Origin of the sequence: Kordia sp. (assembly GCF_050633145.1) — a bacterium.
GTDB lineage: Bacteria > Bacteroidota > Bacteroidia > Flavobacteriales > Flavobacteriaceae > Kordia.
The window spans coordinates 1-57,671 of the sequence record NZ_JBOEFY010000024.1 but is presented as its reverse complement, the minus strand read 5'-3'; the positions used below and the strand labels follow the sequence as shown (position 1 = coordinate 57,671).

Sequence of the window (57,671 nt, the reverse complement as noted above, 5' to 3'; positions counted from 1 at the left end):
TCGTGTCCGAAAACCGTTTAGAAGATGGTTTAGACAAAATTGACGCACGTGATGCTTGGCTTAAATTGATGGGAAATGGTGTGAATAATTATACAACCAACGTAACCTTAAGAAACGATACACTTCATGTTTCTTTATCTTCTGCTGTATTGCGAGAGGAATTGAGTTATGGAAAAGAAAAAATTATTCGAATGCTTAATGAAAGTTTAGGCAAAGACTTGATTAAGAGTTTGGTGTTGCGATAGATTTTTTTAGACTTGCTTAGACTTCTTAGATTGTTAGACTTGCTTTCGCTCTTAGACTTTTAGATACATTATTATTTTCATAGTACTTCTCGATACAATTTTTCTTTTATTTCGACTCCGCTCAATGTACAGAAAAATCACTCGAAGTAACGTTTTGAGTGATTGAGAAACAGATTGCCGCACGTTTTTATCAAAACGCTCGCAAAGACGTTCCCAAGAAGTTTAAGAATACACGCGAAGCGATCAAAAACAAAAAAGCCTCAACCAAACGATTGAAGCTTCTCTATATATAAAATTGTATGTTTTCCTTAGAAAGTCTCTCTTCCTGAAAAGTGGAAAGCTCCTTCGATAGCTGCATTTTCATCGCTATCAGAACCGTGTACTGCATTTTCTCCAATAGAAGTTGCATATAAGTTTCTAATAGTTCCTTCTGCTGCTTCTGCAGGATTTGTAGCTCCGATTAATGTTCTAAAATCACTAACTGCATTTTCTTTTTCTAAAATTGCAGCAACAATTGGTCCTCTAGTCATGAATTCTACTAATTCTCCAAAGAAAGGTCTTTCGTTGTGAACTGCATAAAATTCTTCAGCGTCACGTTTGCTTAACTGTGTTAATTTCATTGCAACGATTTTAAAACCTGAAGCAGCAATTTTTTCTAAAATAGCTCCGATGTGTCCATTTTCAACAGCATCAGGCTTTATCATGGTAAAAGTTCTTTTCCCAGCCATTATGTATATAATATTTGTTATAAATTCTTGTTTTGAAAAATCATATCTGATTTTCGGTGCAAAAGTACACAAATACAATTTATTTGCAACTCTATTTTAGTATATTAGCCAGCTATGAAATGAGAAGACCTAAAATCTTTGTCATTTTTTTAGTATTTACCATTGAATTACAGAATTGAAACGCATGACTGAAGCTGAAATACAAGGCGTAAAAACGCTACTTGAAACACCCAAAAATATTGTCATCATTCCTCATAAAAATCCAGACGGAGATGCTATTGGATCTACGCTCGCACTATGGCATTACTTAAAAAAGGGAGAACACAACGCAGTTATTGTAGCTCCAAATGATTATCCTAATTTTTTAAAATGGATGCCTGGTGAAGCCGAAATTGTAAAGTTTGATTATGAGAAAGATCGTGCGAAAACTTTATTGAAAGACGCCAATGTTATCTTTACGTTAGATTTTAATGATTTAAGCCGAATTGGCGATATGCAAACGACTGTTTCTGCCTGCGAAGCTACTTTTGTGATGATAGATCATCATCAACAACCATCAGATTATGCAAAATATATGTATTCTGATACTAGTATGAGTTCTACTTGCGAAATGGTCTATAATTTTATTTCTTTTTTAGGAGATGAAGAAATTATCAATGCTGAAATGGCAACTTGCATGTACACAGGAATTATGACTGATACAGGTTCATTCCGCTTTAAAGCAACTACAAGTACTACGCACAGAATTATTGCCAATTTAATGGATAAAGGTGCTGAAAATGCTAGCATTCACAATTCAATTTACGATACCAACAGCTTAAGTCGCTTGCAATTATTAGGATGCGCATTGAAGAATTTAGTGGTGCTTGAAGCCTACAATACTGTATACATTACTATCAGTAAAGAGGAATTAATTCGTTATGATTTTAAGAAAGGTGATACAGAAGGTTTTGTAAATTATGGATTATCACTAAAAGGCATTAAATTTGCTGCAATTTTTATAGAGAATCTCCAAGAGCCGTATGTAAAAATGTCATTGCGCTCAAAAGGTGATTTTTCGGTAAATGAATTTGCCCGTGCACATTTTAATGGTGGCGGACATACAAATGCAGCTGGTGGAAGAAGTGAAGCTTCTATGGAAGATACTGTGAAAAAATTTACAGAAATTCTAACTTCATACAAATCAGTTTTAAACTAAATATATGTTCAAAAAACTTGTTTTCTTAGGTATTATATTCATCAGTGTCATTTCATGCGCACAGCAAGAAGCACGAAAGGCAGTGAACATTCGTTCTGGTACTTTTTTGAAAGAATCTGTAGAACGAAACAAAGCTTTAATAGCCAAAGAAGAAGCTAATATTCAAGAATATATCAAACGAGATACGCTAAACACATACATAGCATCTAACAATGGTTTTTGGTATTCTTACACTAAGAAAAACACAGAAGAAACATATCTTCCTAAAAAAGGAGACACATTAACTTACGAGTTCAACATTTCAAAAATGACTAATGGCAATGTGATTTACAAGAAAGAAGAACTCGGCACACAACAATATGTGGTTGAAAAACAACAAATCATTCCTGGTTTGCGTTTTGGATTACAATTAATGAAAAAAGGAGAAACTGTAACCTTCTTATTCCCATCACATATTGCATACGGATATCATGGAGATAACAAACGAATTGGAACTAATATTCCGATTCAATCAACTATAACGTTACTTGACATAAAAAAAGACAATAAAAACCTAGAAACAGAAAATTAAAATGAAATTATTTACAACAACAATCACAATATGTCTTGCGATTCTTACTTTAGGATTTACTTCTTGTAAAAATGAAAAAAAAGCTGATACAACTACAGCAGCTAATATGACAGATAAAGCTTCAGCAGGAAGCGATTTAAAACTGGATGACAAGAATGGTATTTTTGCTGAAATTAAAACAAATAAAGGTACCATGTTAGCTAAATTATTCTACAAAAGAGTACCTGTAACTGTAGCAAATTTTGTTGCTCTTGCAGAAGGAACACACCCAAAACTTTCTGATGAATTAAAAGGGAAACCATATTATAATGGTGTTTCTTTCCACAGAGTGATGGATAAGTTTATGATTCAAGGTGGTGATCCAACAGCAACTGGAAGTGGAAATCCTGGATACCGTTTTACAAGTGAATTTGATAAAGATTTAAAACATGATAAGCCAGGTGTTTTATCAATGGCAAACTCTGGAGGAATTAGCACAAACGGAAGTCAGTTCTTTATCACTGAAGTTCCTTATCCTAGTCTAGATCCATTAGATTTTAGTGGAAATCCAAAACCTTGTAACAGACCACGTGTAAGTTGTCATGCAGTTTTTGGTCAATTAATAAAAGGAATTGAAGTTCAAGATAGTATTTCAAATGTGGCGGTTGATCCAGCTAGTAAAAAACCGTATGAAGATGTTATCATGACAGAAGTAAACATTATTAGAGTTGGTGCAGAAGCAAAAGCATTTGATGCTGTAAAGGTATTTACTGAAGATGAGCCAAAACTTGTTGAGAAATACCAAAAGTTTACTCAAGATATTATTACAGAAAATCAAGCAAAAGCGAAAGAAGCTGCAAAACCAGCCATTGAAAAGTTTAAAGAAGCAAACAAAAGCTTAGGAGAAATGTTTGAGTCGCCTACAGGAATGGTAATGATAACTACTCAAAAAAGTGCTTCTGGAGTACAGCCAAAATCTTCAGAAACAGTGACTATTAACTGCGCTGGTTATTTTGAGAATGGTAAATTATTTTACACAAACATCAAAAGTGCAGCAGAAGCTGGTGGTTTATACAACGAAGCAGCAGACGCGCAAGGAGCATACAGTCCATTTCCAACTATTTACAATTCAAGTGCACGTTTAGTTCCTGCATTTAAAGAAGCTGTATTACGCATGAAAGTTGGCGAAAAAGCAAAAGTATTTGTTCCTTCTTATTTAGGATACGGTTCTAGACCTAACGGTCCAATTCCTGCAAATTCAAATTTAGTTTTTGAAGTTGAACTTGTAGAAATCGTTAAAAAATAAATAGATAAAATTTCACATATTATAAAAGCTCTTCATAATGAAGGGCTTTTCTTTTTTATGTCACTTTAGAAGTTGAAAGTACATATTAAGAAAGTCTTTTTCTATTTCAAGAAACTTGTCCCCTATTCGCACTTAACTTAGATGTATTTTCGTATGGTTATATAGAACTATTAATCATTTAAATTTCACTGACATGAAAAAACAAGTAAAAAAATTAAACTTAAACAAAATCAACTTAGTAAAGCTCGAAAATACAAACGAAGTACAAGGAGGAGCCAATTCAGGATATTGCTATACACGACCTTTTAATATGTGTATTCTTTCTAAAAAAGATCTTGATTGCGCACCACTTCCTGATCCTATTAAAGTATCACATAATTGTTAATCAAACAACACAGACTACTTCTCTTATAAAGTAGTCTGTGTTATTTTAGTAGTGTATAACCGCACCTATTTTCAGGAAAAACACGGTACCAATTACGTATTTCGACTCTTTCCTACAGAGCAGTTTATCAAGATATTTGGGCATAACCAAAAACCACGATATCATGAAAAAACAAAAATTCTCTTTACAACTCCGCAAGCAAAAAATAGCCACACTTTCAGAAAAGAAAATACAAGGAGGAATTAACACTACTAACTTTCCAATTGCATCACTTAACTACGTATGCATAACATTTCAGATAAACTGTAAATCTGTATTAATTGCATGTGACCCTTTACCAACTTTACCTTCTGGCTGCGGACCTTGTCCAACAACACATACACAAACAACTACATACACATATATTACCTGCTAAACAGAAGTATATATGCTATTTGCAGAGCCTCTTTTAAAGAATAAGCTCTCAAACAAAAAAAGCTCCTACAATTAGGAGCTTTTCAATTTTACAACATGTATAATTGTATTATTTCTTTGGAATATTCTTTAGAATCTCTAATACATATTTCCAATATTTTTGAGCTGAAGATATACTTGCACGCTCGTCTGGTGAATGCGCTCCACGAATATTTGGTCCAAAACTAATCATTTCCATATCTGGATAATTTGTTCCTAAAATTCCACATTCCAATCCTGCATGACAAGCTGCTACATGCGGCTCTTCATTATTGTTTAATTTTTTATATAAATTTACCATTACAGGTAAAATAGAAGCATCCATATTTGGTGCCCAACCTGGATACGAACCTGAAAACTCTACCTCGCAACCTGAAAGTTCAAAAGCAGCTCTTAGTTTTGTAGCCAAATCCATTTTTCCACTTTCTACAGAAGAACGTGTTAAACAACCAATTTTAACTTCACCGTCTTTTACAATCACACGTGCAACATTGTTTGAAGTTTCTACCAAATCTTCAATATCTGGACTCATACGAAACACACCGTTGTGCGCTGCATACAAAGAACGTGTTACACCTTCTTGCACACCTAATTCAACAACTCCTGCTGGTGTCTCTGTAGCAGTACACTCAATTTCTAAATCGACTTCTATGCTTGCAAATTCTTTTTTGATTGTATTGATTTGTGCTTGCATTTCAAATTCAAACGCTTCTTGGTGTACTGTATCAACAACAATTGTAGCTACACTTTCTCTTGGAATAGCATTTCGTAAACTTCCTCCATCAATTTCTGCAATTCGCAATCCGAAGTTTTCAAAACCATCAAACAACAAACGATTCATTAATACATTCGCATTTCCGAAACCTTTATGAATATCCATTCCGCTGTGTCCACCTTGCAATCCGCTAATTTTGATTGTATAAGCAGCTACATTTTCTGGTGTTTCTTCTACTACATATGAACGCGTTGCTGTTACATCAATTCCACCTGCACAACCAATTCCGATTTCATCATCTTCTTCTGTATCAAGATTCAATAAAATTTCTCCTTCAAGCAATCCGCCTTTCAATCCCATTGCGCCCGTCATTCCAGTTTCTTCATCAATGGTAAACAATGCTTCAATAGCTGGATGTGCAATTTCGTTACTTTCCAAAATTGCCATAATCGTAGCAACTCCAAGTCCATTATCGGCTCCTAAAGTTGTTCCTTTAGCTTTTACCCAGTCACCATCAATAACCATTTCAATTCCTTGTGTATCAAAGTCAAATACGGTGTCAGAATTCTTTTGGTGTACCATATCTAAATGCGATTGCATCACAATAGCCTTACGATCTTCCATTCCTGCCGTAGCTGGTTTCTTAACGATCACATTCCCTACTTCATCAACAAAAGTTTCTAAACCTAAATCTTCTCCAAACTTCTTCATAAAAGCAATAACGCGTTCTTCCTTTTTTGAGGGTCTTGGGACCGCGTTTAAATCAGCAAATTTATTCCAAAGTGCATTTGGCTCTAAAGTTCTTATTTCTTGACTCATTCTATTTTTTTTATGGATTGAATAATTGTTTGCAAAGGTAAATGTTTGACTGCAAAATTGATTGTTTTTTATAAAATACCTTGTAAAATTGATTGTATTATGACAAAAATATCACATCAACGTAGCAATAGTGATTTAGTTTTTTTACATTAGCTACATATCATTGTCCCGAATAGTGTTCAAATGTATTGCTTATGACAAAGAGAACAAAAATTATAATTGCCTTATCTTTTCCCCTACAATTTATTCTTATTAAGATACTTGGTAATTACCCTGAGTTTATTGAAACTTATTATAGCAACGGATTGTATCCGTATATTTCAAAACTTTTTAGAATTGTCTTCGGGTGGATTCCGTTTTCAATAGGCGATATATTTTATACAATTGCTGGCATTCTAATTATAAGATACATTTATAAAAACTTTCGTTTGGTTCGCACACAATACAAACGAATACTAATGGATATCTACATTACAATTACTATTGTATACTTTGCGTTTCACCTTTTATGGGGAATGAATTATTATCGATTGCCTCTGTATAAATCGCTCGAATTAGACCGAAAATACACAACAGAACAACTCGTAAATTTCACCGAAAGAGTCATCGCGAAAGCAAATGCTACTCAATTTCAAATTACACAAAACGATACTGTAAAAGTAGATGTTCCATATACTACCAGCGAGATTTTTGAGAAAACCATGAATGGTTATGAAAATTTTAGCGCAAAACAACCAAGGTTTGTATTCACTAATCAGAGTCTAAAAACGTCTATTTATAGTGGTTTTTTAACCATTATGGGATTTAGCGGTTACATAAATCCGTTTACCAATGAAGCTCAAATTAATTATAAAATTCCTGTGTACAAATTTGCCGTAACTGCGAGTCATGAAAAAGCGCATCAAATTGGATACTCGGCTGAAAACGAAGCCAATTTTATTGGATGTATGACGGCGCTATACAATGACGATATTTACTTTCAATACGGCGCGTACAATTTTATGACGTGGCATTGTTTAAAAGAAGTTCATAACAGAGACAAAGCCGAATACGAACGCTTAAAAGCTACTGTAAACCCTGGAATTCAGAAAAATTATGACGAAGTTCGTGCATTTTGGGATTCACATAAAAACCCGTTGAAACCTATATTTAAGTTTACCTTCGATCAGTTCTTAAAAGCGAACAATCAATCGAAAGGAATTCAAAGTTATAGTTACGTGGTTTCCTTGTTGGTGAATTATGATAAAAAAAATGACATTATTAAGTAATAATGTCATTTTCAACACACAATTAAATGAATTTTATAACATATCTAGTATATACAAATTCAAAAGCGTTTCTATTGTTTATTCAACTCTAAAGCAGTTTCAATACTTTTCCAATCGACTAGTTTAAAGTTTTGATTCAACGAATCTTTTCCTTTGGTATTCGCACCATCTTGTGCAATAAAGAATCCTTTTGGGTATTTTGTAAAAGCAACACTCGTTACATCAATTCCATCAGTATCATAGGTTCCATCAATTTCAGCACCATCTGCAATGTTAAAGCTTCCAATATATGCATTCGTGATTCTATCAAAAACTGCATAACTATTGTTTCCTTGTGAAGATAAAATAATATATCCTATGCCTTCTCCTTTGTCATACAAGGTTACACCTTCAAAATCGGCTTTCATATTGGTATCGCCAACCGTTGCAATTGCTTTTCTTACAGTTGATGCATCGGGTTCTGCATCATACTTCCATAATGCTTTTTCTTCTTCTCCTATGTATAAGTTTCCATGATAATCATCAGCAACAATACCTTCTGTTTGATTTCCAACCGCAAAAGTTCTTACGATTTTTCCAGCTACTTTTCCTGCTGTTTCAAACAATTCCCATTGCTCAACATTCCCATCTTTTCCATTGGCAATAACATACATCTTATCTGTTTTAGCACTTTTATACATACCCAAACCATAAATTTCAGCTAGTTTACTTTGCAAAGGTTTTAAAGCGACATCTTCTAGCGAACCATCTAAAGGATTTACCTTATGCACCGTAATCGTATTTGAAGTTCTGTTAGAAGCCGTTACAATAGCAACCGTATCTTTTTGTAACACAAAACCTTCTCGGATGTCTACATTGTTTACACGACCAACTGGATATTGAAAAATTTGTTTCCCTGATAAATCATAAACAACCAATCCTTCCTGCTTATTGGTTCCAATAATTTTTGACTCCATCACATTAGTTGGATGAATCCAAATACAGGAATCATCTGCTGCATCATCAGTTGAAGAAACCTGCGCAGTTTCCATTGTTGCATACACAGGTTTTATGGTATTTTCTTGCGTTTTTTTCTGAGTAACTACTTCTTTCACATCTTTCTTCTCTTCTACTTTTTTACAAGCAGTGAAAGCAAGAATTACTAAAAAAAATTTTATGAATTTGTTCATCTATCTCTTTTAAAAGTTATATTTCAATCCTAAATTCCAGTTAATATCGTAGAACTCAGCTTGCATTGTACGCTCTTTTACTCCTTGATAGTAACGTAATTCTTGATTCGTAATATTTTTCATTTCTCCAAAGATTCGTAAGTTTTTCGTAATAGCATACGAAGCATTGAAATCTAAGAATAATTGTGAATCGTAATATCTATCTTCAAATATATCGTCTCCGTATTCATCAATATAATCATCGGCATAGTTTAAAGACAATCTTACAGAAAGCTTCTTAGTTTCATACGCTAACGAACCGTTTAACGTATTTGGTACAGCACCAGCCAATTCTAAACCATCTTCACGACCTACAACACCATCAGTTTCAGAGTTTGTATACGTATAGTTTCCGTAGAATGTTAAGTTTTTCAAGAAGCTTGGTAAGAAATCTAGTTTGCGTTGAAAAGCCAATTCAAATCCATACACTTTCGCAGATCCACCATTAAAAGGTTGCGTTACATCATATATTTCAGTAGTTCCATTTACTGTTAATGTTTGATCATTTGTCAAAGCATAAATAAAATTATCGATGTCTTTATAGAAAAATCCTCCCGAAATAATTCCAACATTATCAAAATAATGCTCTGCCATAAAATCAAAGTTCAAAGACGTTGCGGCTTCCAATTCAGGATTTCCTAATTCAGCTTCTACATCATCACTATTAATGTTTCTGTAAGGAACAATATCATAATAATTTGGTCTTGCTAACGTGTTTGTATATGCAAAGCGTAAGATTGTATTTTTAGTTGCTTCGTAACGCAATTGAACGTTTGGCAATACATTTGTATATTTTTTTGAAGCATTTGTTGTTGTTACATCTGCTAAAGATGACGCAGATTCTACATCAATTTGAAAACCTGTATAATCAATTTTTGTATGCTCCATACGTACACCAGCAATAAGTGAGAACTTATCTCCTAATTGTTGTTTTAACATCACATAAGCACCACTAATTTTTTCGTTAGCATTATAGTTTTCTGGAACAAACTCATCCAATACCAATTCTCCATTTACCAATGGTAAGTTTCCTAAGAATGAATTTGTAGCAAAGTTTCCTAATTGGTACTGATCACCTGCTAAATATCCGTCAATCGTTTGATCGGTAGTTTGTGCATTATTTAAAAATTCAAAAGCAGAAAAATCTCCTGTATCATATTCTGAGAATGTATTGTCTCGTAATTTATCTTTGTCTTGGTATTTGTAACCAGCTTTGATTGAATTCTGATATGATCCAGCAGTATTGATAGGAATCGTAATATCTAATCTAGAACTGAATTGTTCTTCTTCTGTATATCTTCTTTCATCTGAAATTTCGTCTAATTCAAATAAAGAAGCATCATTATCTGTTCTATTGGCAGAATTAAAGAAAGGCATTCTAGTGTTTACAAATTGCTGTGTAATTGTTGATGCATCTTGCTTTGATTCATAGGTAACATAACGTTCATTTGGACGATCTTCACTAGCTTTTGAAAATCCAACATTCCAGTCAAACTGAACTTTTTTGAATAAAATGTGAGATCCATTCAGTCCAACTCTGTACATTTTTTGACGCTCTAATCGTCTTTTTTCATTTGTATCATTATCAATTCCACCTTTAGTCTGGCGTGTAATTTTATACTCATCATCACTTGTATCGTCAGTATCATTATCATCAAACTTATAACGCAATCTGTATCTATTTTCTAAATCGTCTCTATGGTTTAAAATTGATTTGAATTCGATCACATTGTTTGGATCTAATTTCCAATCTAAATTCAATGCTACACTACGACGAATACGCTTTACATCATATCTTCTAATATCGTGTTCTTTAATAAATGTTGGTGAATCCCATTCGAATTCAACATTATCAGAACCATAGTCATTTGAATTGTATGAAGCACTTACTACTGCTCCAAGTTTATCATTAAAAAAACGTTGTGCAGCTACAGCTGAAAAGTTATATAGTGAACTTTCGCGAACAGGATTTCTACCAAATGCTCCAGTTAATGAAACTCTTAATTTTGATGGCGCAGAACGAGTTACTAAGTTTACAGAACCTCCAATGGCATCGGCTTCCATATCTGGTGTAACCGCTTTATTCACTTGAATCGTTTGAATCATATCAGAAGGAATTAAATCCAATTGAACTCTACGATTGTCTCCTTCTGCAGATGGAATTCTGTCTCCATTTAAAGTCACAGAGTTTAATTGTGGAGCCAACCCACGAATAATGATATCTCTTGCTTCTCCTTGATCATTTTGCACAGCAATTCCAGGAATACGTTTTAAAGCATCTCCTGTGTTTGCATCTGGAAATTTACCAACTTGATCTGCAGATACTACATTCGTAATATTATCATTTGTCTTTTGTTGATTTAATGCTTTTGCTTGCCCTCTAGCCAAACTTCCGTAGATTAATACTTGGTTTAAACTATTGGTCTTTACTTTCATTACAACTTTTACTTTTGTTGTTATCCCTGATTTGATTTCTACAGAAACATTTTGTGTTTCAAATCCAATATAACTTACAGTTAAATCGTGTGTTCCTTCCGGAAGATTTACCATGATAAAATTTCCATCAAAGTTTGAAGTCGTTCCTGTTTTCAAGCCTTCTATTAAAACTGTAGCTCCAGGTAATGGCAAGTTGTTATCGTCTAAAATTCGTCCAGTTAGGATTCCTTTACCCTGTGCAAACAGTAATGTTGTAAAACAGATAAAGAATAGGGAAAGTACTATTTTCTTCATTATAATTTTGTGGTGATTAGTTGTTGTCACAAAACTATCTGTAGCATGAACTTATAAGTTTACCTAAAGATTAATCTCTTGTTACATTTACAAATCTAAATTGTAAACTCGGTAAACTTTTATTTAAGTTTGATTAGTAATTTCTTAACCTAATACACGAAAACATAAAGAAAAGCGTTAATTTTAGTACGATGAAGAAAATTTTACTCTTAACATTTCTATGCATTAGTGTTTCCTGTACAGATACCTCAAAAAAGGTGGCATCAACAAATGAGATGCAAAAAAAGGAATCTACAAAGGAGCTAAAAGCAACAAAAGCGGTTGTTGAAAATCTACTTGACTCTACAGCATTGGGTATTAATTTTAAACCTAAAGGAAACTATAATAGCATCAAACAATCCATCACGACAGATCGTGCCTATTTCGCAAGACTGTTGCAACAAAACAAGCAAAAAGCCATTGACTCAGCTTCAAGCTACTTGTACACTAAACTTCTCAGTGAAATTGTACCGCATTGGTACGGAACACCTTGGGATTTTAACGGGCATACAGACATTCCAAATGATGGTGAAATTGCCTGTGGTTACTTTGTATCAACAACCTTAAAACATCTAGGTTTTAGACTCAATCGTTATAAAATGGCACAACAAGGCGGAACAAACGAAGCAATAACGCTTCAACCGAAAAGTGAATTAAAAACCTACCGAAATATTTCTCAAAGTCAACTCAAAACAAAACTTAACAACGTTTACACAGATGGACTTTATTTTGTAGGATTGAGCAATCATGTAGGATATGTGCTCATTAAAAACAAAGAACTTTATTTTTTACATTCAAGCTATTGCGACGATAAAGTAGTGATTGAAAAAGCGGCAACTTCTCCCTGTTTTCAAAGTGATATTTACGTTTTTGCAGAAATCACGACCAACCGAAAACTTGTCCAAAAGTGGATTCAAAACACCGCAATTCCCGTTTACAAGTAATAAACACGACAAGTAGCTTCAAATAAATACGGGAAAGCCGTACAAATCTCGTTTTAAAACGTTAAAAAACTCTTAATACAGTATACAAAGTATATACTAGTATTATCTTTAAGTTTTTAACTAATCAATCAAACCAATTTAAAGTAAAGCAATGAAAAAATCCTATTTGCTGCTGTTACTGCTTTTCTGTAGCCTTTCTGCCGTAGCGCAGGAATACTTTCCTAAAAATGATGGCGTAAAAACAGAAAGTCACACCATAACAGCATTCACCAATGCAAAAATTTACATCACACCCACGCAAGTGATCGAAAATGGAACACTCATCATACAAGATGGTAAAGTAGTTCAAACTGGAACAAATATTTCAATTCCCAAAAGTGCTACAGTAGTAGACTTGACAGGTAAAAGTGTGTATCCATCGTTTGTAGATCCGTATTCTGACTTCGGATTGCAAAAACCTAAAAGAAATTTTGGCGGAAGACGCAATCCACAATACGATGCCGCACGGGAAGGTTATTATTGGAACGATCATATTCGTCCTGATACCAACCCAATCGATAAATTTTCGTTCGACACTAAAAAAGCAACGAGTTTATTAAAAGCTGGTTTCGGAACCGTAAACACACATTTACAAGATGGAATTGTACGCGGAAACGGAATGTTAGTGGCACTAAACTCAAAAGCAGATAATAGTACACGTATCTTAGACAATCGTTCTGCACAATATTTATCGTATCAAAAAAGTAATGCTTCACGACAAACATATCCAACTTCACTAATGGGAGGTATGGCATTGATTCGTCAAATGTATCATGATGCTGATTGGTATGCGAAAGGAAATGCAAAACGTACCGATTTAGCTTTAGAAGCTTTAATAGCAAATAAAAACTTAGTACAAATCTTCCATTCTGGAAACAAGCACAACAGTATCAAAACGGATGCTATTGGTGACGAATTCGGAATTCAATATGTACTGATTGGCGATGGAACTGAATATGAGAACATCAATGCAATGAAAGCTACAAATGCTACTTTTATCATTCCTATCAACTTTCCAAAAGCCTATGATGTATCTGATCCGTATGCAGCTGGTGTTGTAGAATTGGAAGCAATGAAACATTGGAACCAAGCACCTTCAAACCCTAAAGCATTAGCAGACAAAGGAATTACGTTTAGTTTTACCATGCATGATGTTAAATCGGGAAGTGAGTTTAAGTCAAACATCATGAAGGCCATTAAATATGGTTTAGACAAAACCAAAGCTTTGGAAGCGTTAACCACAATTCCTGCTCGTATTTTAAAGCAAGAAGATAAAATTGGAACACTACAAAACGGACGTCAGGCAAACTTCTTAATCACTTCTGGTGATATTTTTGATAAGAAAACAGTAATCTATGAAAACTGGGTTCAAGGAAATCAGAATGTATTTAAGGACAAAGCACACAAAGACATTCGCGGAAAATACACATTCAATGTTGCAGGAAACATGTATGATGTAACAATTGCTGGAGCTTCTGCTGAAAAGTTAAAAGCTACTGTAAAGAAAGATTCACTCAAGTTAGGTTCAAAGATTTCTTTTAAAAACGATTGGTTGCAATTACAATTTACAACAGCAGATACTTCTAAAACGGAATTTATTCGTTTAACATCGCCTGTTAGAAATGCAACTTACTTTTCTGGAAAAGCACTTTTAGCAAATGGTTCTGAATCATCATTCAGTGCTACACAAAAAGAAGTGAAAAAAGCAGATGAGAAAAAAGGAACTAAAAAAGATTCCAAAATGGAAGCTCCAAAAATGCTACCAATCTCCTACCCGAATGGTGCATACGGTTCAACAACTTTACCGCAACAAGAAACTATTCTATTTAAAAATGCTACGGTTTGGACAAATGAGAAAGATGGAATTCTTGAAAATACAGACGTTTTAGTAAAAGATGGAAAAATTGCTCGTATTGGAAAAAAACTCAACGCTCGTGGTGCAAGAGTTATTGATGCGACAGGAAAACATTTAACTTCTGGAGTTATTGACGAACATTCACATATTGGTGCATTTGCCATTAATGAAGCTGGACATAATTCTACAGCAGAAGTAAATATGGCAGATGTTGTAAATCCTGAAGATGTAGATATTTACAGAAATTTAGCTGGTGGAGTTACAACGATTCAGTTATTACACGGTTCGGCAAATCCAATTGGTGGACGCTCTGCTATTTTGAGTTTAAGATGGGGACGATCTGCAGATGATATGTTATTTAAAGACGCTGACGGATTTATCAAATTTGCTTTGGGTGAAAATGTAAAGCAAAGTAATTGGGGAGATACAGAAACAACTCGTTTCCCGCAAACACGTATGGGAGTTGAACAAGTGTTCACTGATTATTTTCAACGTGCTAAAGAATATGAAGCAAAGAAGAAAACAGGAAACTATCGTTATGACATTGAGATGGAAACGATTGTTGAAATTTTGAATAAAAAACGTTTCGTGTCTTGTCACTCGTATGTACAAAGTGAAATCAATATGTTGATGAAAGTGGCTGATAAATTCGGTTTCAACATCAATACATTTACACATATATTAGAAGGTTACAAAGTGGCGGACAAAATGAAAGCACATGGTGTTGGAGGTTCTACATTCTCTGATTGGTGGGCTTACAAGTATGAAGTAAATGACGCAATTCCGTACAACGGAGCTATCATGCATAGTCAAGGCGTTGTTGTTGCTTTTAATTCTGATGATGGCGAAATGTCTCGTAGATTGAATCAAGAAGCTGCAAAAGCCGTAAAATACGGTGGTGTTTCTGAAGAAGATGCTTGGAAGTTTGTGACACTGAATCCTGCTAAATTATTGCATATTGACGATAAAGTTGGAAGTGTAAAAACTGGAAAACAAGCTGATTTGGTTTTATGGACAGATCACCCAATGTCAATTTACGCGAAAGCGCAAACAACAATGATTGAAGGAACGGTTTATTTTGATTTAGAGCGCGATCAACAATTGCGAAGAGATATTCAAAGCCAACGTAACGAGTTGATGAACATGATGCTTTTAGAGAAAAACAAAGGCATGAAAACGCAACCTGCTAAAAAGAAAGAGAAAAAACATCATCACTGTGATACTGTTGAATTTTAAACGATAACTGACATGAAAAAATATATTTACATATACACACTATGCGTAACTGTTTTATTTAGCACGTTCAGTTATGCACAACAAACACCTGCGTCAAAACAGTCGCAAGCAATTTCTATTGTTGGTGCAACAGCACATATTGGAAACGGACAAGTCATTGAAAATGCAGTTATTGTATTTGAAAATGGAAAGATAACTCGAATTGGAGCAGCTGGAACGACAGCAACTAGTGGAAAAGTAATTGATGCAAAAGGAAAACACGTATATCCTGGATTTATTGCACCAAACTCTACACTTGGTTTGGTAGAAGTAGATGCTGTAAGAGCAACACGTGATCAAAATGAAACTGGTAGTTTCAACCCGCATGTACGTAGTTTGATAGCGTATAATACAGAATCGAAAGTTGTGGAAAGTTGCAGGCCAAATGGAATTTTAGTGGCACAAATTACGCCTCGTGGCGGACGTGTTTCAGGAACTTCATCTGTAGTACAATTAGATGCTTGGAACTGGGAAGATGCTGCTGTAAAAGCAGATGATGGAATTCATATGAACTGGCCAAACAATTTCACTTTTGGTCGTTGGTGGCTTGGTGAACCAAGAGGTATGCGTCCAAATAAGAACTATCCGAAGCAAGTAGAAGAAATTCAAAATGTATTCAATGATGCTCAAGGATATTTAAACGGATCGAGAAGTCCAAAAAACTTGCCTTATGAAGCTATGGCTGGACTTACCAATGGAACGCAAAAATTGTTTGTGCATGTAGATACTGAAAAAGGAATCTTAGATGCAATTGAGTTTGGAAAGAAAAATAATGTGCAGATTGTTATTGTTGGTGGATACCAAGCACATAAAATTGCAACTATTTTGCGTCAAAATAAAGTACCTGTATTGTTACACAGAACGCATTCTGTTCCAGAAATGGACGATGAAGATTATGATATGTCATACAAAAAAGCCAAAATCTTATCGGATGCCGGTGTTTTGGTAGGACTCGAAAATAGTGGACAAATGGAACGTATGAATACGCGTAACTTACCATTCTTAGCAGGAACTGTAGCTGCACATGGTTTAGACAAAGAAAAAGCGTTACAGTTAATTACCTCTAACACCGCAAAGATTTTAGGAATTGATGCACGTTTAGGCACCTTAGAAACTGGAAAAGATGCAACACTATTTATTAGTGAAGGTGATGCCTTAGACATGCGTGGAAATATCTTAACACATGCTTTTATTGAAGGGCGTGAATTAAGCTTGGAAACACACCAAACAAAACTGTGGAAACGTTACATGAAAAAATACAACGGAAAATAGTAACTTTGGAATAAAATTTGATGCATATAACTTAAAAAAAATTGTTATGAAAACGATACAAAAACTTGCTTTAGGAATTATATTACTTGCAGTATTTCAAGTTTCAGCGCAAGAGAATCAAGATTTAAAAGTGGTAGAAGAAAATGCTACGATTGAAGAATTTCAATTGCCAACATTCTCGGAATTATCAAATGATATTGCTGCTGAATATTCTGAAGTACGCGATCGTTTACCAAATTTATCAAACATTGGTGAATATGTCCAAAAAGGCATTCGCAGAGGTTTTTTAGACGAACATAGTATTTCTGCTGTATTTCGAAATATAACCTCTGAACATTCTATTTTACCGAATATCTCAGCCAAACGTTTTCAATTACGCAACAATTTAAATAGCATTATGTTTAATGGATTTGATATTAATCAATTACATTTAAACGAAGCATATAGAGGAACTTTTTAAAAAAACGAATACTCCCATAACATAAAAAAACCTCTTCATAACGAAGAGGTTTTTTAGTATTTTTTCTTTTTCAATTATATCATACTTATTTTTTTGGAACTACAACGCCATCTTCTGGACGTTCATACATTTCATTTTTCATCATTTCATTTGTCAAACTTACATTTGTAAATGATACCGAATTGCGTGCTTCAGCTATTTTTCCATTTTCAGCTGTTTTGTGCCAAGTTATTACTTTTGGAAGTACAACTCCATTCACTTTTTGCCAATCTCCGTAACGAATATAACTTATCTTATTACTAGGTTTTCCATTAAAATATGTCACCGTATATCCTAGCCATTCCATTTTATATGTTTCTGGATTATAGTAAATAAAATAATTGTCCTCTGGAGAGTCACCTACATTATCACCATACGAAATTTTATACCCTGGATACATAACGCCATCATATTCTATACTTTTTGCTTTCGTATATGTAATTCCATCATCACCTAAAACAAAAGGCATTGCATAGAAATAAAAATATAAATTATGGTAAAAACGAGCATTGCTTCTAAAAGCTGTTGAATCTTTTTGTGACAACCAAACATCTTTTCCATCATAACCAATAGTAAAACCTTTTCCTTCTAGGCGTGTTTTTCGTGATGGCAAATCGGTAATATGCTTTTCGGTATTATTTGGTTTTACCATTTCATACACTAAGGTCTGCGCTTCATTCCATTTATCAATTCCACCATGCGCATCAAATACTTTCTGTAATTTATCAGGATATGTTTTTTTGACAACTTTTGTTTCTTTTGCGGCTGCCTTTTCAGAAGACATTTCTTTTTTCTGAGTGTTGTTACAAGCTACTATTAAGATCAAACCTAACAGTGCTAACGTAATTTTTTTCATTTCGTCAGTTTGTTTTATTTTGTCTTGAGTCGAAGCTTTTATAGAATCATTACAGAATTTATAAAAAGTTTTAGATCATTGTATTTTTTCTACAGCAAATGGCAATAATCGTTCTACAAATAATGAGTATGCCAATTCAGAAGGATGTAATTGATCTTGACTTACTAAATTTGTATTTATCAATCCTTGGCGTGTAATATCAGTTATATTCACAAAGGTAATTCCATTTTGATTGCAATAATTACTTGCAAAGTTGTTGTATTGATCTATTTCTTGAGACGTTTCAGGTGAATATCCATAATCTTGTCCAAAAGGAGTATATGCATAGTCAGGAATTGAAACTACAACAACATTATTAATATCACCTTTAGCCAACTCAACCGCTTTTGCCACTAATACAGGAAACTCTTCTTCATATAATGAAAAGGGCTTACTTTGAAACTGATTGTTAACACCAATTAACAATGTTACCAAATCATAGGTATTTGTCAAATTTTCGCCTTCTACAGCATTTAAAAGATTGGTAGTAGTCCAACCCGTTTGAGCAATCAATTCTAGACTAAAACTATCTGCCGCAGGAAATTTAGCTACAAGACTATCTTTTAACTGTGCTGGAAAATGACAAGTCTCACATACACTCTGCCCTATTGTATAACTATCTCCTAAAGACAAAATAGTATATGCTCTAGGCAAAACTTCTTCTTTGTCGTCGGATGTGCAACTAACATAGCTGATTAACATAATCAATAGTAGAAATCGTATTTTCATTAGCATGATACTAAAAAAGTAAGCATTGTTTATCTTTACAGTTCTTAAAAAATAGAATGATTTACTTAAAACATTACAGTTCTAGAATTTTGACTTAATATACTTTCTGAGCTTTCCTTTCTTTTTGCGTCTAATTAGTTTTTCTATATCTGGTTGCTTTCCAAGTGCCGCTTTGTTCTTTTTGTAGAATTCAATAGTATGTTCTACCCCTGCTACTGCACAGTCTATCTTATCTTTAGCATAGTTATTTTCCAAACTATATTTTGTCCAACCGTACATAAAAGTCATCAAACAATCGCCACATTCTAAAGGTACAATTCCTGAAACGAGTTCTATTGACACTGTCGGACTTCCTGTTATCCACTTTAACAAAAAGGCATTTAGTTTTTCTCGTTTTGCGGGTTGTTCAGATGCAGGCGTGCGTTGCAACCAATCAATACTTTCCAAAACATGTGGTTCGTAGGTTGTATAATCTTCCGCTTTTTCAAATTTAACATCGTTAGGAATTTTTAATTCCTGAGCTGTCATCGTTGTTGTTACAAATAATAGTAGTACTAAGGTTTTAATTGTGTTCTTCATAGTTTCAATGTATAATTTATTTTTATTTTAGAGAGTTTAATGCATGATTGAATCTATAATTTCACCATTTTCCACCACCATTGTTTTTATGAGCCTTCCTTTTTCATTAAAATACTTAATATTTTCTAATGGAGTCATTCCTTTGGCTTTTCCTTCTATTTGTTTTGCTCCATTTTCATAATAAATGATAACTTTCCCATTTAGTTCATTCATAGCAACCTCTGCCCAATCTTTCATTTTCCCATTTTCATAATACGATATTTTTATTCCATCTGGCAAACTATTTTTAGTATCGCTTTTCGCTTTTAATTTTCCATCGGAAAAATATCTATACTCTTTTCCTATCGTAACTTTTGTAACAGTATCTAACGACCTTATTTTTAGATTTTTCAAAACTCCGTTTTCATAATATGTTTTGGCTGTATCTTTAAGAATTCCATACCAATAATTACCTCTAAATCTTAATGTGCCATCTAAATGAAATTCTTCCATTAAACCATGAACTTCTCCATTTTCTATAAAATTTCTTATTTCAATATTTCCATTTTCATAGTATATTATTCCTTCCCCTATTTGTTTTCCTTTTTTCCAATATGACACATCTTTTTGTTTACCATTAGGCCAATAGTTTTCTCTTTTCCCATGTTCAAGACCATCTTTCATTTCTATGATCTGCCTTAAAGTTCCATCTTCATTTCTATACTTTTTCCAAACACCTTGTTCTAAATGATTTTCCACCAAACCTTCACTAAAAACTGGACCTTTACTAGAATAGTTATATTTATAATATCCGTTTTCAAGGTGTGTTTTTATAATTGAATCTTGTTCCCGCCATTCTGTTTTTGTCAATTTCCCTTCTTTGTTGTGAAATTTTATAATTCTATTTGGGAAAGAATCAATAATTTCAATTTCTGCAAACGTATTTCCATTTGGATAAAAATATGTGAGTTGCCCTTTTTTATACTTAAAATCAGAGTTTTTACTTATTTTTTGCCAATACCCTGTTTTTCCATCTTCTTGATAAAAAACATACTTTGTATTTCTAAATTCAGACTCTTGAATACTATCCGAACAAGAATTCATAAATAGTAACAATGCAAAGCTTAATATTACTTTTTTAATCATTTTAACAAATTGATGTCTTTAAAACTACATGAAAAACAATTTACTATCAAATCTTTTTTTAAGAAATTAAAACCATTACTTCCATACAAATAATTCTAGTTACATTATTGTGTTTCATCAAAACAATCTCTTTCCTATATTTGCAGCATGTACAAACAGATTTCTAGCACACAAAATTCTACGATAAAACACATACTGCAACTTCAAGAAAAATCGCGAAGTCGCAGAAAAGAAGGAAAGTTTGTATTAGAAGGTTTTCGCGAATTAACGCTTGCGCTGAATGGAAACTACACTATTGACACCTTATTTTTCTATCCTGAGATTTGTTCTCGCGAAAGTGTAGAAACATTACTAAGAAATACTACAAATACGCCAGAATGTATTGAGATTTCTAAAGAAGTCTATCAAAAAATAGCCTATCGCACAAGTACAGAAGGTGTATTGGCAATTATGAAAACGAAAGAACATTCACTTGAAAACATTTCTTTTCATAACAAAAAACCATTGATTTTAGTGGCAGAAGCTCCTGAAAAACCAGGAAACATTGGCGCCTTACTTCGTACTGCCGACGCTGCAAATATTGATGCTGTTTTGATTGCAAATCCGAAAACAGATATGTACAACCCAAATATTGTACGCTCTAGTGTTGGTTGTGTTTTTACGACTCAAATTGCCACAGGAAGCACAGCCGAAATTATTTCATTTCTTAAAAAAGAAGAAATCGAAATCTATTGTGCGGCGTTGACTGCTTCTGAAAACTATCATGCACAAGACTTTCAAAAAGCAAGCGCCATTGTAGTAGGAACGGAAGCCACAGGTTTGAGTGATGAATGGTTAGATAATTCCACTCAAAACATCATCATTCCGATGCAAGGAAAAATTGATTCCATGAATGTATCAGTCGCTGCTGCAATTATATTGTTTGAAGCCAAACGACAACGGGGTTTTAAATAGGATTAATAATTACATCCATTAAAAAGCAAACACCAACCATTACCATTATTGAATACTGCACAAGCCCAACAATTGGCTGGTCCACAATCTGAGGTTTGTGAACACGGCCCAAATCCACCGCCCAAAATGTTACGTTGTTCGTTTTTACTTAAAACTTGAATTTCTTTAATTTTTAAAATAGTTTTCATGGTAGTAATTATTTATAATTTATGTTTCAAGTTACGTAACTTGCTGATAATCAATACAGAGTTAACACATAAAAAATGTATGGGAAACCAATACATTGCAGGAAATTTACTTTCTTTTCTAAATTCATAAAACATACCTTGCTTGTTACATTTCTTTAGCTTAATTTTAATTTATATGACCGAAATTGAGATAGAAAAAGAAAACGCGGCTATTGCCAAACAGTACAAAGAACTGTTGCGTATAAGTTATCAAGAGCTTTCTTCAGAAGATAAAAAAATCATCCGTAAAGCATTTGATGTAGCTGTGGATGCGCATAAAGATCAACGAAGAAAAAGCGGAGAAGCGTATATTTTTCATCCAATTGCTGTAGCAAAAATTGTAGCTTCCGAAATAGGAATGGATGCCACTTCTATTGCTTCTGCCCTATTGCATGATGTGGTTGAAGATACCGATTATACATTGGAAGACATTGAACAAGAATTCGGTGTTGCAGTTGCAAGAATTGTAGATGGACTGACGAAGATTTCGCATCTTAAGAAAGATAAAGATGTATCGTTACAAGCGGAAAATTTCCGTAAAATGTTGTTGACCATCAATGATGATGTGCGTGTAATTATTATCAAAATTGCTGATAGATTGCACAATATGCAAACAATGGCTTCTATGCCTGCGCACAAACAAGTTAAAATTGCCTCGGAAACCTTATATATTTATGCGCCTTTAGCACATCGTATTGGTTTGTATAATATTAAAACTGAATTGGAAGATTTAGGGTTAAAATATACCGAATCTGAAGTTTTTAACGACATTGAAAATAAGATTGAAGAAAGCAAAGAACAACAACAAGAATATATAGACAATTTTTCTTCCATCATTAAAAATTCATTAGACAAAGAAGATTTTGAATACAAAATAAAAGGACGTTTTAAATCGATTTTTTCTATCCGTAGAAAAATGATGAAACAAGGTGTAACCTTTGATGAAGTGTATGATAAATTTGCCATAAGAATTATCTATGACACGGAAGATTTAGATAACGAAAAATTCCTTGCCTGGAAAATATATTCTATTGTAACAGATCACTTTAGACCGAACCCTGTGCGTTTACGCGATTGGATTTCTTCTCCAAAATCTACTGGATACGAAGCCTTACACATTACAGTTATGGGACCTGGAGGTCGTTGGGTTGAAGTACAAATTCGTTCGCATCGCATGCATGAAATTGCAGAAAAAGGATATGCGGCACATTTTAAATATAAACAAGGTGAACAAAAAGAACAAGGACTTGAACCTTGGTTGAATAAACTACAGGAAGCACTTGAAAACCAAACCGCAAATGCCGTTGATTTTGTAGAAGAGTTTAAGCTGAATTTATATGCGAAAGAAATTTTTGTTTTTACACCTACGGGCGATTTAAAATCGTTACCAAAAGGCGCAACACCTTTAGATTTTGCTTTTAGTATTCATACGCAAGTTGGGTATCACACGCGTGGTGCTAAAGTGAATGGAAAATTAGTTCCATTGAGTCACGAATTAAAAAGTGGTGATCAGGTAGAAGTTATTACCTCAGATAAATCCAAACCAAATGCAAACTGGTTGGACTATGCAACAACTTCTAGAGCGCGTTCAAAAATAAAATCGTCTTTACGAGAAGAAAAGAAAGAAGTTGCTGAAGAAGGAAAAGAAATTCTACGAAGAAAATTAAAGCAATTAAAAATACCGCTCGACGAGAAATCAATCAACGAAATGGTAAGTCACTTTAAGCTCAAAACAAGTTTAGACTTATTTTATCGTGTTGGAATTGGAACCATTGACAATCAAAAGTTAAAAGAATTTGCTGCGCAACGAAGCAATAGTATTTTCAAATTTTTCAAAAATAAAATTCGACGAGGACCAACAATTCCTAGCGAAGAAATCAATCAGCCAGAAGTATCCAATCGTTATGATGTGTTGGTATTTGGAAAGGAAGAAGAAAAACTGAATTACAAGCTATCAAATTGTTGCAATCCAATTCCTGGCGATCCTGTTTTTGGTTTTGTGACCGTGAATGAAGGCATCAAAGTGCATAAAAAAGATTGCCCAAATGCTGTGAGTTTACAAGCAAATTATGCCTATCGCATCATGACAGCAAAGTGGATTGATTCTTCTCAGGAAGAATTTACAGCAATGCTTGAATTTACAGGAATTGATAATATGGGATTGGTGAATGAAGTAACGAAAATCATTTCCAACAACATGCATGTAAACATTAGAAACATCAGTTTTGAAACCAACGATGGCATTTTTACAGGTCGTATTATGGTAATTGTAAAAAACAATACCATTTTAAAACGCTTGATTACAAATTTGAAGAAAATTAACGGTATTGAAAAGGTGACGCGCGCTTAGTATATCTTTTAGATTGACTTATAAAAACAATAATTTCAACTAAAAGCTATTATTTTTTACGCCAAAACTCCCACCATTTTTTATTGTCTTTTTGCATAGCTTTAGGTGTGGAGGTTTTTTGTTGTGCTTGTTTACTTGATTTTTCTTTTTCTTGTTGTCTCCGCTCGTTTTCTAATTGTATTTGTTTTCTCTTGAGCTCATCTTTTCTTACTGCGATAGCACTATCTAAATCTGTTTTCATCTCAGAAGAAACCAGAAGTTGAAAACGTTCTAAATCAGCAATAGAAATTTGGTTGACATTCACTTGCAACCATTTTAAATTGAGCATTTTGGTAAATATTGAGTCAGGCAATATTGTAAGTTCATTAAATCTTAGATCGAGCTGCTCAAGAGATTGAAATTGATCAATAGATTCGGGAATAGTTGCCAGTTTATTCGTTGCAATATTGAATGTTTTCAAATTTTTCATGTTGATTACAATTTCAGGGAAATTTGTAAAAGAATTGTATTGCACGAAAAGCTTTTCAAGACTAGTTAGCCCCAAAATAGACTTCGGTAACTCAGTCAAATGATTCGAGCTTACATCTAAATGTTTTAGTTTAGTTAACCTCTCAATTTTCCCTGTTACAAATTGTAATTTGTTCCTATTTAAAATTAAAGATTCTAAGTTTTCAAGCACACCTATCTGCTTCGGAATTCGTTCTAGCTGATTGTTAGAAATTGTAAGACTCTTGAGTGTTGTAAGCTTAAATATTTCTACTGGAATAGCTACTAGCTTATTAAATGAAAATGAAAGGGATGTTATTTTTTTTAAAAGATGTATAGAACTAGGAACAGCTTCAATTTCATTCCCATAAAATGAAAGGTTTTTTATTTCGTTGATTACTACAGCTTTTTCTCTTGCATTTAAATTCACAGGACTATTTCTGTAACCATAAATCATTTTGTGTGCCACCAACCAATCAAAGACTTCATCATAACCTTCAGGGTTTTCTACTTGAATATTTTCACTCAATATAGCAATCCGTTTATTTCGTTCCTCTAATGCTTCTAACTTATGAAAAATTGTGAATTTATTAGTTAACAAATCTTCGCTATCTTTTCCATGACTCCAATTTAAATAATTTCCAATATGCCAATCACCAACATCTAGAAGTTTCAACTTATAAAAAGCTGCCCCAAATCCATGTTCTCCATCCCAAGTACAGCTGCCTGAAAATCCTATACATGATATACCATCTTCTTCTGTATCGCTAATATTTATAGCCCCAATTCCAAAATAATTGATAAAGTCATGGATATCATCTACAATAGGAAAACCAAATTTATTCCTTGAAGTAAACTTTTTACCTTTATAACCTATACTTTCATAACTTATTTCTGTATACACAGCATAAAATTCTAAGAAATATTCTTCGTCCTGTTTTAAATAGCGCGCCAAATTCTCTAACATCTGATTAGAATGCTTCAAAAGGAATTCATGTGCTGCAAGCTGTGCTTCGCTTGGCTGCATATCTTCATCAGTAGAGGAAAAGTTAATTTCAATCAGTTGGTCTTTCTTGAAATTTTGAAAGTAAGGTACAAAATCAGGGAATAGCTTATCAAACGTCGTGTAATAACCTAGTTCTTCACTCTCCGTTAATTCTAATTCAGGTTGCATTTTAATTAATTCTTTTCTTTTTAATTTCAAATTGCATACAATGATTATACATCATCGTTAATTGCAGTTAAAGTTAGCGAATAATCTACTATAAATATTGCAAATATTTTTATATATAATCCAAAAGCTGTCACTCACAATTTGGTTTGTGAGGACAGCTTTTCTTTTAATAACTACTATATTTTTAACACTGATCAGTATTGCATTTATCTGGCTCTCGCGTTGTTGTCGGACACTGCATACTACAATGACACGTAGCAATAATGGTACATGCGTCATGTCGTGTTTGAATTGTTTCAATAATTGTTTTAATTGCAATTGTTATAGGAATATCTGTTCCTCCATGCAATGAAACTGCATCTAAATTTGAAATTACTTTTTTGTGTAATTGTAATTTTTGTGTGAAATCTTTTTTCTTCATATCTGTTGGTTTTTAGTGTATTTATAGTGATCGCTTATATATGACATCCATCCATACAAGTTGGTGGAAATGTTGTTACCTGTGTTGTTTCTACTGGTTCTGGGCAGGTTTCTTTGGTAATATCTGTGACACAAATTCGCGGATGCGTTATTAAATGTGTTGCAATTTTAACCGTCGTAATAATTACATATCCAATTCCTATTGGGTCGGTTCCTCCTTGAATATGGCTTTGTTGTAGTTTAGAAATAACACGTTTTCCTAAATGAAGTTTGCTGTGGAATTCTTTTTTTTTCATGTGATGGTTGGTTTTTTAGGTTTACTAATATATAATTGAGTTATCTATTGGTTCACACATGAGGAGTGGCTATCTAAGTAAGGAAAATACACAAGTGCTTCTTTTCACTAAGGCACCTTAAAAACTAGCAGGCATTTTTTATTACATATAAAACAATAAACATCCTCAATTCACATCATAAAAGACGCGAATTGCAGTACAGTTTTACATGTATTTTAGGAGAACACACATTTCTGATAATCAGAAACATACTCACTAAATGTACATTTTTTAAAATGAAAAAACAAGCAAAACAAGATGAGAGGACTAAAAATTAGTCAAACTTTACACTCCTATTAAAATTCCCGACACGAATATGTACCTAAGTTTCAAAAATAAGTGTAAATTTGCTTTTTAATCTTCAGCCAAGATGCAACAAAACATGGAGGAAAATAATCAGGATATTGTAAAAAACGTTTTTACAAAGTTTTTAGAAGACAACGGACATCGAAAAACTCCTGAACGCTTTGCGATTCTACAAGAAATCTACGAAAGTGAAGAACACTTTGATATAGAGTCGTTGTACATCAAAATGAAAAATAAAAATTATCGCGTAAGTAGAGCTACGTTATACAACACGATAGAGCTATTACTAGATAGCAATTTGGTTCGTAAGCATCAGTTTGGGCAAAACCAAGCGCATTACGAAAAATCATATTTTGATAAACAGCACGATCATATTATTCTAACAGATTCAGGTGAAGTGATGGAATTTTGTGATCCTAGAATTCAAATTATCAAGAAAACCATTGAGGAAATTTTTGATATTGACATTCATAATCACTCACTCTATTTCTACGCAACGAAGAAAGATAAAAGCTAACAAACACAACAACACACTAACTTAATTTTATATAATGGCAGTAGATTTACTACTCGGACTTCAATGGGGAGACGAAGGCAAAGGAAAAATTGTTGACGTACTTACCGCAAACTACGATATTATTGCACGTTTTCAAGGTGGACCAAATGCAGGACATACTTTAGAGTTTGATGGCATCAAACATGTATTGCGTACCATTCCATCTGGAATTTTTCATGAAACCGCAACCAATGTAATTGGAAATGGTGTTGTGATTGACCCAGTCGTGTTTAAAAAAGAATTAGATGGTTTGGCTCAGTTCAACATCGACATTCAAAAGAAATTAATCATTTCAAGAAAAGCACACTTAATTTTACCAACACACCGCTTACTTGACGCTGCTTCGGAAGCATCGAAAGGAAAAGCAAAGATTGGTTCTACTTTAAAAGGTATTGGTCCAACTTATATGGACAAAACGGGTAGAAACGGAATTCGTGTCGGTGATTTGGAATTGAACAACTGGAAAGAAAAATATCGCGCTTTAACGAATAAGCATGAAGCGATGATCAATTTCTACAATGTAGACGTTCAGTACGATTTACAAGAAATGGAAGCTGAGTTTTTTGAAGCTGTAGAAGTTTTAAAGACATTGCAATTTATTGATAGCGAAGAATATTTACACCAAGCACAAAAAGGTGGAAAGACAATCTTAGCTGAAGGTGCACAAGGTTCTTTGTTAGATATTGACTTTGGAACGTATCCGTTTGTAACCTCATCTACAACAACTGCCGCTGGTGCTTGTACAGGTTTAGGAGTGGCTCCAAACAAAATAAAAGATGTTTTCGGAATCTTTAAAGCATACACAACACGTGTAGGCTCTGGTCCTTTTCCAACAGAGTTATTTGACGAAGTCGGTTCTGATATGGCTCGAATTGGACATGAATTTGGCGCCGTAACTGGACGACCAAGACGTTGTGGATGGCTCGATTTAGTTGCGTTGAAATATACTGCACAAGTAAACGGAGTTACACAATTAATGATGATGAAAGGTGATGTACTTTCTGGGTTTAAAACCTTAAAAGTATGTACAGCTTACAAATATAAAGGCGAAACTATTTCGCATCTTCCATACAATATTGAACCAGAAAACATTGAGCCAATTTATACTGAATTCAATGGTTGGAAAGAAGACTTGACGCAAATGTCAGATCCATCACAATTTCCAAAAGAACTCAACGATTACATTGATTTCTTGGAAAAAGAATTGGACATTCCAATCAAAATTGTTTCGGTTGGTCCAGACAGAACACAAACGATACACAGATAATTATAAAAAAGGCTTCCATAATGGGAGCTTTTTTTTCCACCTATTCTCAATCATTTTAACATTTTTTATAGTTTTAGGAATGGTTTTTGTTTAGTTTTTAGGTAACTTTGATATAATTCTACGCCTATGTTTTTAAAAGGAAATGTTTTTAAATTAAAAAAGAACAAACGATTCAATTATACACCTCGTTATTACGAAGGTAAAGAGACTAAAAATGTGTATGAAATTGAATCAAGATTTGTAAAACACCGCGAAGGTTTGAATACAAATGACTTTGGAGGACATTGGAAAGAAGCACGAAAAGCCAGTAGAAATCGAGGAAATCGTGAAGTGTCTCAACGTTTAATTATTATCATTGCTATACTTATATTGATTTTCTTATATTTTATTGACTTTGACCTATCAATATTTACTAGAGGAAAATAATACATGGCAGACATAATAAGGCTTTTACCCGATCATGTTGCAAACCAAATTGCAGCAGGAGAAGTTGTGCAGCGACCTGCATCTGTGGTAAAAGAGTTACTTGAAAATGCAATTGATGCAAAAGCAACCGAAATCAAACTAATTGTTAAGGAAGCTGGAAAAACACTTATACACGTTATTGACAATGGATTTGGAATGAGCGAAACTGACGCGCGACTTTCCTTTGAACGTCATGCAACATCTAAAATTCAAGCAGCAGAAGATTTATTTAATTTACATACCAAAGGTTTCCGCGGAGAAGCACTTGCTTCTATTGCCGCTATTGCACATGTAGAATTGCAAACAAAAAAGGAAGCTACCGAATTAGGAACACGCATAAAAATTGAAGGAAGTAAGTTGGTTACACAAGAAGTAATTGCAACACCAACTGGAACTTCTATTGCCGTAAAAAATCTATTTTATAATATTCCGGCACGACGCAACTTTTTAAAGTCTGATGCCGTTGAATTACGCCATATTATTGATGAATTTCAACGTGTAGCTTTAGCACATGCAAATATAAAATTGGTATTGTATCATAACGGAAATGAACTTTTCAATCTCCCAAGCAGCAACGAAAGACAACGTATTGTAAATATCCTGGGCGGGAAAACGAATGAAAAACTAGTTCCGATTCAAGAAGATACAGACATAGTAAAAATTAGCGGATTTGTTGGAAAACCTGAATTTGCAAAGAAAAGTAGAAACGAACAATTTTTCTTTGTCAACAACCGATTCATAAAAAGTCCGTACTTACACCATGCAATTACTGCTGCGTTTGAAGGTTTACTAAAAGAAAAGATGCAACCGAGTTATTTTATCTATCTCGAGGTAAATCCGGAAACGATTGATATTAATATTCATCCCACAAAAACAGAAATTAAATTTGACGATGAACATTCGCTTTACGCAATGTTACGTGCAACGGTAAAACACAGTTTAGGGCAGTTTAATATTGCACCTGTACTCGATTTTGAACGTGATTCAAATTTAGATACACCATACAATTATAAAAACAAACAAGCCGCAGTACCAAACATTCAGGTAGATCGTAGTTTTAATCCGTTTGCAGACGAAAAGAAACTTTCTGGAAGCACTGTAACACAACCACGATATACGAATTACAAAAAAGAGTCCACAGAAGGTTGGGAAAGTTTGTATGTTGGTTTGGAATCAAAATCAAACACAACAGCATTTTCAACTGCAAATATTGAGTTTGAATCTGAGGAAGTAACAAGTTCTTTGTTTACCAATGAAGAGCCTCGTGAAGCATTGACCTATCAATTGCATCGAAAATATATAGTAAGTTCTATCAAATCAGGAATTGTTGTAATAGATCAACACAGAGCACATCAACGTGTTTTGTATGAACAATTATTACGAAATATAACAGTAAGCGAAGCGGTAAGTCAGCAATTATTATTTCCAGTAAAGTTTTCATTCTCTACAAGTGAAATTGCACTTTTAAAAGAAGTGAAAGAAAGTCTAGAAAATATTGGCTTTATGTTTAGCGATATTACTGATGATACCATTGAGCTTTCTGGAATTCCATCTAACATTTCCGAAAGCGAATTGCAAATTATCATTGAGCAAATGCTGAACGATTTTCAAGGAGAAATTCCCGATACAGGATTTAGTCAAACCGATGTTTTAGTTAAGTCCTTAGCCAAAAGTATGGCAATTCGTACTGGAAAAAAACTAGAAGTTGAAGAACAACAAGCATTGGTAAACAACTTATTTGCTTGTAAAGAACCAACTATTTCACCATTTAACAGAACCATATTCATCACCTTAAGCGTAGATGATTTAGATAAAAAATTTATATAAATTATGATGCGCATTACAGAAACCGTAAAACATTTAATCATTATCAACGTCATTTTCTGGATAGCTACATTAGTGTTGGCAGAAAGAGGAATAGATTTGAATAATATTTTAGCGTTGCATTTCCCTTTAAACGATTCGTTTGAGTTTTGGCAACCTATTTCAAGCATGTTTATGCACTCGATGGCAAGTCCTGCACACCTTTTATTCAATATGATTGGATTATGGATGTTTGGTTCAGCCTTAGAACAACGTTGGGGAAAAATGAAGTTCCTTAGCTTTTATATGATTGCTGGTGTTGGTGCTGGATTAGTTCATACCTTGGTAAATTATATTGAATTTTATTCCATTACACAACAGGTAGCTGAATTGAATTTATCTTCTGAACAACTTAGACAAATTATTAATGCTGATATTGTAAACGGAAATCAGTATGTCGGAAAATTACTGTCCAATGAATTGCCTGCAATTTTAAATAGAGAGCAACTAATTGCTGTCAATGATATTAATTTTAGAGCAATGTTTGATCTAAACATTTTAAATCAAACACAAACTGTCGGAGCTTCTGGAGCCTTATATGGCGTATTGGTAGCGTTTGGTATATTATATCCTAACATGGAATTAATGTTAATGTTTATCCCAATTCCAATTAAAGCGAAATATTTTATTCCAGGGTTACTTTTGGTTGACTTTATTGGAGGAATTACAGGTGGCATCAGTTTATTTGGCGCTGGACAAATTGCACATTTTGCACATTTAGGTGGCGCATTGTTTGGCTTCTTATTGATGCTATATTTTAAGAAAACTCAGTTTAATAAAAATCGTTGGAATTAATGGATACAAAAGCACGTTTATTGATGATGTATCGTGGATATAATGCCGCAGAAAAATTGATTGCACTTAATATTGCCATTTTTGCAATTATGGTACTATTCAATGCTATTTTCCGTTCGTTTAACGGATATCCTCCTACATTTTTTTATGACTATTTTGCATTACCAAACGGAACAGAAGTTCTTTATAAACCATGGACAATCATAACCTATGCTTTTATTCATGGTGGGTTTTGGCATTTAATTTTCAACTGTCTTATATTATATTTCACAGGACGAATTTTTTATAATTTCTTTACAGAGAAACAATTTATTACGGTATATGCCTACGGAATTTTTGCGGGCGCGCTGCTATTTTTAGGCGCTTACAATTTATTACCAGCATTTTCAGAATCTCCAGCAATATTAATGGGTGCATCTGCAGCAGTATTGGCTGTATTGGCAGCTGGCGCAACGTATGCTCCAAACATGATTATCAACCTCTTTGGTGTCCTTCCGCTTAAGTATTGGATTTTAACAGCGTTATTAGTAATCTCTTATGTTGCAGCTATTCAACAAGGCAGTAACGTAGGTGGAAATTTTGCGCATATTGGCGGTGTACTTATTGGATATCTCTTTGTTAGTCAACTGCAAAAAGGCAACGATATTGGGATTGGTTTTGAACGTTTTTGGGATCGTTTAGTCGCATATTTTACACAAAAAAAGAAATCTCCTTTAAAAACTGTATACAAAAACAAGCAAACTAAACGTTCTACTAAGAAAGCATCTACACAAACCGCTTCAGAGAAACAACGAAAAGTAGATGGGATTTTAGATAAAATTAGTAAGTCTGGCTATGAAAGTCTGACCAAAGAAGAGAAAGACTTTTTGTTTAAAGCCGGAAAGGAAAATTAATGTATGAGCGATAAGAAGAAGAAAAGATTACGAATATTGAGTAGAGTTATCTTCTTCTTAAATAGTGTATTTGCTGCACTATTGCTTCTCTCCTACATTCTTCCGTATGCAGTACCCAAAAGCTTTCCAATTCTTTCTGTACTAAGTTTATTAGTGCCCGTTTTTATTGTAATCAATTTTATATTCATGCTTTTTTGGATTTTAAGCGTCCGAAAACATTTCTTATTATCATTTATTGTGTTGATTTTAGGGTATTCGCATGTGACTTCCATGTATAAGTTTTCTGGAAACACAACAGAACCTTCTAAAAATTCATTGTCTTTGATGAGTTATAATGTGCGTTTGTTTAATATTTATGATTGGATTAAAGAATCAAATATTAATCGAAAGATTGTGGATTTAGTCCAAACAACTTCACCAGATATTGTAGCGTTTCAAGAGTTTCATCACAATCAAAAAGAAGCATTTGATTTTTATCCCTATCAACATATTGTTTTAAGAGGGAAAAAGAAAAAAGCCGGACAAGCTATTTTTTCTAAATTTCCGATTATTCATAAAGGTTCAATTGAGTTTCCAAATACACCAAACAATGCAATTTATATAGATATTGTAAAGAACAATGACACCATTCGTGTGTATAATTTGCATTTACAATCGCTTCGTATCAATCCGCAGAAAGAAGAATTTTCACAGAAAAATTCAGAACGTTTATTAAAACGTATGGCAAAAACGTTTAAAATGCAGCAATCGCAGGTAGAACTATTTGAAGCTAATCGTAAAAAATGCACCTATAAAAACATTATTCTAGGCGATTTTAATAATACGCCGTTCTCCAATGTCTATAAAAGAATTAAAGGTGACATGAAAGATGCATTTGTAGAGGCTGGAAAAGGATTTGGCTCAACATTGGACTTTTCATATTTCCCTATGCGAATTGATTTTATTTTGACAGATGAATCTTTTAATGTCAACACTTTTAAAACATTTTCAGAACACTACTCCGATCATTTTGCAATTCAAAGTGTGATTTCATTGGATTAATTATTATCCTTCTTTATTGCCTATTAAAATACGATTGTATTAGAAGTAATACTTTATCGGCTTTCACTTTCCCTTGCTTACTATTTCATTCATTTGGTTTAACATTAATATTAAAACCATTGTTATGAAAAAAAGAAATTTCACACCGTTAACGCTGAACAAAACGTCCATTTCAAGTTTAGAGAGTTCTCAAATTTTAGGTGGCGCAAGCAAACCCTGTTTTTTTTCTGTTAAACCAGTATGCGAAACAAAAATTTGCTCCTCTACTGTGTTTCAAGATTGTACAGTTACGTATGCAGTTTGTGAAACTGAACCAAGGTTTTGTGGAGCATTTTAAAAAACAAACGAACTTCGGTTCGTTTTTTCGTTTCTCATTTTATTTTTAGAAGTACTAGTTATTAGAAATGCTTTGGCTTTTTTAATAACCTTTGTTTTATAAACCGCAGGTTACACTTCTTGTTTTCACTTTTTTACTGTCATATTTTCGAGTCAACATTAATTATAAAACCGATATTATGAAAAAAAGAAATCTTAATTCTCTACGATTCAAAAAGGTGCGTATTTCTAATTTTAAGAACACTCATGTATTAGGTGGTAATAGTAAAAAATGTTTTTTTTCTATTAAACCAATATGCGAAACGAAAATTTGTGACTCTATTGCATATCAAGATTGCACGGTCACATATGCTGCTTGTGCAACAGAACCAAGATTCTGCGGAGCATTTTAAAGAGAAGCGAACTTCAGTTCGTTTTCTTTTTCTACGCCTATTCATTAATGTGAGTTCGATATAAATTTTATTTTATACATCTGATTTTCAAATCGAGCGCAGTTGAGATTCAATTAAAAAGCATAGTTTTATAGTGTTCTCGACTGCGCTCGAACTGACAAGTATTTAATTTTGAATGTTTCAGGTGTAATATTCGTGATTTTTATATCGAACTCACGTTAACTATTCTTTTTCTGCCAAATACGCCTCACTTTGTTTAAAGTATTTTTGAAGCGAACTGTTTAAATATTGACTGTATTCTGTAGATTCATTTCGTATGTTGGAAAGTTTTGCCATTGCATACGCTATAATTTGTTCTGGTAAATACCCTTGAGCATTCATTTCCCAACCAAATCCGCCTGCCATTGTTCCTGTAGAAAAGTTAAAACTCGAGTTTCCTAAAAAGATTCCGAAACCATACGCTATCGCAGTTAAATCGGTGAGATATTCGTCGTTTTCTTCTATTCGGTTTTCGCCTAATAAAATTTGGTGTGACAGTTCGTGTGAAATTGTTGCTATCAATGATAAAGTATCATTCAGTTGTTCTCTTTCTATAGAAATAACGATTCCATCTGCGTTTTCTTCGTAGGTTCCTGCTGCACTTTTCCATTCTCCATTTATATCTGCTGGACTCGATAATATTTCGCCATCAGCCATTTTTATAGGAGAATCGGAAAAGAAAACTAATTGAATATCCACATCTTGAATATTCATCAATTCCATTGTACGCTCTAAGATGAACTCAGCATCTTGTTCACTTTTATCAAAAGTTCTATCGTAATAGTTTTTTGTTGGTGTCACTGTTCTGATTTCCATGAAATGATCTTTACCCAAACTTCCCTGCAACCATTGCAGTGCTTCATCAACCCAAGCTTTGTCTTCAGGTGTTATCGGTAATTTTTTCTTTTTTTTCCAGAACATAATTCTCAATTAAATTTTCACTACTTTCATTAAGTAAACACTAATAGTTACAATAGTATTTTTTAAGCAATGCTATATCAGTTACTTTATATGTGTATTGCAAAATATAGTTTTGTTACTTATATCTTTCAAAAAACCAAAGAAATTTTAGAGCTTACATCATCCAACAATCTGCCAAATCTGCTAGGATATGCAGCAATAAACCAATTCCGAGAATCCGTGTTTTTTTGAAAAATAGAAATCCCATGTAAATAGCAATTGCATAATATGTGTGTAATGGATGAAAGTTAATACTGCAACGATTCGGATCAAAAATTGGTGTTGCTACTAAATGATCGAGATCAATCAACATACAAAGGACAAAGATGAGATATGTTGTTTTCCATGATTTTCTATAGATTAGAAAAGCGAGCAATAACGGAAAAACAAAGTGCAGTCCGTAATGAACATAAAATCGCAGCATTATAAAACGGTTTGTTGCTCCAAATACGTCAGCGCATTAGTGCCTTCGTTGAAAAGTAAATCCAAGATACTTAAATTAGGAATGAAGCCGTGTTTTGCTTCAAATACTTGTGTGTATGTATCAAATCCGTGATCTGGTTCCTTCTTTACATTTACTAATTTTCTAAAGTCTTGAACATCTGTAATTATTGACTGATATTCTTTTGTTTGAGAAGTGCTAACATCCAGTTGCAGACATTCATTTAGTATTTGAATCGTATCAAAATTTACATCGATTAAATGTGTATAACGTTTTTCAAAAATTGGTCGTAATTCATCTTCGTAATATTCAAAATAAGGCGAAGTTCGATATGCACTTTCTAAAGATTTCCAGTGCAAACGTTGCCAAGCAGTTTCATTTGCAATCTCAATTTCTTTATACTTTATGTGTTTTACTTTTTTATCGTGTCTTATAGGAACATTAAACATTAGTTTTCCATTCGCACCATAAATGTAGGTACGACTGCGATAGGTTTGCTTCTGGAAATTATCTTCCATTTCATACACCAAATCGGTAGCTTTTGCAAATACTACGTAATGTGCAATGCTTGGAAAATATGTTGGATGTACTAAGGTGCTCAATTTATGTGGATTTGTTTTTTATTAATTCGTCAATTCGTTTTTTGTCAATCTGTTTTCGTGTATTTGTATTATTTACTGGTTGATATTGTTAATTTGATATCTACGTAAAGCATTCAATTTATTTGTAATACTTTCTAGTTGTTTTCTTAATAGTAAATATTGCTTTTGTGTAATGAATTCCAATTCGCATGAAATTATCAATTGATTGATTACCTCAACAGCTGAACTGAAAGCAATGGTACTAAATCGAGCTTTCTCTTTGTTTGTTCTTCTAGAAACACCTTCTGCAATGTTAGAACATATAGATGTAGAAATTCTTCTTAATTGAGAAACCAATCCAAATTTTTCATTTTCAGGAAATTCTTGTGTGACTTTATAAATTTGTTTCGTCAATTCTTTCGATTCAATCCAAACTTGCAATTTTTCAAAATTATACACGTAGTTCATTCACTAAACATATCAACAATTCATACACAAAAAAATCACTTTTTTGTTTCAGTGAACCTTAACTATTTAGACGCTTCTTTCTTACGTTTTCTATAATAGCTAAATCCAAACCAAGCAGCTAGTAAAATTAAGAAGTATTTAAAATACGAAACTGGTTCTCCATCTCCACTTACCGTTGTAAACATACGATCCCAACGAATTTTATTGAAGAATCCTTTGGCATTAGTGTCCCAACTCATCCAAATAAATACTGGCTTTCCAAGTACATGATCAAACGGAACAAATCCCCAACTTCTAGCATCTTGAGAGTTTCCTCTGTTGTCTCCCATCATCCAGTAGTAATCTTGCTTAAATGTATATGCGGTAACTACTTTTCCGTCGATCTTGATTTGATTATCCTCTACAGTTATATTATTTCCTTCGTATTCTCCAATTGCTCTTTTGTATAATGGAATGTTGTCCATAGTTAACTCAACCGTTTTTCCTGCATATGGAATATCAATTGGTCCATAAAAGCTAGTATTCCATTGAAATTTATTAGAATTAGGAAATATTTTGCTTCCTCTCTCTCCTTCCTTTGGATGATATTTCTCTAAAGAAATTACATTTGGGTGATTCTTAAGTTTTGCAGCAGCTTCATCTGTAATTGCATTAAAAATACATTCAGTTCCTTGTCGATTTAAATAACCATAACCATCAGTAATATCATATGCATCATGTAAATACTGATCGTTGAACCCTTGTCCTTTTAACTTTGCTTTGTAATTAAACTGCAACTTTGCGCGTTCTGGCAATACATTTTGCTTTCCATTGATAAATACATATCCATTACGCACTTCCAATTTATCACCTGGCAATCCAACACAACGTTTTACATAATTAGATCGTTTGTCTAAGGGTTTATAAAGCGTTTTACTATTTGGTTGATCAATAACCGTTAAGCTATCCACAGGCCAATTAAATACAACAATATCATTGCGCTCAATACTTTGAAATCCTGGGAATCTAAAATACGGTAATTGTGGTTCCTTTAGGTATGATTTCATTCCTGTAAATGGAATTGCATCGTGTACCATTGGTAAGGCTACTGAAGTCATTGGTGTTCTTGCTCCGTAATGAATTTTACTTACGAATAAGAAATCACCCACTAATAAAGTTTTTTCTAAAGAAGATGTAGGAATCACAAATGGCTGCATTACATAGGTATGCACCAATGTTGCTGCTACCACTGCAAATAATATAGAAGCAACCCACTCACCTGCAGCCGAGCGTGGTTTTAAACTTCTTTCGTGTACGTATTCTACATCCAACATGTAGTTTACATAATATATATACAATCCTAAAGTAAGCACAACTAAGATTGTTTCACTTCGTTCTGTACGTCCAAAACTACGAATGGTTTCTACCCAAAGTACAGGAAAAACGATTAACTGTACAATTGGAACGAATAATAAAATTACCCAATACCATTCTTTTGGTCGGTTAATGATTCGCATTAAAACAAAAGCATTGTAAATTGGCACAGCTGCTTCCCAAGCTTTTCTGCCTGCTTTTACATATAGCTTCCAAGTTCCTAAAAAGTGAACGAGCTGAACTATTAGAAAGAATATTAAAAATGCTTGCGTAAACGTCATTTGTTGTTTATTTAGTGTTGATACTGCTTTGCAGCAAATCTTGTTGGTTATTTACAAATATATAGTCCTCAAGGGAATATATTTTATATTTATTATATGTTTAACACGTCTTTCATACTGAAAACGCCTGTTTTTTCTTGAATCCATTCTGCTGCTACAACAGCGCCTAAAGCAAAGCCTTGTCGGTTGTGCGCTTCATGTTTTATGGAAATAGTATCAATAGCAGATGTGTATGTAATTTCGTGTGTTCCCGGCACTTCTGGAATACGTTTGGCAACAATTGGAATTTCATTTTCGTTTTCGGCTTTGTCAAGCTTCCAGTCAGTATAATTTGTATGTTGCATAATGCCTTCTGCCAATGTAATAGCTGTACCACTTGGTGCATCTAGTTTTTTGGTGTGATGAATTTCTTCTAAAGAAATATTATAATCTTCCATTTGAGACATCATTTTCGCCAAATAAGCATTCATCTCAAAGAAAATATTTACACCTAAACTAAAGTTAGAAGCATAAATAAAAGCACCTTTTTCAGTTTCACACATTTGCACAACCTCATCGTATTTTTCCAACCAACCTGTAGTCCCAGAAATAACAGGAACTTGCTGTTTGATACAATGTGTAATGTTTTGAAAAGCTGCAGAAGGAATACTAAAATCGATTGCTACATCTACATTTGTAAAGTCGTACGAAGCAATATCTTCAGAAATTTTATGAGTAATGACATGATTTCTACTCAAGGCAATTTTTTCAATCTCTTTTCCCATTCTACCATATCCAAGCAAGGCAATATTCATAAGAGTTTAGTTTTTGGAAGTTGTATAAAAGATTAAAATTTAAAATTGAGCGTCAATCCTAAGTTTCTATTGAAATCGATATCATTTTGATCAATATGTGGGCGCAATGATAAATCGTCACTTACGTTAAATTGCAATAAGTGCGCATCTACATTAGCGTCAACAATATTCAATACATACGCTACTACGGTTAACAACAACGACAAGTCACGATTTCGTTGATAGAATTCTTGTCCATCAATTAACGCATTATTGTCTAGTACAATTCCTTGAAATTCGTCATCATTAAAACCTGCCAAACGTCGTTTGTATGCACGTCTGTAGCGGTTGTAATTTTTATTATTAGTAATGTAGAAATAAATTCCTGTTCCCATTGCTGCATATACAATTGGAATTTTCCAGTATTTTTTATTGTATGCTTGTCCTAAACCTGGTAAAATAGCCGAATAAAAAGCAGCTTTAGAAGGTGATAACGGATCTATTCCTTTTTTCTCTTCTACAACAACTGCATTTTCTACTTTTAAAACAGATTCCTCTTTTTTGACTTCCTTTTTCTTAGCTTCTTCTGCTACCTTTTCTTTTTTAGGTACTTTTTTTGTTTCTTCTTTTTCTTCTTGCGACCACGAAAGTTGGCACGCAAAACATAAGAAACATAACGTTATAATGACTCTACTTCCCACTTTTTAGTAATTTTTTAATTCGTGCGAAATCTGCTTCAGAATGAAATGGAATGGTAATTTTCCCTTTGCCATTTTTTCCAACTTTCACATCGACTTTATGTCCAAAATGTTCTGAAAAATCACGAATTCCTTTTTTTACAAATTTCGGGACGTCTTCTTTTTCAGTTGATGGCGCATCAATAGTTTTGTCTTGCTTGTAATTTTTCACCAATGCTTCTGTATCACGTACAGAAAGTGATTTGGAAACAATCATTTCGTAGATTTCCAATTGATCGTTGGTATCTTCAATATTTACCAATGCACGTCCGTGTCCCATACTTAAGAAACCATCGCGCATTCCTGTTTGAATGATTGGATCTAATTTTAATAAACGTAAATAGTTAGCTATGGTAGAACGTTTTTTTCCAACACGCTGACTCATTTGTTCTTGCGTTAAGCTAATTTCATCAATCAATCGTTGGTACGAAAGTGAAATTTCTATTGGATCTAAATCGGCACGTTGAATGTTTTCAACCAATGCCATTTCTAGTGATTCTTGATCGTTTGCAATACGCACATACGCAGGAATCGTTTCCTTTCCAATAAGTTTTGACGCTCTAAAACGACGTTCTCCAGAAACCAATTGGTATTTTTCGAACCCAAGCTTTCGAACCGTAATTGGCTGTATAACACCTAATTCTTTGATAGAAGAAGCTAATTCGCGAAGTGCTTCTTCATTAAAATTGGTACGTGGCTGAAACGGATTCACTTCTATTGTTGTAATTGATAACTCTACAATATTACCAACAACTTGATCTGCATTTTTGTCTGAAACAGATGAAATATCATTTTCAGGATCTTTTAATAATGCGGATAATCCTCTTCCTAGTGCTTGTTTTTTTGTTGCCTTCGCCATAAATCTTATTTACCACTGTTTTTCTTAATCACTTCGTGCGCTAAGTTTAAGTAATTGGCTGCTCCTTTACTACTTGCATCATAATTAATAATGCTTTCTCCATAACTTGGCGCTTCACTCAATCGTACATTTCGTTGAATGATGGTTTTAAATACCATATCATTGAAATGTTTTTGCACTTCTTCTACAACTTGGTTCGATAATCGCAAGCGAGAATCATACATTGTGAGCAACAATCCTTCAATATCTAATGCTGGATTGTGTATTTTTTGAACACTTTTTATGGTGTTTAATAGTTTTCCTAAACCTTCTAACGCAAAATATTCACATTGTATCGGAATCATTACTGCGTCTGCTGCTGTCAATGCATTTAAGGTTAACAATCCTAACGATGGAGCACAATCGATTAAAATATAATCAAATTGATCTTTGATTGGCGCTAAAGCTTTACGCAACATATATTCACGTTGATCTTTATCTACCAATTCAATTTCAATCGCTACCAAATCAATATGCGCAGGAATGATGCTTAGGTTCGGAGAACTAGTTTCCATTACTACATCAGCAGCATTTACCGTATGTTCTAGCAACTGATACGTACCTTTTTCAATACTTTCCACATCTATACCCAACCCTGAAGTTGCGTTTGCTTGTGGATCTGCATCTATCAATAATACTTTCTTTTCCAGTACACCTAAAGATGCTGCTAAATTTACGGAAGTCGTTGTTTTTCCAACGCCACCTTTTTGATTTGCAATAGCAATTATTTTGCCCATGGTTAGTTTGAGGATTTTAAGCGATAAAAATACAATTATTATTGAGTTAATGAAATGAAAATTATTAACAAACGTGATAATGTTTCGTTAAAACTGAGCATAAAAAAACCGCTCAGAAAAATCTGAGCGGTTTTAGCATATTCTATGGCTTTATTTTTCAGGGTTATGAATTCCCAAAATATATCCTTTTGTCAAATATTTTTGTCCGACATTTTGAATATCTTTTGCCGTAACTTCGTTAACAGAGGTTTCAAATTTTAAAGTTCTGTTTGGATTTCTTTTCATATAATCTGTATTACTTAAATATCGCAACCAGAATCTATTCTTTTTTACTTGTTCTTTGTTATCTAATAAAGCTGCTTCTTTTACTTTACTTACATCTTTATCTGTAGGTCCATTATCAATAATTTCTTGTAATTCTGCCAATGCAGCATCTTTCAATTTATCTACATTTTCTGGTCCACAAGGGAATGAAATTCGCATGTTAAACCATCCATACGGGAACGAACGAATACTTCCTGAAGCACTTGCGCCATATACACCACCTTCTTGCTCACGAAGTTTTTCGATCAGTTTAATACTTAATATATCGCCCAAAAACTGCATTGCTCTAGCTTCTTTACTATTGTATTCGGCTTTTCCGTTGAAAATAATTTGCACTGAACTTTTAGGATCTTTTCCTTTTTCAATAATTTTTGTATGCTTTCCTGCTAATGGTCGAAATGTTGAGAAATTTGGTTTTTCGTTTGAGTTTTTCCCAGGTAAACTTGCCAAATACTTTTCTACATATTCTTGAAGTTTTTGCTCATCTACATTTCCAACAAAATAAAAATTGAAATCTCCAGCATCTGCAAAACGTTCTTGATATTTTTCAAAAGCCAAGTCATAATCACTCGCATCCATCGCTTCTGGTGTTGGGAAACCTTGATATCTTGGATTCTTTTCATTCATAAATTTCCCCATTTCAAACTGAAAATAGAATTGCGGGCTTTTCATTATGTTTGTTAAAAATCCTTTTTGCTTTGTGAGGTATGAGTTATATGCCTTTTCGTCTTTATTTAATTTGGTAAAGTACAAATGCGTCATTTGAAAAAGTGTTTCTAAGTCTTTCGGCGTTGTACTTCCGTTAAATCCTTCTCGGTACGAACCAATATAAGGACGAACTCTTGCTATTTTACCAGACATCATTTTACGTAAATCAACTTTAGAAAACCCGTTTACACCAGCTTCTCCCAATCCGCCATTAGCAAATCCAATAGCTTTAAAATCAGCATCACTGTATAATGATGTTCCACCTAAACTATATGCAGAAAATAATATTTCATCATTTTTAAAGTCTGTCTTTTTGAATATAACTTTTGCACCATTACTTAAGGTCATTGTTGTAACACCTATAGCAGCGTTTGTGCTTTTATTAATTACTTTTCCTGGTTCTGGTAAATCAGAAATCAAACTACTTTCTACCTCATTATCTTCATACGGTTTGATATCTTTTGTCTTTACAGATTTTAAAACTTCTAATACTTGTGCTTCCGTAATTTTTGGTGCGCCTTCTTTTTCCGGACCTGTTAGCACAATTACTGTATTAGTATCTCTTAGATACTGATTTATCAGTTTGTTAATTTCTTCTAATTTGATTGTAGGCAATTGCTCATTGAAGAATTTAAATGTCCATTCAATTCCTGGGATTGGTTCACCCGATAAAAAGTTACTTACATATTGTCCAACAATACGAGAAGATTCCATTTTATCACGATCCTTGTATGCTTTTTCTAATCTTGCCATGAAGCTTTTCTTAGCTCTATCAAATTCTCCTTGCCCGAAACCATATTTACGTACACGCTCGTTTTCTTCTAATAAAGCTGTCAATGCAGTTAATTGCCCATCTGGTGCAGACATTGCTGTCGATTGATATGCTTCTTTGGTTCTTGCCCAAGTTCCTCCATGATAACTTGATCCAAATACAAACGGTGGATTTTCAGATTCTGTCAATTCACTCAATCGATTGTTGATCATTTGTGAAAACATACCTTGTATGACTTGCTTTCTATAATCATCTGTAGTTTTTACTTGTTCAGGAACTCCTAAGTCTTTAAATAAGACCTGTACTCTTGCAAATGATGCTTCTTTATCTGTTTCAATAGCCACTAAAGTTTCTTCGTGATTTTTTACATCATGCGTCACTCTCGGTTTTGGATTTACAGCTGCAGGAATTTTACCAAAGTGAGATTTTATTTTCTCTTCCAATACTTTTACGTCTACATCTCCAACAGCGATTACTGCCATTAAATCTGGACGATACCAATCTTTGTAAAAACGACGTAAACTTTCATGTTTAAACGTTTCTAAGTTTTCCTTTGTTCCAATTGGCAAACGTTTTGCATATTTTGAACCGTACATAATTTTAGGCAAGTACTTTTGTAACATACGTTCATCTGCTCCTTTTCCTAAGCGATATTCTTCTAAAACTACACCTCTTTCATTATCAATTTCTTCACCTGTTAATAAAGCATTATGCGCCCAATCTTCTATGATTTGAAATCCTTTTTCTAACTTCTCTGGATCGTCACTTGGAATTGGTAAGATATACACCGTTTCATCAAAACTTGTGTATGCATTTAAATGTGCTCCAAATTTTACTCCGATACTTTGTAGGTAATCTACTAGTTCGTTCTTTTTAAAGTTTTTGGTTCCGTTAAAGTTCATGTGTTCCATAAAATGCGCCAATCCAACTTGGTCTTCATCTTCTAAAATAGAACCTGCATTTACCACCAAACGCAATTCAACTTTATTTTCTGGCTTTCCATTATTTTGAATATAATAGGTAAGACCATTAGATAACTTTCCTATTTTCACATTCGGATTTGTAGGTATATCCGTAAGAATCTCTCCTATTTGCGAGCCGTTTTTAGTACTCTGTTTAGATTGTGCAACGACCTCTTGCAAACCACTAATACTCAGCAGGAATAGACATCCTAAAAAGTAAATATATTTTTTCATAATTAACGATTTGATTGTTTATAATGTTAAATATAAAAGATATTGTTAAACCATAGTATGTGGTTTATTTAACTTTAACATTAAATTGTGAGTATCGGATTACTATTTTCCATCTTGTATTTGTGTAAAGAATAGGCTTTGCGCGAATCTAAAGTCTTGGAAGTTAAAAATTCACAATTTTTGAATTTTGCTCACAAAAAAGTTTATTTTTGAGCGAATTTTTAACAGTTGTACGCAACTACATCTATAAAAAGGTGTTTCTATTCGTACGACTATGTACTGCTTTTATGAAGAAATTATTCGTCTTACTTTTTTTAACACAAATTGCGTTTTCTCAAACCAAGAAACCTGCAGGCACAAAAACGGTTATCAAAATCGTGTATGGAGGGAATTTAAATGTAAATGAAGAAAAATTTCCAGGAGCAAAAATATTTTCCAAAACAGAGAATGGCCAAGTGCGTTTTGAGCATGAAGGAATGGATTTATGGTGTGATAGAGCTGTGTTGTTTCAAGATAGAAACTGGGTAAAAGCGTATGGAAATGTTTTTATTCAGCAAGGTGACTCCTTAGAAATGTCTAGTGAATATATTGAATATGATGGGAATTCAAAATTAGCAGTTTCCAAACGAAAAGTTCGCTTGCAAAATCCAGATATGACGCTTACTACAGATACGTTGTATTTTGATAGAAATAAACAAGAAGCATATTTTAACACCAAAGGAATTGTAAAAGATAGCGCTTCTACCCTAACAAGTATTGAGGGACGATATTTTATGCAAAAGAATAAATATCAATTCTTAAAAGATGTAAAAATTGACAATCCTGAATACACTGTAAACTCTGCACAATTAGATTATTATACCGATTCCAAACACGCGTATATGTATGGTCCATCAACCATCAAAGGGAAAGAATATACGATATTTTGCAAACGCGGATTTTACAATACGGTTGCCGAAAAAGGGTATTTTATCAAAGAATCACGAATTGATTACGACAACCGAATCATCAATGGAGACAGTTTATATTTTGAAAAAAATAACGAATTCGCTTCCGCCACCAACAATATAAAAATTACCGATACCATTAATAAAATGATCTTAAAAGGTCATTATGGAGAAGTGTACAAAGCTAAAGATTCTGCTTTTATTACCAAGCGAGCTTTAGCAATTACCTTGGTAGAAACTGATTCAATGTATATACATGGTGATCGTTTGTTAGTCACTGGTCCAGCCGAAAATAGAGTCATTCGCGCATATAAAAATGTAAAGTTTTTTAAAACAGACATGAGCGGAAAATGTGATTCACTATTCGCAGATAACAAATCGGGAATTACAAAAATGCTTCGCAAACCAATTATGTGGAATGGCGATAGTCAGATGACTGGTGATACAATTTTCTTGATTTCGAATGTAAAAACAGAAAAATTAGACTCCTTAAAAGTAATCAACAACGCATTTATTGTACAAAAAGATACACTTGGTGAGAGCAATTTCAATCAGGTGAAAGGTCAAAACTTATATGGAAAGTTTAAGGACAACAAATTGTATGAAGTTGATGTCATTAAAAATACCGAGGTTGTCTATTATATGTATAATGACAAAAATGAATTCATCGGAATTAATAAAACCATTTGTAGCGCCATCAATCTTACATTAAACGAAAATCAAATAGAAGATATTACCTTTTTTACACGACCAGATGGCGTGATTTATCCTGATGCCGATTTACCCAAAAATGCACGTAAACTGCGTGGTTTTATTTGGCGTGGCGATGAACGCATGTTTTCTAAAGATGATATTTTTGACGAAGACGATAATAACATCGTATTACCTGTGATTCGTGGTATTGATCATCCAATGGATCCACAAGAGGATGAAGACAGTCGCGAAGAGGGAATTTTTAAATCAACCATAAAAGCCACTCCTCCAAAAAAGGAAAAGGAGAAAAAAGTCTACGAGAAAAAGAAAATGGTTGTGCAGCCGCAAAAGAAGAAAAAGAAAACTCTAAAAGAGCAATAGTGTTAGACTGTTAGACTGTTAGACTGTTAGACTGTTAGACTGTTAGACTGTTAGACTGTTAGACTGTTAGACAAAATTAAGTTTGCTGGTAACTCAACTTGATAAAACTAAAAAAATTCTTTTGAAGGGTAACATTTTCCAACAATTCATGTCTTATCATAAAACTTTAGACAATGAACACTCCAATAGAAATTCCTCAAAGCAAGAAAAAAATAGTATTCCTCATCTTAGGAAGTCTCGTGTTTGTAACCTTAGGATTTTGTTTCTACTTTGAAGTTATTCCTAATAATGGCAATTTTAATGAAACGTTTATTAAAATAGTAGGTATCGCTTCTATCCTGTTTTTTGGACTGACTTTACTTATCGGAATTAATCGATTGATAAAAACAAAACCTGGATTAATCATCAACGAAAAAGGAATTATAGACAACTCAACAGCTACAAGTGTTGGTTTTATTCCTTGGAAAGATATTACGAGTATTAATCCAATAAAGGTGTTGTCAACTAGTTTTTTAATTGTTCATGTAAAAAATCCGGAAAGCTACATTAGTAAAGGAAAAAATGCACTTATCAAAAAAAGTTTGCAGTATAATCTTAAAAATCACGGTTCTCCAATTGCTATCGGATCAACTACACTTGCAATGAAGCTTCAAAAAACAGAAGCGCTCATCAAAGAAGGTCTTGAAAAACATACTGAGTAATCGATTGAATTGTATTTTTTCTTACATTACATAAAACTACATTAACAGGTACCAAAACCATGAAAATACTTCAAAAAATAATCCCAATTCTCATACTTTCAACTTTTTTTGCGTGTACTCCTACAGAACGAAAAGGTCTTACTGAAAAAAACAGAGCATATGTGACACAAGCTGTAAATGATTCTTGTGTAAATGAGTTTAAATTTGTGACACATGACTTAATTCTGGAACTTAATACTATTTCTTTAGACAAAATAGAATTACTAGCTAAAGAGCAATTGGATAGCGTTTATGGAAGTATAGGTGTATCTAACTATTTTGATCCTCGATTAAAAAAAGACTTAATAAAGAACTACTTTTCTTTAGAAAATAAAATTAAAGATAGTCTTATTGTAATTGGATCTAATAACTTATGGAATATTAAAAACCCCATGGCTTTTTTTGATTCAAATTCAATCCATCCAAGAAAACTAGACTGGAAAAAAACAATTTTATGCAGGTCATTTGAAGCAATTACAGTAAACCATACATTTGGTAAATGGTTTATTGAACAAAAAATAGTCCCCTGTATAAAATCCAACTGGAAAGAAACTGGTCAGTTTAAAAAAATCAAAAAAACAAAAGATGAACTAATCACATATGCAAACTATCAATATCAATTAGAAATAGAGATAAATATCCATCTCTACATAACTAATAGTGAAACTTCAAAAAAAGAACATTACGTAACAGGTTTAACGGAATTAACTAAAGGATATTCAATATCAGATTTTTCTAGCTGGTATCGTATCGACGGAATAGAACTTCCTCCAGGTACAAACAATGAGCATAAAAAAATAAAAACAATCAGAGTTATTAGATAAATAATCTCAAAAACGTTCCTTTTGTAGAATCAATCTTATTCTTAACTGCAAACACAGAAACTCTAAAATAAACCTATCAATTTTCAGTAATTAACTTTGTATCTTTGCCTGTAGGATTTTGAAGGAGATTATACTGATGAAAGAAGATTTTTTCACATACCAAGCACAAACAACACCGCATCCGTTAGCAATGGAAATATCGCATGCTGATGGAAGCTATATATACGATACCAATCACAAAAAACATTTAGATTTTGTGGCTGGTGTTTCTGCATGTAGTTTAGGTCATAAACATCCAAGAGTTGTCAATGCAATTAAAGATCAGTTAGATCAATATTTGCATGTAATGGTGTATGGAGAATATGTGCAAAAATCTGCCGTAGAGCTGACAAAATTATTAGCATCACATTTACCCGATTCGTTAGAAAAAACATACTTAACAAACTCTGGAACAGAAGCCATTGAAGGCGCTATGAAGCTTGCCAAACGTTTCACAGGACGTTCAGAACTGATTGCAGCAAAGCACGCGTATCATGGAAACACACAAGGCGCCATGAGTATTATGGGTTTTGAAGAACGCAAAAGTGCTTTTAGACCTTTGTTGCCCGATGTACACTTTATTAAATTCAATAACGAAGCCGATTTAGAAAAAATTACAACTAAAACTGCTGGTGTTATTTTAGAAACCATTCAAGGTGGCGCAGGATTTATTGTTCCAAAAAATAAGTATCTAACGAAAGTAAAACAACGTTGCGAAGAAGTTGGTGCATTGCTGATTTTGGATGAAATTCAACCTGGATTTGGTCGCACAGGAACACTTTTCGGTTTCCAAAACTACGATGTTGTACCTGATATTGTTGTGATGGGAAAAGGAATGGGCGGCGGAATGCCTGTTGGTGCGTTTACCGCTTCCGCAGAATTAATGGATTCGTTATACGATCAACCAAAGCTAGGTCATATTACCACATTTGGTGGACATCCAGTAATTGCAGCTGCTTGTTTGGCCACTTTACAAGAAATTACGGAAAGTGATTTGATGGCGCAGACTTTGGTGAAAGAAGCATTATTTAGAGCGTTATTACAGCACGAATATATTGAAGAAATTCGCGGAAAAGGACTCATGTTATCGCTTATTATGAAAAGTGGAGACATCGCAAATCAAGTAATTTTGGATGCTTTGGAAGAAGGATTGATCTTATTTTGGTTGCTTTTTGAGCCAAAAGCGGTTCGAATTACACCACCATTAACGATTTCTGAAGCAGAAATTAGAGAAGGTTGTGACATAATTATGAAAGTTTTACGAAAAATTAAAGACTAAATAACAAGTCTAAACGTTAATATACACTACACAGCCTACAAACACCTAAAACAATCGACTAAAGATCAAACCATTGACAAACAATTTAAAAATTGTAGTTGTTGATTACTTTGTTGAAAACAATTAGCTCACCGCTAACAAATCAACACTTACATCAACTACATTTAATGTAATAGAAATCTAAAAGCACGTATTGCCTATGCTATTTAGCTCTAATGAAAATAATAATTTTGCGCTATCAAAATTTGAATCGATGTTAAAAACAAACAACGTATTCTTTTTTGACTCCGCAGAATTCGAAGATATAACACATCACTATTTAGATAGCGGAAAAGTTGCTTTGGCTAAAAAAGCAATCAAAATCGGCTTAGAACAACATCCGACTTCTGTGAATTTAAAACTCATGGAAATTGAGTTAATGGTGTTTGAAAATAAGCTCGATGCTGCTGAAAAAATGTTAGATGCACTCTACACGTTAGAACCATCGAACGCAGAAATTTACATTCAAAAAGCAAATATTTACTCTAAAAGAGACGAACATTACAAAGCTATTGAGCTTTTAAAAATGGCGTTGGAATATAGTAATGACTTGACAGATGTAAATTCTTTGATCGGAATGGAGTATCTTTTTATTGACGATTTTAAAGAAGCAAAACATCACTTTATAAAATGTATTGAATTAGATATAGACGATTATTCTTCGCTGTATAATATTATCTATTGTTTTGAATTTTTAGAAGATATAGATGGTGCTATTGGCTACTTAAACGGATATATTGATAAAAATCCATACTCAGAAGTTGCTTGGCATCAGTTGGGAAAACAATACTATACAAAAAAGTTATTTCCTGAAGCATTGGCTGCTTTTGACTTTGCTATTATTGCCGATGAGCATTTTATTGGTGCGTATTTAGAAAAAGGAAAAGTACTTGAAAAATTAGGTGAATACAAAGAAGCGATTCACAATTATGAAGTAACTTTAAAATTGGATGATCCAACATCATTTGCGTATTTACGCATGGGGAAATGTCATGAAAAACTTGGAAACAAAGACTTAGCTGTAAAATTTTATTACAAAACGGTTCACGAAGATCCGTTACTAGACAAAGGTTGGACAGCCATTACCGATTTTTATATCCAACAAGACAACTATCAAAAAGCCTTGTATTACATTAATAAGGCAATTAATATTGATACAGAAAATGTTTCCTATTGGAAACGTAGTGCCGAAATTCACCGTGCATTGCAATTGTATGAAGAAGCGGATATTGCGTATCAAAAAACAGTAGAACTCGGAAATTATGAACTTTCTACTTGGATTGCTTGGGCAGATATTTTAAAACTATTAGGCGAATACGATAACAGTGTACACGTACTTTTACAAGCGCTCGAATTTTATCCAGATAATTCTAAAATTGAATACAGGTTGGCTGGTATTTATTTCACAATTGGCGAACAAAGCAAAGGTACATTTCACCTAAAAAATGCGTTGCGAAATAACTTTAAGGAGCATTTATTATTTCAAAAATTATTTCCAAATGTAGTCATGCGTATGTCTGTGAAAAATATTATTTCAGAATTTAAAAAACCGTACACATAAAATTCCATACTTTTGCGTGTAGCGTTCATAACCAAAATTATATGAACTCATCAACAAAAAACGTATAATCATAGCTACACATGGATAGAAATCTATTCGATTATTTAATCATCACCTTAAAAGGATTAGCCATGGGCGCAGCAGATGTTGTTCCTGGTGTTTCTGGTGGAACAATTGCCTTTATTTCAGGAATTTACGAAGAACTCATTACCTCAATAAATAATATTAATTTCGGATTGATAAAAACACTCCGAAAAGATGGTATCAAAGCGGCGTGGACGCAACTTAACGGAAACTTTCTGGTAGCATTAATGCTCGGAATTGGAATTAGTATTTTATCCTTAGCCAAACTTATCAAATCCTTACTGAATAGTGAACCAATATTATTATGGTCATTTTTCTTCGGATTGGTCATTGCAAGTATTCTATTCATAGGAAAACAAATAGAAAAATGGGACTGGAAAGCCATTCTTGGTTTTGCATTGGCAGCAGTACTCGCCTACTATATTACAACCTTACCACGTGGAACCGAAAGTATTGATTCTACTTGGTTTCTCTTCGTTGCTGGAGCGTTGGCAATTTGCGCCATGATTCTTCCAGGAATCTCAGGAGCTTTTATTTTAGTGCTTTTGGGCGCGTATGAACCTGTATTAAGTGCCATAAATAATAAAGATGTAAAAATGATTGCCATTTTTGCTGCTGGTGCTATTGTTGGATTGTTGCTATTTTCAAAACTCTTAAAATGGTTATTTAGCAATTATAAAAATCTAACTTTTGCCATCTTAACAGGATTTATTTTAGGCTCTTTAAATAAAATTTGGCCTTGGAAAGTCATTACAGGCACACGAATCGATTCTCATGGTGAAGAAGTAAACGTTTATGGGAAAAGTATCCTATCAAACACTTTTGAAGAATTAGGTCAAGGAGAACCTAAACTTTTATTCGCTATCGGATTAATGGTTGCTGGATTTTTAACGATTTTTATCATGGAAAAACTCGCTACAGGAAAAGATAAAAAACACGCTTAAAGTCAAGCAAAAACAACATGAAAAACACACGAACGTTCAAAGACAAAATTTTACTTATAGTAAAAGGATTGACATTGGACGCTGAGAACAAAATTCTAAGAGTTTTGGGTGGTATTGTAACATTTGCAGCTGGCTTTATGAAGAATTTATTTATTCGCTACAGCGGATTAATAGCGTTACAATTGTATTAGCACTAGATTGGTATGGAAAACGAACAAAAAACATATAAATCACTCTTCGGATTACTTGGAAAGCATATTGCCTATTCATTTTCGAGAGGTTATTTTTCCAACAAATTCAAAGCACTCAAATTAGACGATCATTTTTATACAAATTTCGACATTCCATCAATTGATGATTTTCCAAAAATTCTAAAAGAAAATCCAAACGTTAAAGGAATGAATGTAACCATTCCGTATAAAGAAACTGTAATTCCTCATTTAGACAAATTACACAGAAAAGCAAAAAAAATCGGTGCTGTAAATACAATAAAAGTACAGGAAGATGGCACATTAAAAGGGTACAATACAGACTGCTATGGTTTTAAGAAATCGCTCAAACCATATTTAAAAAAACACCATAAAAAAGCATTGATTCTCGGAACAGGCGGTGCATCTAAAGCGATTGCTTTTGTTTTTGAGGAATTAGATATTGACTACAAGTACGTTTCGCGGAAGCCAAAAAATGACAAATCGATTTCCTATCAAGATTTAAGTGAAAAAATCATGAAATCGCATGCTGTAATTGTGAATTGTACACCATTGGGAACGTATCCAAAAATTGAAGATTGCCCAGACATTCCTTATAAATATGTTTCTAAAGATTTTCTACTCTTCGATTTAATCTACAATCCGTCTGAAACTACCTTCTTAAAGCTAGGACGTTTGCAAGGCGCACAAATTGTGAATGGTTCAAAAATGTTAGAGTTTCAAGCAGAAAAAGCTTGGAAAATCTGGAATTCATAACCAATATCACAATTTTTACTGCAATTATAGCAGTTTCTCATCTGTAAAACTTTGTCGTTTTATTTCTTGTTAGTATATTCGGTACTTTAAAGCGTGAAAAAGAACCCAAACATTTATAATGATGTTAGAAGACAAAGATGATAACCTGCAAGATGCAGAAGGAAATTTAGAAGATCAGGCTACTACTGATCATACCGAAGAAACAACTAATGAAAATGAAGTTGAAGCTACTAGTGAAGTTGAAGCTGAAATTGAAGTAGAAACTGTTAGTGAAACAGAAGTTGAAGTCGAAGCTGAAACCGAGGTAGAAACTACTAGTGAAACTGAAGTAGAAGTTGAAGCTGAAACTGCTAGTGAAGTTGAAACTGAAAGCGAAGCAGAAGTTGCAGTAGAAACTACTGAAGAAGTTGTGGAAGAAGCAGAACAAACGATGTCAGAACATCAGGAAGCTGTGAATGAAGTGAGCGATAATGTTGCAGAAGACGCAGAAGATGAAAGCGCCAATGTGCGACATGAAATTCCTGTGTTAGATTATCATTCAATGTCTAAAGATGCCTTGGTAGACGAACTAGAAAAACTTGTAAGAAACGAGAAAGTTCAAGCGATTAAAGACCATGTAGATGGAATAAAATCTGAGTTCAACCAAAAATTCAATGAAGTTTTAGAACAACGCAAAGAAGAGTTTTTGGCAGAAGGCGGAAATATTATTGATTTCCATTTTTCACTGCCTATAAAAGGACGATTTAATGTTGCATACAACGAATACCGTAGCAAACGAAACGAATATTATAAAAATCTAGAAAAAGATTTACACTCAAATTTAGAAAGACGTTTAGCGTTAATTGAAGAGTTGAAAGGTTTATTGAATGTTGAAGAAAACATCAACACAACATACAAGCACTTTAAACAAATTCAAGAAGATTGGCGCAATGCTGGTTCTATTCCGAAAGCACAATACAATAATGTTTGGCGTACATATCATCATCATATTGAGCGTTTTTATGACTTTTTACACTTAAATAGAGATCTTCGCGATTTAGATTTTAAACGTAATTACGAAGAGAAACAAAAGATTGTCGCTCGTGCGGAAGAATTAGCTCAAGAAGATAATGTAATGCATTCGTTCCGAGAATTGCAAAATTTACACAGACTTTGGAAAGAAGATGTTGGACCTGTTGCTAAAGATTTACGTGAAGAAATTTGGAATCGATTTAGCGCAGCTACAAAAGTAATTCACGACAAGCGTCAAGAATTTTTCAAAAATATTGATAAAGTTTACGAGCAAAATTTAGTCGTAAAAGAAGAGATTATCACCAAAATTCAAGAAGTTTCAGCAGGAAAATATAACGTTCATAATCAGTGGCAAAACAAAATCAAAGAGATTGAAAAGCTACGTGAAGCGTTCTTTAGTGCTGGAAAAGTTCCTTTAAAAGTAAACGAACAAACTTGGGCTAAATTTAAACAAGCTGTTCGTGAGTTTAATGCAAATAAAAATGCATTCTACAAATCTTTAAAGAAAGAACAACAAGATAATTTAGCGAAGAAAATGGAGTTGATCGAATTGGCTGAATCATTGAAAGATAATGATGATTGGACAGCGACAACACCAAAAATGAAAAAGGTACAAGCCGATTGGAAAAAGATTGGACATGTACCAAAGAAAATTTCTGATAAGGTTTGGAAGCAGTTCAAAAATGCGTGTAATCACTATTTTGATCGTTTGCATGCACAGAAAAATGCTGCAAGTGCCGAAGAAAATGAAGCTTTAGAGAAAAAAGAAGCATTTTTAACAGCAATGGAAACATTTGAATTATCAGGTGAAACCAAAGCAGATATTGATAACATTAAAGCAAAAATTGCTGAATGGAAATCAATTGGAAGAGTTCCTTACAATAAAAAGAACATTGACAACAAGTTCAATAAAGTTGTTGACGGATTGTTCAATAAGTTGAATATTGACAAGCAAGAATCTGAGTTGATTAAATATACGAATCGCTTAGAGAATTTAGATCAAGGAAAAATCAATTCGGAACGCATCTTTATTCGTAGAAAAATTGACGAGATTTCTGGTGAAATGCGCCAGTTAGAAAACAACTTGCAATTTTTCTCAAACTCGTCATCTAACAGTCCGATGTTGAAAAAAGTACACCAAGATATTGAGAAGCATAAAAGAGCTTTAGAAACTTGGAAAGCGAAATTGAAGCAATTGAGATCGCTATAAGAAGTATTGAATATTGAGATATTAGTATTGAGATGTTTCAAATATCAATTAGAAATACGAAAGCCATTTAGGAAACTAAGTGGCTTTTTATTTTTGTTTTAAATGATAAATTAATATCGCAAATACAACACGTCTGATCGAGTGAATTTGTCTAACAAATTTGTATCGAGGTCTTCTAGAATCCACATAACGTTTCAAAGTACTTCTCGATACAATTTTCTATCTATCTCGATTCTTTCGATATGATAAAAAATTACTCGAAGTGACAATTTTAGCAATTAGAATTAGTAGTAAATATTAAGGTTTAAATATTGAAGAATTTCAAAAAAAACAGACCTACACGTTGATCAAATAATGAACTACACAAAATCAACAGCAAATACTTTTACATTTAAAATTTAGCATTTTACATTTATAATTTCAAAAAAACAGGCCTACAAGTTGATCAAATAGCGAACTACACAAAATCAACAGCAAATACTTTTACATTTAAAATTTAGCATTTTACATTTATAATTTCAAAAAAATAGACCTACAAATTGATCAAATAACGAACTACACAAAATCAGCAGCAAATACTTTTACATTTAAAATTTAGCATTTTACATTTATAATTTCAAAGCTTCTTAGCCTCTTCCCAAAAAACGTCCATTTCGGCAAGTGTCATATCTGCTAACTGTTTATTAAGTCCAGCAGCTTTTTGTTCTAAATATTGAAAACGTTTGATAAACTTTTTATTTGTGCGTTCTAAGGCATTTTCAGGATCTATTTTGAGAAAACGTGCATAGTTAATCATAGAAAACAATACATCGCCAAATTCATCTTCCATTGCTTGCTGATCGCCTTTAGCAACTTCTTCTTGAAATTCGCCTAATTCTTCTTCTAACTTTTCCCAAACTTGTGTCGGCTCTTCCCAATCGAAACCTACGCCTGAAACTTTATCTTGAATCCGGTTTGCTTTCACCAACGCAGGCAAACTTTTAGGCACACCTTCTAAAACAGATTTCTTTCCTTCTTTTAACTTTAAATTTTCCCAATTGCGTTTTACATCTTCTTCATCATTTACCTCAACATCTCCATATATATGCGGATGACGATTAATTAGTTTTTCACAAATTCCATTCGCAACATCTGCAATATCAAAATCGTTTGTTTCACTTCCTATTTTTGCATAAAACACAATATGCAAGAGTAAATCTCCCAATTCCTTTTTCACTTCATCCAAATCATTTTCAAGAATTGCATCACCCAATTCATAGGTTTCTTCAATCGTTAAATGACGTAGCGTTTGCAATGTTTGCTTTTTGTCCCACGGACATTGCTCGCGCAATTCATCCATAATGGTTAACAAACGGTCAAAGGCTTCAAGCTGTGCTTTTCTGGAATTCATAAGTTATGATATATAAGAATGACAAATCTAGTCATTTTAGAAACATTCTACGTTATTTTTCATTGGAGAAGGCAGACAATAATTGTACTTTTAATTCACCAAAAAAACGACTTCATGAAAACTTCCATTACAAAATTATACTCAAGAGAAATTGATCGATTAACCTCTGAAATTGAGCAATATCAAAACGAAGCTTCCTTGTGGATAGTAACAGAAAACATTTCAAATTGCGCAGGAAACTTGTGTTTACACCTTATTGGAAACCTAAATCATTTTATTGGTCGACATATGGGAAATACTGATTATGTTCGTCAACGCGAAGCAGAATTCAATACGAAAGATGTTCCAAAAGCAACTTTGCTTGCAGAAATTACAAACGTAAAAGAAATTGTAATTACCGCTTTAACGAATTTTTCAGAAGAGAAATTACAAGAAAAGTATCCGATAGAAAAGGATGGAGAAATTCCTTCTTATGAATTGATGTTACTGCATTTGCTTTGGCATTTGAGTTATCATACTGGGCAGATTAACTATCATAGAAGATTGCTAGGTAATTAGACTTCTTAGATATGTTAGATT

General features: G+C 33.4%; 54 protein-coding genes (1 of these 54 running past the window's edge). 31 read left to right on the top strand and 23 right to left on the bottom strand.

Annotation, left to right across the window (positions count from 1 at the left end; all coding sequences use genetic code 11):
* On the top strand, positions 1 to 245 hold the 3' portion of the coding sequence (locus tag ACRBBL_RS12435) for a DUF721 domain-containing protein (RefSeq protein WP_431369383.1). 52 nt of this gene lie to the left of the window's left edge; 245 of the gene's 297 nt are visible here — the last part of the coding sequence; the start codon falls outside the window, past its left edge; its stop codon occupies positions 243 to 245.
* A gap of 308 nt (positions 246 to 553) precedes the next feature.
* Here the strand turns inward: ACRBBL_RS12435 and ACRBBL_RS12430 are convergent, their stop codons facing one another.
* Positions 554 to 973, bottom strand: coding sequence for a nucleoside-diphosphate kinase (locus ACRBBL_RS12430; protein WP_431369382.1), 420 nt, complete (start codon positions 971 to 973; stop codon positions 554 to 556).
* Between the two features lie 184 nt (positions 974 to 1,157).
* Between ACRBBL_RS12430 and ACRBBL_RS12425 the strand changes: the two genes are divergently transcribed.
* The 5 genes from ACRBBL_RS12425 (at position 1,158) to ACRBBL_RS12405 (ending at position 4,827) form a co-directional block, all read left to right on the top strand.
* The gene (locus ACRBBL_RS12425) at positions 1,158 to 2,171 is read left to right on the top strand and encodes a DHH family phosphoesterase (protein ID WP_431369381.1); all 1,014 of its coding nucleotides are present in this window, start codon (positions 1,158 to 1,160) and stop codon (positions 2,169 to 2,171) included.
* A gap of 4 nt (positions 2,172 to 2,175) precedes the next feature.
* Entirely contained in the window at positions 2,176 to 2,742 is a 567-nt protein-coding gene (gene gldI, locus ACRBBL_RS12420) for a gliding motility-associated peptidyl-prolyl isomerase GldI (RefSeq protein ID WP_431369380.1), read from the top strand.
* A 1-nt stretch (position 2,743) separates the two neighbouring features.
* The gene (locus ACRBBL_RS12415) at positions 2,744 to 4,027 is read left to right on the top strand and encodes a peptidylprolyl isomerase (protein ID WP_431369379.1); all 1,284 of its coding nucleotides are present in this window, start codon (positions 2,744 to 2,746) and stop codon (positions 4,025 to 4,027) included.
* 193 nt (positions 4,028 to 4,220) lie between these two features.
* On the top strand, positions 4,221 to 4,412 hold the full coding sequence (locus tag ACRBBL_RS12410) for a hypothetical protein (protein WP_431369378.1): 192 nt from the start codon (positions 4,221 to 4,223) through the stop codon (positions 4,410 to 4,412).
* Between the two features lie 163 nt (positions 4,413 to 4,575).
* The gene (locus ACRBBL_RS12405; protein WP_431369377.1) at positions 4,576 to 4,827 is read left to right on the top strand and encodes a hypothetical protein; all 252 of its coding nucleotides are present in this window, start codon (positions 4,576 to 4,578) and stop codon (positions 4,825 to 4,827) included.
* Positions 4,828 to 4,935: 108 nt separating this feature from the next.
* Here ACRBBL_RS12405 and ACRBBL_RS12400 read toward each other — a convergent pair whose 3' ends face one another.
* Positions 4,936 to 6,399, bottom strand: a complete 1,464-nt coding sequence (locus tag ACRBBL_RS12400; protein ID WP_431369376.1) for an aminoacyl-histidine dipeptidase — start codon at positions 6,397 to 6,399, stop codon at positions 4,936 to 4,938.
* Positions 6,400 to 6,593: 194 nt separating this feature from the next.
* Here ACRBBL_RS12400 and ACRBBL_RS12395 point away from each other — a divergent pair, with 194 nt between their 5' ends.
* On the top strand, positions 6,594 to 7,667 hold the full coding sequence (locus tag ACRBBL_RS12395; RefSeq protein WP_431369375.1) for a DUF3810 domain-containing protein: 1,074 nt from the start codon (positions 6,594 to 6,596) through the stop codon (positions 7,665 to 7,667).
* Positions 7,668 to 7,738: 71 nt separating this feature from the next.
* Here ACRBBL_RS12395 and ACRBBL_RS12390 read toward each other — a convergent pair whose 3' ends face one another.
* Positions 7,739 to 8,836 (bottom strand): phytase, encoded by a 1,098-nt coding sequence (locus ACRBBL_RS12390; RefSeq protein WP_431369374.1) that lies wholly within the window; start codon positions 8,834 to 8,836, stop codon positions 7,739 to 7,741.
* A gap of 9 nt (positions 8,837 to 8,845) precedes the next feature.
* Entirely contained in the window at positions 8,846 to 11,605 is a 2,760-nt protein-coding gene (locus ACRBBL_RS12385) for a TonB-dependent receptor (protein ID WP_431369373.1), read from the bottom strand.
* Positions 11,606 to 11,796: 191 nt separating this feature from the next.
* Here ACRBBL_RS12385 and ACRBBL_RS12380 point away from each other — a divergent pair, with 191 nt between their 5' ends.
* The 4 genes from ACRBBL_RS12380 (at position 11,797) to ACRBBL_RS12365 (ending at position 17,489) form a co-directional block, all read left to right on the top strand.
* Positions 11,797 to 12,588 (top strand): hypothetical protein, encoded by a 792-nt coding sequence (locus ACRBBL_RS12380; protein ID WP_431369372.1) that lies wholly within the window; start codon positions 11,797 to 11,799, stop codon positions 12,586 to 12,588.
* Positions 12,589 to 12,739: 151 nt separating this feature from the next.
* Complete coding sequence (locus ACRBBL_RS12375) at positions 12,740 to 15,718, top strand: amidohydrolase family protein (protein WP_431369371.1); 2,979 nt, start codon at positions 12,740 to 12,742, stop codon at positions 15,716 to 15,718.
* Positions 15,719 to 15,730: 12 nt separating this feature from the next.
* A complete protein-coding gene (locus ACRBBL_RS12370) occupies positions 15,731 to 17,029 on the top strand; it encodes an amidohydrolase family protein (protein ID WP_431369370.1) in 1,299 nt (432 codons plus the stop codon).
* A gap of 46 nt (positions 17,030 to 17,075) precedes the next feature.
* Positions 17,076 to 17,489 (top strand): hypothetical protein, encoded by a 414-nt coding sequence (locus ACRBBL_RS12365; protein WP_431369369.1) that lies wholly within the window; start codon positions 17,076 to 17,078, stop codon positions 17,487 to 17,489.
* Between the two features lie 85 nt (positions 17,490 to 17,574).
* Here ACRBBL_RS12365 and ACRBBL_RS12360 read toward each other — a convergent pair whose 3' ends face one another.
* From ACRBBL_RS12360 to ACRBBL_RS12345, 4 genes are all read right to left on the bottom strand, one after another.
* Positions 17,575 to 18,384: a DUF6503 family protein gene (locus ACRBBL_RS12360; protein ID WP_431369368.1), complete on the bottom strand. Its 810-nt coding sequence runs from the start codon at positions 18,382 to 18,384 to the stop codon at positions 17,575 to 17,577.
* Between the two features lie 75 nt (positions 18,385 to 18,459).
* Positions 18,460 to 19,152 carry an SGNH/GDSL hydrolase family protein gene (locus ACRBBL_RS12355; protein WP_431369367.1) on the bottom strand — a complete coding sequence of 231 codons (693 nt, stop codon included), beginning with the start codon at positions 19,150 to 19,152 and terminating at the stop codon, positions 18,460 to 18,462.
* Positions 19,153 to 19,233: 81 nt separating this feature from the next.
* A complete protein-coding gene (locus ACRBBL_RS12350) occupies positions 19,234 to 19,731 on the bottom strand; it encodes a hypothetical protein (RefSeq protein WP_431369366.1) in 498 nt (165 codons plus the stop codon).
* A 36-nt stretch (positions 19,732 to 19,767) separates the two neighbouring features.
* On the bottom strand, positions 19,768 to 20,856 hold the full coding sequence (locus ACRBBL_RS12345; protein WP_431369365.1) for a toxin-antitoxin system YwqK family antitoxin: 1,089 nt from the start codon (positions 20,854 to 20,856) through the stop codon (positions 19,768 to 19,770).
* Positions 20,857 to 21,003: 147 nt separating this feature from the next.
* On the opposite strand from ACRBBL_RS12345, the gene ACRBBL_RS12340 reads away from it, so the two are divergent.
* On the top strand, positions 21,004 to 21,810 hold the full coding sequence (locus ACRBBL_RS12340) for a TrmH family RNA methyltransferase (protein ID WP_431369364.1): 807 nt from the start codon (positions 21,004 to 21,006) through the stop codon (positions 21,808 to 21,810).
* Positions 21,811 to 21,812: 2 nt separating this feature from the next.
* Here the strand turns inward: ACRBBL_RS12340 and ACRBBL_RS12335 are convergent, their stop codons facing one another.
* On the bottom strand, positions 21,813 to 21,998 hold the full coding sequence (locus tag ACRBBL_RS12335; protein ID WP_431369363.1) for a hypothetical protein: 186 nt from the start codon (positions 21,996 to 21,998) through the stop codon (positions 21,813 to 21,815).
* Between the two features lie 175 nt (positions 21,999 to 22,173).
* Here ACRBBL_RS12335 and ACRBBL_RS12330 point away from each other — a divergent pair, with 175 nt between their 5' ends.
* Entirely contained in the window at positions 22,174 to 24,387 is a 2,214-nt protein-coding gene (locus ACRBBL_RS12330) for a RelA/SpoT family protein (RefSeq protein WP_431369362.1), read from the top strand.
* 49 nt (positions 24,388 to 24,436) lie between these two features.
* Here the strand turns inward: ACRBBL_RS12330 and ACRBBL_RS12325 are convergent, their stop codons facing one another.
* From ACRBBL_RS12325 to ACRBBL_RS12315, 3 genes are all read right to left on the bottom strand, one after another.
* Positions 24,437 to 26,047: a leucine-rich repeat domain-containing protein gene (locus ACRBBL_RS12325; protein ID WP_431369361.1), complete on the bottom strand. Its 1,611-nt coding sequence runs from the start codon at positions 26,045 to 26,047 to the stop codon at positions 24,437 to 24,439.
* 184 nt (positions 26,048 to 26,231) lie between these two features.
* Positions 26,232 to 26,468 carry a class I lanthipeptide gene (locus ACRBBL_RS12320; RefSeq protein WP_431369360.1) on the bottom strand — a complete coding sequence of 79 codons (237 nt, stop codon included), beginning with the start codon at positions 26,466 to 26,468 and terminating at the stop codon, positions 26,232 to 26,234.
* 34 nt (positions 26,469 to 26,502) lie between these two features.
* On the bottom strand, positions 26,503 to 26,763 hold the full coding sequence (locus ACRBBL_RS12315) for a hypothetical protein (RefSeq protein WP_431369359.1): 261 nt from the start codon (positions 26,761 to 26,763) through the stop codon (positions 26,503 to 26,505).
* 421 nt (positions 26,764 to 27,184) lie between these two features.
* Between ACRBBL_RS12315 and ACRBBL_RS12310 the strand changes: the two genes are divergently transcribed.
* From ACRBBL_RS12310 to ACRBBL_RS12275, 8 genes are all read left to right on the top strand, one after another.
* The gene (locus ACRBBL_RS12310; protein WP_431369358.1) at positions 27,185 to 27,625 is read left to right on the top strand and encodes a Fur family transcriptional regulator; all 441 of its coding nucleotides are present in this window, start codon (positions 27,185 to 27,187) and stop codon (positions 27,623 to 27,625) included.
* 34 nt (positions 27,626 to 27,659) lie between these two features.
* A complete protein-coding gene (locus tag ACRBBL_RS12305) occupies positions 27,660 to 28,931 on the top strand; it encodes an adenylosuccinate synthase (RefSeq protein ID WP_431369357.1) in 1,272 nt (423 codons plus the stop codon).
* 126 nt (positions 28,932 to 29,057) lie between these two features.
* Positions 29,058 to 29,357, top strand: coding sequence for a hypothetical protein (locus ACRBBL_RS12300; protein ID WP_431369356.1), 300 nt, complete (start codon positions 29,058 to 29,060; stop codon positions 29,355 to 29,357).
* Between the two features lie 3 nt (positions 29,358 to 29,360).
* Positions 29,361 to 31,223: a DNA mismatch repair endonuclease MutL gene (gene mutL, locus ACRBBL_RS12295; protein ID WP_431369355.1), complete on the top strand. Its 1,863-nt coding sequence runs from the start codon at positions 29,361 to 29,363 to the stop codon at positions 31,221 to 31,223.
* Between the two features lie 3 nt (positions 31,224 to 31,226).
* Positions 31,227 to 32,054 (top strand): rhomboid family intramembrane serine protease, encoded by an 828-nt coding sequence (locus tag ACRBBL_RS12290; RefSeq protein ID WP_431369354.1) that lies wholly within the window; start codon positions 31,227 to 31,229, stop codon positions 32,052 to 32,054.
* A complete protein-coding gene (locus tag ACRBBL_RS12285; protein ID WP_431369353.1) occupies positions 32,054 to 32,947 on the top strand; it encodes a rhomboid family intramembrane serine protease in 894 nt (297 codons plus the stop codon). Before ACRBBL_RS12290 ends, ACRBBL_RS12285 begins: the two co-directional genes overlap by 1 nt.
* Before the next feature lie 3 nt (positions 32,948 to 32,950).
* Entirely contained in the window at positions 32,951 to 33,988 is a 1,038-nt protein-coding gene (locus ACRBBL_RS12280) for an endonuclease/exonuclease/phosphatase family protein (RefSeq protein WP_431369352.1), read from the top strand.
* Positions 33,989 to 34,112: 124 nt separating this feature from the next.
* Positions 34,113 to 34,325 (top strand): hypothetical protein, encoded by a 213-nt coding sequence (locus ACRBBL_RS12275; RefSeq protein WP_431369351.1) that lies wholly within the window; start codon positions 34,113 to 34,115, stop codon positions 34,323 to 34,325.
* Between the two features lie 613 nt (positions 34,326 to 34,938).
* Here ACRBBL_RS12275 and ACRBBL_RS12270 read toward each other — a convergent pair.
* From ACRBBL_RS12270 to ACRBBL_RS12225, 10 genes are all read right to left on the bottom strand, one after another.
* On the bottom strand, positions 34,939 to 35,676 hold the full coding sequence (locus ACRBBL_RS12270) for a hypothetical protein (protein WP_431369350.1): 738 nt from the start codon (positions 35,674 to 35,676) through the stop codon (positions 34,939 to 34,941).
* A gap of 154 nt (positions 35,677 to 35,830) precedes the next feature.
* Positions 35,831 to 36,139, bottom strand: a complete 309-nt coding sequence (locus tag ACRBBL_RS12265) for a DUF6122 family protein (RefSeq protein WP_431369349.1) — start codon at positions 36,137 to 36,139, stop codon at positions 35,831 to 35,833.
* Positions 36,139 to 36,759, bottom strand: coding sequence for a WbqC family protein (locus tag ACRBBL_RS12260; protein WP_431369348.1), 621 nt, complete (start codon positions 36,757 to 36,759; stop codon positions 36,139 to 36,141). The genes ACRBBL_RS12265 and ACRBBL_RS12260 overlap by 1 nt, the downstream gene beginning before the upstream one ends.
* A gap of 72 nt (positions 36,760 to 36,831) precedes the next feature.
* The gene (locus ACRBBL_RS12255; RefSeq protein ID WP_431369347.1) at positions 36,832 to 37,206 is read right to left on the bottom strand and encodes a four helix bundle protein; all 375 of its coding nucleotides are present in this window, start codon (positions 37,204 to 37,206) and stop codon (positions 36,832 to 36,834) included.
* Between the two features lie 62 nt (positions 37,207 to 37,268).
* On the bottom strand, positions 37,269 to 38,840 hold the full coding sequence (gene lepB, locus ACRBBL_RS12250; RefSeq protein WP_431369346.1) for a signal peptidase I: 1,572 nt from the start codon (positions 38,838 to 38,840) through the stop codon (positions 37,269 to 37,271).
* A 92-nt stretch (positions 38,841 to 38,932) separates the two neighbouring features.
* Positions 38,933 to 39,634, bottom strand: coding sequence for a 4-hydroxy-tetrahydrodipicolinate reductase (dapB, locus tag ACRBBL_RS12245; protein WP_431369345.1), 702 nt, complete (start codon positions 39,632 to 39,634; stop codon positions 38,933 to 38,935).
* A gap of 32 nt (positions 39,635 to 39,666) precedes the next feature.
* Positions 39,667 to 40,314 (bottom strand): DUF5683 domain-containing protein, encoded by a 648-nt coding sequence (locus ACRBBL_RS12240; protein WP_431369344.1) that lies wholly within the window; start codon positions 40,312 to 40,314, stop codon positions 39,667 to 39,669.
* On the bottom strand, positions 40,304 to 41,209 hold the full coding sequence (locus ACRBBL_RS12235; protein ID WP_431369343.1) for a ParB/RepB/Spo0J family partition protein: 906 nt from the start codon (positions 41,207 to 41,209) through the stop codon (positions 40,304 to 40,306). The genes ACRBBL_RS12240 and ACRBBL_RS12235 overlap by 11 nt, the downstream gene beginning before the upstream one ends.
* A gap of 5 nt (positions 41,210 to 41,214) precedes the next feature.
* Positions 41,215 to 41,985: a ParA family protein gene (locus ACRBBL_RS12230; protein ID WP_431369342.1), complete on the bottom strand. Its 771-nt coding sequence runs from the start codon at positions 41,983 to 41,985 to the stop codon at positions 41,215 to 41,217.
* Between the two features lie 150 nt (positions 41,986 to 42,135).
* Positions 42,136 to 44,985 (bottom strand): M16 family metallopeptidase, encoded by a 2,850-nt coding sequence (locus tag ACRBBL_RS12225; protein ID WP_431369341.1) that lies wholly within the window; start codon positions 44,983 to 44,985, stop codon positions 42,136 to 42,138.
* A gap of 287 nt (positions 44,986 to 45,272) precedes the next feature.
* On the opposite strand from ACRBBL_RS12225, the gene ACRBBL_RS12220 reads away from it, so the two are divergent.
* From ACRBBL_RS12220 to ACRBBL_RS12180, 9 genes are all read left to right on the top strand, one after another.
* Positions 45,273 to 47,006, top strand: a complete 1,734-nt coding sequence (locus tag ACRBBL_RS12220; protein WP_431369340.1) for an OstA-like protein — start codon at positions 45,273 to 45,275, stop codon at positions 47,004 to 47,006.
* A gap of 173 nt (positions 47,007 to 47,179) precedes the next feature.
* Positions 47,180 to 47,707: an STM3941 family protein gene (locus ACRBBL_RS12215; RefSeq protein ID WP_431369339.1), complete on the top strand. Its 528-nt coding sequence runs from the start codon at positions 47,180 to 47,182 to the stop codon at positions 47,705 to 47,707.
* Positions 47,708 to 47,766: 59 nt separating this feature from the next.
* Positions 47,767 to 48,570 carry a hypothetical protein gene (locus ACRBBL_RS12210; RefSeq protein WP_431369338.1) on the top strand — a complete coding sequence of 268 codons (804 nt, stop codon included), beginning with the start codon at positions 47,767 to 47,769 and terminating at the stop codon, positions 48,568 to 48,570.
* Between the two features lie 136 nt (positions 48,571 to 48,706).
* Positions 48,707 to 49,888: an aspartate aminotransferase family protein gene (locus ACRBBL_RS12205; RefSeq protein WP_431369337.1), complete on the top strand. Its 1,182-nt coding sequence runs from the start codon at positions 48,707 to 48,709 to the stop codon at positions 49,886 to 49,888.
* Between the two features lie 199 nt (positions 49,889 to 50,087).
* Positions 50,088 to 51,488 (top strand): tetratricopeptide repeat protein, encoded by a 1,401-nt coding sequence (locus tag ACRBBL_RS12200; protein WP_431369336.1) that lies wholly within the window; start codon positions 50,088 to 50,090, stop codon positions 51,486 to 51,488.
* Between the two features lie 80 nt (positions 51,489 to 51,568).
* Complete coding sequence (locus tag ACRBBL_RS12195; protein ID WP_431369335.1) at positions 51,569 to 52,516, top strand: DUF368 domain-containing protein; 948 nt, start codon at positions 51,569 to 51,571, stop codon at positions 52,514 to 52,516.
* 17 nt (positions 52,517 to 52,533) lie between these two features.
* The gene (locus tag ACRBBL_RS12190; protein WP_431369334.1) at positions 52,534 to 52,707 is read left to right on the top strand and encodes a hypothetical protein; all 174 of its coding nucleotides are present in this window, start codon (positions 52,534 to 52,536) and stop codon (positions 52,705 to 52,707) included.
* A gap of 12 nt (positions 52,708 to 52,719) precedes the next feature.
* The gene (locus ACRBBL_RS12185) at positions 52,720 to 53,481 is read left to right on the top strand and encodes a shikimate dehydrogenase family protein (protein ID WP_431369333.1); all 762 of its coding nucleotides are present in this window, start codon (positions 52,720 to 52,722) and stop codon (positions 53,479 to 53,481) included.
* A 121-nt stretch (positions 53,482 to 53,602) separates the two neighbouring features.
* Positions 53,603 to 55,702, top strand: a complete 2,100-nt coding sequence (locus ACRBBL_RS12180; protein WP_431369485.1) for a DUF349 domain-containing protein — start codon at positions 53,603 to 53,605, stop codon at positions 55,700 to 55,702.
* Positions 55,703 to 56,318: 616 nt separating this feature from the next.
* Here ACRBBL_RS12180 and mazG read toward each other — a convergent pair.
* Positions 56,319 to 57,092, bottom strand: coding sequence for a nucleoside triphosphate pyrophosphohydrolase (gene mazG, locus ACRBBL_RS12175; RefSeq protein ID WP_431369332.1), 774 nt, complete (start codon positions 57,090 to 57,092; stop codon positions 56,319 to 56,321).
* A 114-nt stretch (positions 57,093 to 57,206) separates the two neighbouring features.
* Between mazG and ACRBBL_RS12170 the strand changes: the two genes are divergently transcribed.
* Positions 57,207 to 57,650: a DUF1572 family protein gene (locus ACRBBL_RS12170; RefSeq protein ID WP_431369331.1), complete on the top strand. Its 444-nt coding sequence runs from the start codon at positions 57,207 to 57,209 to the stop codon at positions 57,648 to 57,650.
* The last annotated feature ends 21 nt before the right edge of the window (positions 57,651 to 57,671 follow it).

What these genes read in the sequence shown, in the direction of transcription:
- ACRBBL_RS12430 (WP_431369382.1), bottom strand. Translation starts at nt 973, where the DNA reads ATGGCTGGGAAAAGAACTTTTACCATGATAAAGCCTGATGCTGTTGAA.
- ACRBBL_RS12425 (WP_431369381.1), top strand. Translation starts at nt 1,158, where the DNA reads ATGACTGAAGCTGAAATACAAGGCGTAAAAACGCTACTTGAAACACCC.
- gldI (WP_431369380.1), top strand. Translation starts at nt 2,176, where the DNA reads ATGTTCAAAAAACTTGTTTTCTTAGGTATTATATTCATCAGTGTCATT.
- ACRBBL_RS12415 (WP_431369379.1), top strand. Translation starts at nt 2,744, where the DNA reads ATGAAATTATTTACAACAACAATCACAATATGTCTTGCGATTCTTACT.
- ACRBBL_RS12410 (WP_431369378.1), top strand. Translation starts at nt 4,221, where the DNA reads ATGAAAAAACAAGTAAAAAAATTAAACTTAAACAAAATCAACTTAGTA.
- ACRBBL_RS12405 (WP_431369377.1), top strand. Translation starts at nt 4,576, where the DNA reads ATGAAAAAACAAAAATTCTCTTTACAACTCCGCAAGCAAAAAATAGCC.
- ACRBBL_RS12400 (WP_431369376.1), bottom strand. Translation starts at nt 6,399, where the DNA reads ATGAGTCAAGAAATAAGAACTTTAGAGCCAAATGCACTTTGGAATAAA.
- ACRBBL_RS12395 (WP_431369375.1), top strand. Translation starts at nt 6,594, where the DNA reads ATGACAAAGAGAACAAAAATTATAATTGCCTTATCTTTTCCCCTACAA.
- ACRBBL_RS12390 (WP_431369374.1), bottom strand. Translation starts at nt 8,836, where the DNA reads ATGAACAAATTCATAAAATTTTTTTTAGTAATTCTTGCTTTCACTGCT.
- ACRBBL_RS12385 (WP_431369373.1), bottom strand. Translation starts at nt 11,605, where the DNA reads ATGAAGAAAATAGTACTTTCCCTATTCTTTATCTGTTTTACAACATTA.
- ACRBBL_RS12380 (WP_431369372.1), top strand. Translation starts at nt 11,797, where the DNA reads ATGAAGAAAATTTTACTCTTAACATTTCTATGCATTAGTGTTTCCTGT.
- ACRBBL_RS12375 (WP_431369371.1), top strand. Translation starts at nt 12,740, where the DNA reads ATGAAAAAATCCTATTTGCTGCTGTTACTGCTTTTCTGTAGCCTTTCT.
- ACRBBL_RS12370 (WP_431369370.1), top strand. Translation starts at nt 15,731, where the DNA reads ATGAAAAAATATATTTACATATACACACTATGCGTAACTGTTTTATTT.
- ACRBBL_RS12365 (WP_431369369.1), top strand. Translation starts at nt 17,076, where the DNA reads ATGAAAACGATACAAAAACTTGCTTTAGGAATTATATTACTTGCAGTA.
- ACRBBL_RS12360 (WP_431369368.1), bottom strand. Translation starts at nt 18,384, where the DNA reads ATGAAAAAAATTACGTTAGCACTGTTAGGTTTGATCTTAATAGTAGCT.
- ACRBBL_RS12355 (WP_431369367.1), bottom strand. Translation starts at nt 19,152, where the DNA reads ATGAAAATACGATTTCTACTATTGATTATGTTAATCAGCTATGTTAGT.
- ACRBBL_RS12350 (WP_431369366.1), bottom strand. Translation starts at nt 19,731, where the DNA reads ATGAAGAACACAATTAAAACCTTAGTACTACTATTATTTGTAACAACA.
- ACRBBL_RS12345 (WP_431369365.1), bottom strand. Translation starts at nt 20,856, where the DNA reads ATGATTAAAAAAGTAATATTAAGCTTTGCATTGTTACTATTTATGAAT.
- ACRBBL_RS12340 (WP_431369364.1), top strand. Translation starts at nt 21,004, where the DNA reads ATGTACAAACAGATTTCTAGCACACAAAATTCTACGATAAAACACATA.
- ACRBBL_RS12335 (WP_431369363.1), bottom strand. Translation starts at nt 21,998, where the DNA reads ATGAAAACTATTTTAAAAATTAAAGAAATTCAAGTTTTAAGTAAAAAC.
- ACRBBL_RS12330 (WP_431369362.1), top strand. Translation starts at nt 22,174, where the DNA reads ATGACCGAAATTGAGATAGAAAAAGAAAACGCGGCTATTGCCAAACAG.
- ACRBBL_RS12325 (WP_431369361.1), bottom strand. Translation starts at nt 26,047, where the DNA reads ATGCAACCTGAATTAGAATTAACGGAGAGTGAAGAACTAGGTTATTAC.
- ACRBBL_RS12320 (WP_431369360.1), bottom strand. Translation starts at nt 26,468, where the DNA reads ATGAAGAAAAAAGATTTCACACAAAAATTACAATTACACAAAAAAGTA.
- ACRBBL_RS12315 (WP_431369359.1), bottom strand. Translation starts at nt 26,763, where the DNA reads ATGAAAAAAAAAGAATTCCACAGCAAACTTCATTTAGGAAAACGTGTT.
- ACRBBL_RS12310 (WP_431369358.1), top strand. Translation starts at nt 27,185, where the DNA reads ATGGAGGAAAATAATCAGGATATTGTAAAAAACGTTTTTACAAAGTTT.
- ACRBBL_RS12305 (WP_431369357.1), top strand. Translation starts at nt 27,660, where the DNA reads ATGGCAGTAGATTTACTACTCGGACTTCAATGGGGAGACGAAGGCAAA.
- ACRBBL_RS12300 (WP_431369356.1), top strand. Translation starts at nt 29,058, where the DNA reads ATGTTTTTAAAAGGAAATGTTTTTAAATTAAAAAAGAACAAACGATTC.
- mutL (WP_431369355.1), top strand. Translation starts at nt 29,361, where the DNA reads ATGGCAGACATAATAAGGCTTTTACCCGATCATGTTGCAAACCAAATT.
- ACRBBL_RS12290 (WP_431369354.1), top strand. Translation starts at nt 31,227, where the DNA reads ATGATGCGCATTACAGAAACCGTAAAACATTTAATCATTATCAACGTC.
- ACRBBL_RS12285 (WP_431369353.1), top strand. Translation starts at nt 32,054, where the DNA reads ATGGATACAAAAGCACGTTTATTGATGATGTATCGTGGATATAATGCC.
- ACRBBL_RS12280 (WP_431369352.1), top strand. Translation starts at nt 32,951, where the DNA reads ATGAGCGATAAGAAGAAGAAAAGATTACGAATATTGAGTAGAGTTATC.
- ACRBBL_RS12275 (WP_431369351.1), top strand. Translation starts at nt 34,113, where the DNA reads ATGAAAAAAAGAAATTTCACACCGTTAACGCTGAACAAAACGTCCATT.
- ACRBBL_RS12270 (WP_431369350.1), bottom strand. Translation starts at nt 35,676, where the DNA reads ATGTTCTGGAAAAAAAAGAAAAAATTACCGATAACACCTGAAGACAAA.
- ACRBBL_RS12265 (WP_431369349.1), bottom strand. Translation starts at nt 36,139, where the DNA reads ATGCTGCGATTTTATGTTCATTACGGACTGCACTTTGTTTTTCCGTTA.
- ACRBBL_RS12255 (WP_431369347.1), bottom strand. Translation starts at nt 37,206, where the DNA reads ATGAACTACGTGTATAATTTTGAAAAATTGCAAGTTTGGATTGAATCG.
- lepB (WP_431369346.1), bottom strand. Translation starts at nt 38,840, where the DNA reads ATGACGTTTACGCAAGCATTTTTAATATTCTTTCTAATAGTTCAGCTC.
- dapB (WP_431369345.1), bottom strand. Translation starts at nt 39,634, where the DNA reads ATGAATATTGCCTTGCTTGGATATGGTAGAATGGGAAAAGAGATTGAA.
- ACRBBL_RS12235 (WP_431369343.1), bottom strand. Translation starts at nt 41,209, where the DNA reads ATGGCGAAGGCAACAAAAAAACAAGCACTAGGAAGAGGATTATCCGCA.
- ACRBBL_RS12230 (WP_431369342.1), bottom strand. Translation starts at nt 41,985, where the DNA reads ATGGGCAAAATAATTGCTATTGCAAATCAAAAAGGTGGCGTTGGAAAA.
- ACRBBL_RS12225 (WP_431369341.1), bottom strand. Translation starts at nt 44,985, where the DNA reads ATGAAAAAATATATTTACTTTTTAGGATGTCTATTCCTGCTGAGTATT.
- ACRBBL_RS12220 (WP_431369340.1), top strand. Translation starts at nt 45,273, where the DNA reads ATGAAGAAATTATTCGTCTTACTTTTTTTAACACAAATTGCGTTTTCT.
- ACRBBL_RS12215 (WP_431369339.1), top strand. Translation starts at nt 47,180, where the DNA reads ATGAACACTCCAATAGAAATTCCTCAAAGCAAGAAAAAAATAGTATTC.
- ACRBBL_RS12210 (WP_431369338.1), top strand. Translation starts at nt 47,767, where the DNA reads ATGAAAATACTTCAAAAAATAATCCCAATTCTCATACTTTCAACTTTT.
- ACRBBL_RS12205 (WP_431369337.1), top strand. Translation starts at nt 48,707, where the DNA reads ATGAAAGAAGATTTTTTCACATACCAAGCACAAACAACACCGCATCCG.
- ACRBBL_RS12200 (WP_431369336.1), top strand. Translation starts at nt 50,088, where the DNA reads ATGCTATTTAGCTCTAATGAAAATAATAATTTTGCGCTATCAAAATTT.
- ACRBBL_RS12195 (WP_431369335.1), top strand. Translation starts at nt 51,569, where the DNA reads ATGGATAGAAATCTATTCGATTATTTAATCATCACCTTAAAAGGATTA.
- ACRBBL_RS12190 (WP_431369334.1), top strand. Translation starts at nt 52,534, where the DNA reads ATGAAAAACACACGAACGTTCAAAGACAAAATTTTACTTATAGTAAAA.
- ACRBBL_RS12185 (WP_431369333.1), top strand. Translation starts at nt 52,720, where the DNA reads ATGGAAAACGAACAAAAAACATATAAATCACTCTTCGGATTACTTGGA.
- ACRBBL_RS12180 (WP_431369485.1), top strand. Translation starts at nt 53,603, where the DNA reads ATGTTAGAAGACAAAGATGATAACCTGCAAGATGCAGAAGGAAATTTA.
- mazG (WP_431369332.1), bottom strand. Translation starts at nt 57,092, where the DNA reads ATGAATTCCAGAAAAGCACAGCTTGAAGCCTTTGACCGTTTGTTAACC.
- ACRBBL_RS12170 (WP_431369331.1), top strand. Translation starts at nt 57,207, where the DNA reads ATGAAAACTTCCATTACAAAATTATACTCAAGAGAAATTGATCGATTA.